Consider the following 56,147-nt stretch of genomic DNA (forward strand, 5'->3'; position numbering starts at 1 on the left):
CCTCGCCGCGCATGCGGCGGACTACACCGCGATCATCGCCTCGAGGGACTGGCACGACGCCACGGCGACAACGGCGGCCACTTCGCCCGCGGTGTCCCGGACTTCGTCGACACCTGGCCTGTGCACTGCGTGGCCGATACCACGGGGGCCGAGTACGATCCCGGGCTCGACACCGCGGCGATCACGCACCACGTGAAGAAGGGGCAGGGGCGAGCGGCGTACTCCATGTTCGAGGGCACGACGGATGGCGGCGGCACCGTCATGGACCTGCTCGCCGACCACGGGATCGAGTCGGTCGACATCGTCGGGATCGCGACCGATCACTGCGTGCGCGCCACCGCCCTCGATGCGCTCCGGTACGGGCAGCACGTGCGCGTGCTCTCCGACCTGGTCGCGGGGGTCGCCCCCGAGCCGTCCGAGGACTCCCTCGCCGAACTCGTCCGCGCGGGCGCGGAGGTCGTCTGAGTCATCCGGTCACCGGCTGACGCAGGATGGTCCGCCGGCGCTCCGCGGGGACGCGGCGGAAGTCGCTGAGGTAGATCTCGTGATGCACCCCGGTCATGCGCAGCCCCTGCTCGCGGATCGCCTCGCGGTGCATCCGCTCGAGGACCGGCCCCTCGTCGTCGAACGACCCCACGTGCAGCGTCTGCACGCAGCGGCCCTCCGCCAGCGAGATCCACCGCAGGGCATCGATCCGGGGCGGGCGCTTCGCCGCGGCCCGCGCGATCGCGCGCTCGACGGCATCCGCGTCCACGGGGTACGGCGTGTGGATGAGCAGCGTCCACTCCCACGCCGCCTTGTCCCGCGCCGTGGTGAAGACCGCGGGATCCTCGGCGTGCCAGAGCCCCTCGAGCGGCGGCACGACGATGTCGAGGCCGGTCTCGTCGCGCAGGGCGAACTTGAGCGCGTACGCGACGGGGTACAGCGTCTCGACTGCCGCCGTGAACGCCGGCGACGTGTTCGGATCGCCCCTGCCGTCGACGGCGAGGTACGCCATCTCGGGGACTGTCACGGTGCGGAAGATGCCCTGCCGAGCGCGGTACCCGTCGAACTCCCGACGCACGTCGAGCTTCTCGGCCATGCCGCCAGGGTAGAGGAGATCGGTCCTCGCTGGCGCCGCTGCCGCTCCGGCGTCAGAGGTACCTTCCGGCGAGCCGCAGCGCCGAGCGCGTGTAGCCGCCGCGGAAGAGGTGAGCATGCATGATGACGATCCCCAGCTGATGCAGCTCCACGCGCTCGCGCCATCCGGAGGCGAGGGGAGACGCCTCGTCGTAGCCGGCGCAGACCTCCGCCAGGTGCGGGAACCCGAACACCGCGAGCGTCGCGAGGTCGGTCTCGGCATGACCGCCGTGCGCGAGCGGGTCGATGAGGGCGGCTCCGGTCGGGCCCGCGTCGTACAGCACGTTGCCCGCCCACATGTCGCCGTGCACCCGTGCGACCGGATGGCCGGCTGCCGAGACGAGGGCCGGCTGCGGATGGTCGAGGGCGCCGTCTCGCAGGCGCTCGCAGAGCCGGTCGAAGACGCGCGCGTCGTCGGCGTCGATGACACCGTCCGCGCGCAGCCGGCGGGCGAACACCTCGACGCGATGCTCGGCGTAGAACGCCCCCCACGTCGAGGGAGCGGCGCTGCGGTCGAGGACGAGTGGCGTCCGCGAGCGTCCCATGGTGAGCGACCCTGGCCATCCGTCGGGCGGACAGCCCCACCAGTCGGCACCGGCGGCATGCGTGCGGGCGAGGGCCGCGCCGAAAGCGCGCGCCGCCGCGGCCGACGGCGCGACCTCGTCGATCGATTCCAGCACGAGCCGGTCGTCGTCGACGTCCACGACGTGTGCGATGCGCGCGCCGCCGTCGGCCGCCGCCAGCCACCGCAGCCCCGCGGCCTCGCCCCGGGGATCGTCGCCGGCGCGCCGCGGCTTGGTGAAGAGGCGATCGGCGGTCACGGCGCTCCTCTCGACGACCTGCTGCGACCCTAGCGCCTGCCGCCGCCGCCCCCTCTCCGCGAGGCCGATGACGCGCGCGGGCGCCGCCGATAGAATCCGCGTCATGGTCCGGCGTGCGCACGAGTACCGCGGTCTCACGCAGATGAGCCGACTGCGCCTCCTGCGCGCCGTGCAGCGGCAGCCGGGACGACTGGTGCAGGAGCTCGCCGAGGACACCGGCCTCCACGTCAACACCGTGCGCGACCATCTGCGCGTCCTCGAGGACGAGGGGCTCGTCGTCGCCCGCACCGTCCGCACCGGCGGAAGGGGCCGCCCGCCGGTGGTCTTCCACCCCGTCCGGGAGGCCGACGCGAGCCCGGCCGTCGAGGAGCGTCTCGAGCAGGCGCGCGAGCGCGGAAATCTGCTCCGTCGTCTCCAGCCGGAGCTCGACGTCACCGAGGACCTCGGCGAGGACGCAGTGCACCAGCTGGACGCGCTGTACGAGCACCTGGAGGATGCCGGCCTCCAGCCGCGCATCGATGAGCCGTCGCTCACGGTGGGCCTCGTGCCGTGCGCCTACCACGCCGCGGTCGCCGAGAACCAGTCGCTCGTGTGCTCGGTCCACGCCCGGCTCGTCCAGGACGTGCTGACGCAGGTGCCGGGGCCCGTGCGATTGCGGCGCGTCGACCCGTTCGTCACGCCCCACAGCTGCATGATCGCGCTCAGCATCTCCGGCAGGTCGCGCGAGACCGGCGGCGATCCGGACGCGGCGTCCTCCGCGGAATAAACACGGCCATCCCGCCCGCGGCGCGCGGCACGCGCGCGGCATGATCGTCGCGAAGGACTTCCGAGCCGCGAAGGGGATCATCATGGAGCTGTCCGCAGAGTCGAAGGCCGTCGTCGCCGCCACCGCCGGCGTCGTCGCCGAGCACGCCGAGGAGATCACCCGCGTCTTCTACCCGACGATGTTCGCCGACCACCCCGAGTTGCTGAACGTCTTCAACCGCGCGAACCAGGCGATCGGGGAGCAGCCGAAGGCGCTCGCCGCGTCGGTCGTCGCGTTCGCCGTGCAGCTCATCGACCCCGACGCCCCGGACTTCACTCCCGTGATGCAGCGGATCGCGCACAAGCACGTGTCCCTGGGCATCCGCGCCGCGGACTACCTCGTCGTGGGCCGCTACCTGCTGGGAGCGGTGAAGACGGTGCTCGGCGACGCGATCACGCCCGACGTCGCGGCCGCCTGGGACGAGGTGTACTGGCTCTTCGCCACGACGCTGATCGCCGAGGAGGCCCGCCTGTACGCGCTGGGTGGCACGAACCCCGACGAGCCGTGGCGGAAGTACCGGGTCGTCGAGCGGTTCGACGAGTCGGAGGAGGTCGTCTCGCTCCTCCTCGCGCCCGTCGAGGGCATCGTGCCCTCGCACCACACGGGTCAGTACGTCGCGATCGCCGTCGACCTGCCGGATGGCACGCGTCAGCCGCGGCAGTACACGATCTCCTCCGGCCCCCGCGGCGACTCGCTGCGCGTGACGATCAAGCGCGTGCGCGGCCTCGACGGGCTGCCCGACGGCCAGGTGTCGACGTGGCTGCATGAGAACGCGCACCCCGGCACCGTGCTGGATGTGTCGCAGCCAGCGGGCGACGTTGTGCTCGACGAGTCCGACGCTCCGCTCGTGCTCGTCTCGGCGGGCATCGGCATCACGCCCATCGCGGCCATCCTCGAGGACCTCTCGCGTCGCCAGCCGGACCGCACGGTGCGGCTCTTCCACGCGGACAGGTCGCACGGCACGCACGCGCTGTACGAGGGCCTGCGCCGTCAGGTGCTCGCGATGAGCGACGCCCGGGCGCAGAACTGGTACGAGGAGGGTGCGGAGGCCGCTCCGACGCTCCACCCCGCCCGCAGCGGCTTCATGGACCTGTCCGACATCGAGGTGCCCGAGGAGAGCCAGGTCTTCATGTGCGGACCGCTGCCGTTCATGCAGGCGATGCGTCGCACGCTGCTGCGGAAGGGCATCCCGGCCGAGAGCATCCACTACGAGGTGTTCGGCCCCGACCTCTGGGCGCAGAACCCCGCGGACTGAGGGACGACAGGAGCCTCTGCCGGACGGCGTCCGGCAGAGGCTCCTGTCGTGCGGGGTGGGCCCAGAGGGGCTCGAACCCTCGACCTACGGATTAAAAGTCCGCTGCTCTACCGACTGAGCTATAGGCCCACGACCACTTTACGCGGCCGGGGTGGTAGCTTCGGCGCATGCTGGGCAGACGCACCTTCAGCGACGAGGAGCAGGCCCGCGCGCGGGAGTGGTTCGAGGAGACGCTGCGCGCGGCCCGCGACGTGCACACGATCGGGGAGCGGAGGGCGTCCGAGGGGATCCTGCTGGCGCTCGACCGCTGGTTCATCCATCGGGTGCGCAGCGTCGCGGGGGAGGACACCAACCCGCTCACGGAGCTCGTGCTCGTGGTCGAGGCGATCCTCGCCGACGGCGTCCTCCGCGAGCAGCCGCCGATCATGTACGACCGGGCGCGCTCCGTGCTGGCGAACCCGGTCGGACAGCATCTGACTCTCACGTTCGACGACGTGGAGCGGCTGGGCGGCGCGTTCCTCGACGCCATCGCCGAGCGCTACTCCGAGCCGCGCTGACGCATCCGATCCGCCCCGCCATCCTATCGGCCGAGGGTGTGCACGGCCCCGGAGACGACGGGACCGGTGCGGCGTAGCCTGTTCCGGATGAGTGCGGAGTTCAGCAAGCCGGTGCGCCGGCCCTCGGAGATGTTCGACCGGCTGTTCGCGGGCAGCGACCCGGCCGAGATCTCGCGCGCCGCGCACGCCACCGCGGTCGCGCTCCTGTCGCGCGTGCGCGACGAGGCCGACGCCGACGTCGTGCAGCGGCTCATCTCCTTCACCGCCCGCCACGGCATCGACGACATCGCCGAGCTGTGGTCGCAGTCGCCGGCGCGCTCGCTGCCCGGGTCGCTGTGGCGTCTCTACCTCGTGCAGCTGTCGATCCACGACGACCCCGAGACCTCGTCGCTCCTCTACGAGCGGGGCCGAATCGAGCTGCCCTCCGCGGACGTCGTCGTCGCCGGCGCCCCGACTCCCGCGGGCCCGCAGGAGCTCATGGTCCTCATCGACACCATCCTGCACGGCGCGTTCACGGGCGACTACGCCGTCGCGCTCGACCGCACGGCGTCGTTCTGCCGTGTCGTCGCATCGGGCGCCACGCACCTGGCCGACGACTACGAGGCGACCGAGCCGCACCGGTCGTCGACGCTGACGACGCGGGCGCTGCGCCTGTCGGCGTTCGCGGCCGATCTGACGGCGGCCGCTCGCCTCTGGCGGCGCGACGCGCTCGAGTGAGGCGGGGCGCTCGTACGACGCGATGTCGCATCCGAGCGCGGACATGAAAAAGGCCGAGCCGCAGAAAACGCCTCTCGGCGAAAGGCCGCTCGCAGCGGCAGAATTTGGAGCCCGGGGTTACTGCGGCCCGGCTTGTCCAGTCTAACAAACGCGATCCGGCCGAGGGCCGGCGTGGCGGATCCGGAACGGAAGGACCGGATGGCCGGGGCGTCCTCGCGGAGCCGGCCCCGGCCATCCGCGGTTCAGCCGAAGCGGCCGGAGACGTAGTCCTCGGTGGCCTGCACGGAGGGCGTCGTGAAGATCCGCGTGGTGTCGTCGTACTCGATGAGCTTGCCGGGCTTGCCGGTGCCGGCGATGTTGAAGAAGGCCGTCTTGTCGCTCACGCGCGATGCCTGCTGCATGTTGTGCGTGACGATGACGACGGTGTAGTCGTTCTTCAGCTCGCTGATGAGCTCCTCGATCGCGAAGGTGGAGATCGGGTCGAGGGCGGAGCAGGGCTCGTCCATGAGGATGATGTCGGGCGACACCGCGATCGCGCGCGCGATGCAGAGGCGCTGCTGCTGCCCGCCGGAGAGCCCGGAGCCGGGCTTGTCGAGCCGGTCCTTCACCTCGTTCCAGAGATTGGCGCCGGTCAGCGACTTCTCGACGAGCGCGTCGGCGTCGCCCTTCGAGATGCGCTTGTTGTTGAGCTTCACGCCCGCCAGCACGTTCTCGCGGATGGACATCGTGGGGAACGGGTTCGGCCGCTGGAACACCATGCCGACCTGGCGGCGCACGAGCACCGGGTCGACGCCGGGGCCGTAGAGGTCCTGCCCGTCGACGAGCACCTGGCCCTTCACGGAGGCGCCCGGGATGACCTCGTGCATGCGGTTCAGGGTGCGCAGGAACGTGGACTTGCCGCAGCCCGACGGGCCGATGAAGGCGGTGACGGTGCGGGGCTGGATGTCGATGGACACGCCCTCGACGGCGAGGAAGTCGCCGTAGTAGACGTTGAGGTCGTTGACTTCGATGCTCTTGGACACGGGGGTTCCTTCGGGATGGTCGGAGAGAGTCTGCGGGGTGCTCAGCGGCCGGCGGTCTTCGGCGCGAAGAGCCGCGCGATGAGGCGGGCGACGAGGTTGAGCACCATGACGATGGCGATGAGGGTGAGCGCGGCGGCCCATGCGCGCGCCACGGCCGCATCGGGGTTCGTGCCCTGGTTCATGTACTGGTTGTACGCGAACACCGGCAGGGTCATCATCTGCCCGTCGAACAGGTTGGTGTTGAGGCTGAGGGTGTAGCCCGCGGTGAGGAGCAGGGGCGCGGTCTCGCCGATGACGCGTGCGATGGCGAGCATGACCGTCGTCGTGATGCCGGCGATCGAGGTCGGCAGGACCACCTTCACGATCGTCAGCCACTTCGGCACGCCGAGCGCGTAGGCGGCTTCGCGCAGCTCGTTCGGCACGATCCGCAGCAGCTCCTCGCTGCCGCGGACGACCACGGGGATCATGAGCACGGCGAGGGCCAGGGCGCCCATGAAGCCCATGGAGATGCCGGGGCGGACGAACAGGGCGAAGACCGAGTAGATGAACAGGCCCGCGACGATCGAGGGGATGCCCGTCATCACGTCGACGAAGAAGGTGATCGCGCGCGCGACGCGGCCGCGGCCGTACTCGACGAGGTAGATCGACGTCATGAGGCCCACCGGCACCGCGATGAGGGCGGCCAGCAGCGTGATGAGGACCGTGCCCCAGATGGCGTGGACGATGCCGCCGCCCTCGCCGACGATGTTGCGCATCGAGAACGTGAAGAACTCCGCGTCGAAGCGCTGGATGCCGTTGACGACGACCGTCCACAGCAGCGAGACGAGCGGGAGGAGGGCGATCACGAAGGCGGTCGAGACGAGCGCGGTCATGATGCGGTCCATCGCCTTGCGGCTGCTCTCGGCGATCGATGAGACGACGGCGATGAGGACGATGTAGAGGATCATCCCGACGATCAGCGTGCCGGCGATGTTGAAGTCCGCGAGGTCGCCTCCGGCGGCGGCGACGCCGAAGACCACGGCGGCGGCGGCGAAGGAGCCCAGCAGGAGCGCCCAGGGCGCCCACTTCGGCAGGCGGCCGGACGTCAGGCGCATGCTCTGCGCGGAGGCGGCGATGGCGGCCATGTCAGTTCGCTCCGGAGAACTCGGCGCGGCGCGCGACGATCCAGCGCGCGAACGCATTGACCGCGAAGGTCACGATGAAGAGGATGAGGCCGGTCGCGATGAGGGTGTTGATGCCCTCGTCGTGCGCCTCCGGGAACGCCAGCGCGATGTTGGCGGGGATCGGCGTCGGGTTCGTCGACGTGAGGAGCTCGACGGTCACCGCGCCGGAGACCGAGAGCACCATGGTCACGGCCATCGTCTCGCCGAGCGCGCGGCCGAGGGCGAGCATCGCCGCCGACACCATGCCGCCGCGCGCGAACGGCAGCACGGCCATCCGGATCATCTCCCAGCGCGTGGCGCCGAGCGCGAGCGCGGCCTCCTCGTGCAGCTTGGGGGTCTGCAGGAAGACCTCGCGGCAGATGGCGGTCATGATCGGGATGATCATCACCGCGAGGACCAGCGAGGCGGTGAAGATCGTGCGCCCGGTCGCCGAGACCTGGCCGCTGAAGAGCGGGATCCACCCGAGGTTGTCGTTCAGCCACACGAACAGCGGCTGCAGCACGGGAGCGAGCACGAGGCCGCCCCAGAGGCCGAACACCACCGACGGCACCGCCGCGAGGAGGTCGATGACGTAGCCGAGCGTGGCGGCCAGCCGTCGCGGGGCGTAGTGCGAGATGAACAGCGCGATGCCGATCGCGATCGGGGCGGCGATGACGAGAGCGATGATCGACGACCACACCGTGCCGAAGACGAGCGGGCCGACGTAGGTCCAGAACGACTCTCCGCGGAGGATGTGGTTGTCGCTCGTGTCCGCCCGGAACGCAGGGATGCTCTGGATGACGAGGAAGACCGCGACGGCGGCGAGCACGACGAGGATGATCGTGCCGGCGCCGAGCGCGGTGCCGGAGAAGAGGCGGTCGCCGAGGCGCTGCTTCGCCTTGATCGGCGCTCCCGGGCCCGCGGGCTCCGGGGCGTCGGACGGCGCCTGCGATGCCGTCTTCTCAGTGATGCTCATGTGGTCCCAGTCCTCGGGTCGGCGAAGGGATGCGGATGGTGGGGGCGGCGGCTTCCGCGACGATGCCCTCGCGCCATCCTGACGGGGAGGATCTCCCCGGACAAGGGCGCGAGGGCACCGGCTACGGCGTCAAGCGGGTCAGCCGACCTGGATGCGGTCGACCGCGGCGAGGACCTGCTCGCGGAGACCGTCGGAGATGGGCGCGCTGCCGGCGTTCTCGGCGGCCGCGCTCTGGCCGTCCTCGCTCGCCATGTACTCGAAGTACGCCTTGACGAGCTCGGCGGTGGCGGCGTCCTCGTACTCCTCGCACCCGATGAGGTAGCTCACCAGCGCGATCGGGTAGGCGCCGTCGGTCGCCGCGGCGGGGTCGACGTCGAAGACGAGGTCGCCCTCGCCGCGGCCCTCGACGAGGGGCGAGTTCTCGACGAGCGCGGACGCCGCCTCTGCGGAGTACGCGATGTACTCGCCGTCGACGCCCACGTGGACCTGACCGAGGTCGCCGATCTGCGACGCGTCGGCGTAGCCGATGGCGCCGTTGCCGGAGGTGATGGCCTGGACGACGCCGGAGGTGCCCTGCGCCGCCTCGCCGCCGTCGATCGGCCACTCGCCGGAGACCTCGTACGTCCACACGTCGGAGGCGGTGGCGGCGAGGTAGGTGGCGAAGGTCTCGGTGGTGCCCGAGTCGTCGGAGCGGTGGACGGGCGAGATCGCCAGGTCGGGCAGCTCGGCGTCGGGGTTCGCCTCCGCGATGGCGGGGTCGTTCCAGTTCGTGATCTCGCCGGCGAAGATGCCCGCGATCGTGGCGGCGTCGAGGTTCAGCGTGTCGACGCCCTCGAGGTTGAAGGCCACCGCGACGGGGGAGATGTAGAGGGGGACCTCGACGATGGCGTCGCTGGTGCAGGCGCCGAAGCCGCCCGCGGCGACCTCCTCGTCGTCGAACGCCCGGTCGGACCCGATGAAGTCGCTCGCTCCGGAGAGGAAGTTCTCACGGCCGGTGCCGGAGCCGGTCGGCTCGTAGTTCACCGTCACGTCGGGGTTCGCCGTCTGGAAGCCGGCGACCCAGGCCTCCTGCGCGGCGGTCTGCGACGACGCGCCGGTGGCGTCGAGCGTTCCGCTGAGCGTGCTCTCCTCGGTGCTGTCGCCGGCGGGTGCGGCCGAGCCGCCCTCGTTCGCGGCGCAGCCGGCGAGCGAGAGTGCGGCGATGGCGCTGACGGCGGCCAGGCTCGAAAGACGAGTGATCTTCACGGTGAATCCTCATTCGGTTCAGGGGAGCCCCGCCGGGTTCGCGGGGCACGTGAGGACGCTAAGAGGGCGTGGTGAAGAGACTGCGGTGCGCGGGTGAACGGCAGGTGAACGCGCGGGAGACGGATGGCGCGGGTCAGAACGCGTAGTCGACGACGACCGGAGCGTGGTCGGTCCAGCGCTCCGCGTAGGACGCCTGCCGGTCCACGCGGTAGGCGGCGACCCGCTCCGCGAGGGCGGGGGTCGCCAGCTGGTAGTCGATCCGCCAGCCCGAGTCGTTGTCGAACGCCTGGCCGCGCTGCGACCACCAGGTGTAGGGGCCGGGCACATCGCCGTGGAAGCGGCGGCCCACGTCGACCCAGCCGAGTCCGGTGCCCGTGGTCCCATCGGCGCACGCGACGCTCTCGCCGGCGGCGCCGAGCCATCGGTCGAAGTAGGCCCGCTCGCGCGGGAGGAAGCCCGCCTTCTTGAGGTTGCCCTTCCAGTTCTTGATGTCGAGCTCGCGGTGCCCCACATTGAGGTCGCCGGTGACGACCGCGAGCGCGCCGTCGGCGGCGAGCTCGGGCAGGCGCGCGTCCATGGCCTCGAGGAACGCCCACTTCTGCTCCTGCTTCGGGGTGCCGACCTCGCCCGTGAAGACGTAGGCGCTCACCGCGGTGAGGGTGCGTCCTTCCACCTCGAAGTCGGCCTCCAGCCACCGCCCGTTCGACTCGAGCGACTCGCCGCCGAGCGCGATGCGCGAGGCGGTCGGCTCCAGGCGGCTGGCGATCGCGACGCCCGCGCGCCCCTTCTGCAGGGAGCGGTCCTCGAGGATGTGCCATCCGGGGAGGGCCGCGTCGAGGTGCTCCCGCTCGCCGCGCACCTCCTGCAGCGTGAGGATGTCCACATCGGCGGTGTCCAGCCATCCGGCCATCCCCTTGCGGGCGGCTGCGCGGATCCCGTTGACGTTGACGGCGGCGACGCGGAGGGTTCGAGGCATGGTCTCGAGCCTATCGAGGGCCTCCGACAGCGCTCGCCTCCGAGGGCGGGTCGCGGGGCTGCGGCCGTTCTGCAGGACGCTGTCGCGGTCGTTCTACAGAACGCTGTCGCGGCCGCCCTCGTGCAGGCGGCCGACGACGCCCTTCACGCGCTGGGCGTGCTCGTTCGTGGTGACCAGCAGCGCGTCGTCGGTGTCGACGACGATGAGGTCGGCGACGCCGATCACCGCGATGACGCGGTTGGAGTGCGAGACGATGAGGCCGGTGGACTCGTCGACGATGACCTTGTCGTTCGGGCCGAGCACGCTCATCCGCGCGCTGTCGCCATCCGAGACGAGGTTCGAGAGGCTGGCGAAGTCGCCGACGTCGTCCCAGTCGAACTGGCCGGGCACGACGGCGAGGCGGCGCTTGGCGGCCGCGGGCTCGGCGACCGCGTAGTCGATCGCGATCTTCTTCAGGCCCGGCCACACGCGGGCCACGGTCTCGTCCTTGCGCGCCGGGTCGTCCCATGCCTCGGCGATCTCCATGAGACCCGCGTGCAGCTCGGGCTCGTTCGCGTGCAGCTCGTCGAGGAGCACATCCGCGCGCGAGATGAACATGCCGGCGTTCCAGAGGAACGAGCGGTCGGCGTAGTAGCGGCGGGCGGTCTCGAGATCGGGCTTCTCGACGAACGTGTCGACCATGGCGGCCAGCGGGGCGTCCTCGACGAACAGCTCGGCGCCGGTCTTGATGTAGCCGAAGCCGACGGCGGGCTCGGACGGCTGGATGCCGATGGTGCAGATGTAGCCCTCGCGCGCCACGGCCACGGCCTGACGCACCGTGAACTCGAACACGCGCTGGCGCTTGATGACGTGGTCGGCGGCGAAGGAGCCGATGATCACATCGGGGTTCCGACGGTGCAGGATGGCCGCGGCCAGGCCGATCGCGGCCGCCGACTCGCGGGGCTCCGCCTCGACGAAGACGTTGTGCTCCGGCATGTCGGGGAGCGTCGTCTCCACCTTGGGGCCGTGGGCGGCGCCGGTGACGACCGCGATGTGGTCGCGGTCGGCGAGGGGGAGGAGGCGATCCCACGTCTCCTGGAGGAGGGAGCGGCCCGACCCCGTCAGATCGTGCAGGAACTTCGGCGTCTGGGCCCGGGAGAGGGGCCACAGCCGCGAGCCGACGCCGCCCGCGGGGATGACGGCGAAGAAGTCCTGGATCGGTTCTGACATGTGCACCAGGCTACAAGCCCGTGCGCGCGCGCCCCGCGAGCAGGGCCCGGCGTGGGAGATCTCTCGACGTCGAGATACTTAGGCTTCCCTCATTGGCCCGGCGCGGGGCCCTGGGAGTACCCTGAAGGACGATCGACGGGGCGTCACTGTGCCCGTCTTCGCAGCCTTTGAGAGCAGGAGGACGATCTTGTCCGCTACCGCGCGACCGACGCCCCGGGTGTCGGAGACGACGTCGAGAACCCCGAGAGGCACGCTCTACCGCGGCCGCGAGGGCATGTGGTCGTGGGTGCTTCACCGCATCACCGGCATCGCCATCTTCTTCTTCCTGCTCGTGCACGTCCTCGACACGTCGCTCATCCGCGTGTCGCCCGAGGGGTACGACGCGGTGATCGGCACCTACCAGCACCCGATCATGGGCATCGGCGAGATCGCCCTCGTGGGCGCGATCGCCTTCCATGCCTTCAACGGCCTCCGGATCATCCTCGTGGACTTCTGGTCCAAGGGATCCAAGTATCAGCGCCAGCTGTTCTGGGGCGTCCTGGCCGTCTGGGTCGTCGTCATGGCCGGCTTCGTGCCGCGTCAGCTCATGAACGTGTTCGGGGGAGGACACTGATGACCGCCGCAGAACTCGCCGCTCCGCGCTCGCCGCAGCGGCCCGCTCGCCGAGGCAATCTCGAGAAGTGGGGCTGGATCTACATGCGCGTCTCGGGCGTCCTGCTCGTCGTGCTGATCTTCGGGCACCTGCTCGTCAACCTCGTGCTCCCCGAGGGCGGCGTCCACGCCCTCGACTTCGCCTTCGTCGCCGGCAAGATGGCCGACCCGTTCTGGCAGTGGTGGGACGTCCTCATGCTGTGGCTGGCGTTCATCCACGGCGCCAACGGCATGCGCGTGATCGTCAACGACTACGTGCAGGGCCGCGCGGTGCGCAAGACGCTGGTCTGGGTGATCGGCATCGTCGCCGCGCTCATGATCGTGCTCGGCACGCTCGTGGTGTTCACCTTCGACCCGTGCGCCGGCGTGTTCGGACCATTCGAGAACCCCGACAGCGCGCTGTTCGAGGTCTGCCAGGCCGCCGCGGCCAAGTGACAGGGATAGACGGAAGAGACGTGACGACACAGCACCCCGACGCCGTTCTGAAGGACGGCGTGTACTACCACGAGTTCGACATCGTCATCGTCGGCGCAGGAGGCGCCGGCATGCGCGCCGCGATCGAGGCGGGCCCCGGCGCCAAGACCGCGGTGATCACGAAGCTCTACCCCACGCGCTCCCACACGGGCGCCGCGCAGGGCGGCATGGCCGCTGCGCTGGCGAACGTGGAGGAGGACTCCTGGGAGTGGCACACCTTCGACACCGTCAAGGGCGGCGACTACCTCGTCGACCAGGACGCGGCGGAGATCCTCGCCAAGGAGGCCATCGACGCGGTCATCGACCTCGAGAACATGGGCCTCCCGTTCAACCGCACGCCCGACGGCAAGATCGACCAGCGCCGCTTCGGCGGGCACACGGCCGAGCACGGCAAGACGCCGGTCCGACGCGCCTGCTACGCCGCCGACCGCACCGGCCACATGATCCTGCAGACGCTGTTCCAGAACTGCGTCAAGCTCGGCATCAACTTCTTCAACGAGTACTACGCGCTCGACCTCATCACGGTGAAGGATGCGGACGGCTCCACGAAGATCGCGGGCGTCGTCGCCTACGAGCTCGCCACGGGAGACCTGCACGTCTTCCACTCCAAGGCCGTCATCTTCGCCACCGGCGGCTTCGGCAAGGTCTTCAAGACCACGTCGAACGCGCACACCCTCACCGGCGACGGCGTGGGCATCATCTGGCGCAAGGGCCTGCCGCTGGAGGACATCGAGTTCTTCCAGTTCCACCCGACCGGACTCGCGGGTCTCGGCATCCTCCTCACCGAGGGCGCGCGAGGCGAGGGGGCCATCCTCCGCAACGCGTCGGGCGAGCGCTTCATGGAGCGCTACGCGCCGACCATCAAGGACCTCGCTCCGCGTGACATCGTCGCGCGCTGCATGGTCAAGGAGGTCCTCGAGGGCCGCGGCGCCGGTCCGAACAAGGACTACGTCTACCTCGACTGCACACACCTGGGCGCCGAGGTGCTCGAGACGAAGCTCCCCGACATCACCGAGTTCGCGCGCACCTACCTGGGCGTGGACCCGGTCGTCGAGCCGGTGCCGGTCATGCCGACCGCGCACTACGCCATGGGCGGCATCCCGACCAACAACGCCGCCGAGGTGCTGGCCGACAACGACACCGTCGTTCCCGGCCTCTACGCCGCGGGCGAGTGCGCGTGCGTGTCGGTCCACGGCGCGAACCGCCTCGGCACGAACTCGCTCCTCGACATCAACGTCTTCGGCAAGCGCGCCGGCCGCAACGCGGTCGAGTACGTCAAGACCGGCGAGCTCGTGCCGCTGCCGGCGGACCCGGCGAAGGAGGTGCGCGAGCTCATCGAGCGCGTGCGCAGCGCCAAGGGCACCGAGCGCATCGCGGACATCCGCCGCACCCTGCAGGAGGAGATGGACGCGAACGCCCAGGTCTTCCGCACGGAGGAGACCCTGACCAACGTCATGGGCACCATCCACGACCTGCGCGAGCGCTACGCGAACATCTACGTCGACGACAAGGGCAAGCGGTTCAACACCGACCTGCTCGAGGCGGTCGAGCTCGGGTTCCTGCTCGACCTCGCCGAGATCATCGCGTACGCCGCGCGCAACCGCAAGGAGAGCCGCGGCGGTCACATGCGGGAGGACTACCCCGACCGCGACGACGAGAACTTCATGCAGCACACGATGGCGTACCTCACCGGCGACCCGCACTCGCCGATCCCCGAGGATCACATCCGGCTGGACTGGAAGCCCGTCGTGTTCACCAGGAACGAGCAGGGCGAGTTCAACTACCCGCCGATGGAGAGGAAGTACTGATGTCGACCGCCGTCGCCGAGGCTCCCGCAGCCGACGCCATCCAGTCGTACCTCGTCACGTTCATCGTGCGCCGCTTCGACCCCGAGCTCGACAGCGAGCCGCGCTGGGTCGACTACGACGTCGAGATGTACCCGACCGACCGCGTGCTCGACGCGCTGCACAAGATCAAGTGGGAGGTCGACGGCTCGCTGACCTTCCGTCGCTCGTGCGCTCACGGCATCTGCGGCTCCGACGCCATGCGCATCAACGGCCGCAACCGGCTCGCCTGCAAGACCCTGATCAAGGATCTCGACATCTCGCAGCCGATCTACGTCGAGGCCATCAAGGGCCTGCCGCTGGAGAAGGACCTCGTCGTCGACATGGACCCCTTCTTCGCGGCGTACCGCGACGTGCAGCCGTTCCTGCAGGCGAACAGCGCCCCGGTCAAGGGCAAGGAGCGCGTGCAGTCGATCGCCGACCGCGCCCGCTTCGACGACACCACCAAGTGCATCCTGTGCGCGGCGTGCACCTCGTCGTGCCCGGTGTTCTGGACCGACGGGCAGTACTTCGGCCCGGCCGCGATCGTGAACGCCCACCGCTTCATCTTCGACTCGCGCGACGACGAGGCCCAGGTGCGCCTGGACATCCTCAACGACAAGGAGGGCGTGTGGCGCTGCCGCACGACCTTCAACTGCACCGAGGCGTGCCCCCGCGGCATCGAGGTGACCAAGGCCATCGCCGAGGTCAAGCAGGCGGTGCTCAAGGGGCGTCCCTGACGCATTCTCACGACGGGGTCCGGGACGCGTCCCGGACCCCGTCGTCGTCTTTGTAACTATCGCGTTGCGGTCGCCCTCATCCGCGATTCGCACGGTAGGGGCAAACTAGCGTGAGCATATTGCCCCGTGCCGGATCGGGGCCCGCACACTCTGGAGGACAGTGTGAAGACCATGAAGAAGGCCGCGTTCAGCGGTCTCGCGCTCACCGCGTCGGCGGTCCTGCTCGCGGGCTGCGGGTCGGCCCCCGAGGAGACCACGGGCGGCGCGGAGGCGGAAAGCGACTTCCTGCCCTGCATGATCTCGGACGAGGGCGGCTTCGACGACAAGTCGTTCAACCAGCTCGGCTACGAGGGACTGCTGGCCGCCGGCGAGACGCTCGGCGTGGAGCCGGTCACGGTGGAGTCGAACGACGAGTCCGAGTACGCGGGCAACCTGTCGAGCCTCGTCGACCAGAACTGCAACCTCATCGTCACCGTCGGCTTCAAGCTCGCGGCCGACGCCAACGACGCGGCGGAGGCCAACCCCGACATCCACTTCGTCTCGATCGACGAGCTCGTGGACGTCGACGGCGACGGCACCACCGACCAGGACAACATCAAGCCGCTCGTGTACGACACGGCGCAGGCGGCCTTCCTCGGCGGCTACGCCGCGGCGGCGTACTCCGAGGCCGGCAAGGTCGGCACGTTCGGCGGGGCGAACATCCCCACCGTGACGATCTTCATGGACGGCTTCCGTCAGGGCGTCGAGTACTGGAACGAGCAGAACGACGGCGACGTGCAGGTGGTGGGCTGGGACGGCTCCGACGGCGTGTTCACCGGCGCGTTCGCAGCCGACCAGGGGGCGGTCAACGCCGCTCAGGGCATCGTCGACCAGGGCGTGGACGTGCTGCTGCCCGTCGGCGGCCCGATCTACCAGAGCGCCGCGTCCGTCATCCGCGACTCCGGCCGCGAGATCGCGCTGATCGGCACCGACGCCGACGTGTACGAGTCCGACCCGTCGGTCGCCGACCTGCTGCTGACGTCCATCCAGAAGGGCATGGACATCTCGGTGCAGGAGACGGTCGAGCAGGCCGGCGAGGGCGAGTTCGACGCGGCGCCGTACGTCGGCACGCTGGAGAACGGCGGCGTCTCGATCGCCCCGTTCCACGACTTCGAGGACAAGGTCCCCGAGGGACTGCAGGACGAGCTCGACGAGATCTCCGCGGGGATCATCAACGGCTCGATCGAGGTCCAGTCCTACCTGGCCGAGTGATCGGCTGAGCGCGGGGAGGCCTTCTCGGCCTCCCCGCGCTCGCATGTCCAGCCCTCTCATTAGGATCGGCATATGAAGCTCGAGCTCCGCGGCATCACGAAGCGGTTCGGCGCACTCACCGCCAACGACCACATCGACCTCGTCGTCCAGCCGGGCGAGATCCACTGCCTCCTCGGCGAGAACGGGGCGGGCAAGTCCACGCTCATGAACGTCCTGTACGGCCTCTACCAGGCCGACGAGGGCGCGATCCTCCTCGACGACGAGCCGCAGGCGTTCCAGGGTCCCGGCGACGCGATGCGCGCGGGGATCGGCATGGTGCACCAGCACTTCATGCTCATCCCCGTCTTCACGGTCGCCGAGAACGTCTCGCTGGGGCACGAGTCGACGAAGGCCGGCGGGGTGCTCGACATCGACGCCGCCCGGCGCCGCGTGCGGGAGATCTCCGCCCGATTCGGGTTCGACGTCGACCCGGACGCGATCGTCGAGGACCTGCCGGTCGGCGTGCAGCAGCGCGTGGAGATCATCAAGGCGCTCTCGCGCGACGCGAAGGTGCTCGTGTTCGACGAGCCGACGGCCGTGCTCACGCCGCAGGAGACCGACGAGCTCATGGCGACCATGCGCCGGCTGCGCGAGGGCGGGGCGGCGATCGTCTTCATCACCCACAAGCTGCGCGAGGTGCGCGAGGTCGCCGACCGCATCACCGTCATCCGGCTCGGCAAGGTCGTGGGCGAGGCGCAGCCGACCGCCAGCAACCAGGAGCTCGCCGCGATGATGGTCGGCCGGGCCGTCGAGCTCACCGTGCAGAAGGACGAGCCGTCGCTCGGGGAGCCGCGGCTCGTCGTGGACGACCTCACCGTCGTCGACGAGGCCGGCAGCAAGGTCGTCGACGGCGCATCGTTCGAGGTGCGCGCGGGGGAGATCCTCGCGATCGCCGGCGTGCAGGGCAACGGCCAGACGGAGCTGACCGAGGCGCTGCTCGGCCTGCAGGAGCGGGTGCGGGGCAGCGCCACGCTGGATGGGCGCGAGCTCGTCGGGCGCAGCGTACGGCAGATCCTCGACAGCGGCGTCGGGTTCGTGCCCGAGGACCGCACCGAGGACGGTCTCGTCGGCGCGTTCTCGATCGCGGAGAACCTCATGCTGGACCGCGCGCACGGGGAGCCGTTCGTCCGCCGCGGCAGCATCCGCCGGAGCTACCTGGCGGAGTTCGCGAAGGAGCGCTTCGACGAGTACGACGTGCGCGCCCCGGGCATCGAGGCTCCGGTGGGCAGCCTCTCCGGCGGCAACCAGCAGAAGGTCGTCCTCGCGCGCGAGATGAGCCGCGAGCTGTCCCTCCTCGTCGCCGCGCAGCCCACGCGCGGCGTCGACGTCGGCTCCATCGAGTTCATCCACAAGCGCATCGTCGCCACGCGCGACGCCGGCGTCCCCGTGATCGTCGTCTCCACCGAGCTCGACGAGGTGGCGGCTCTCGCCGATCGGATCATGGTGATGTACCGCGGCCGCATCGTGGGCATCGTCCCCGCCGAAACGCCCCGCGATGTGCTGGGCCTCATGATGGCCGGGGAGCCGGCTCCGCTGGGAGGAACCGCAGCATGACCGACCCGCAGACGCCGGAGTCCTCGCGCTGGCACGTCGCCCTGACGCAGATCACGCGAGCCAACGGCACCATCATCGTCCTGGCCATCCTGCTCTCGTTCGTCATCGGCGGCATCATGATCGCCGCGACCGACCCGGCCGTGCAGGAGGCCTCCGGCTACTTCTTCGCGCGCCCCGTCGACACCCTCGCGGCGATCTGGGACGCCGTCGCCGGCGCCTACGCCGCGCTCTTCCGGGGTGCGATCTTCAACTACGAGGCCGACACGTTCGTCCGCGCCATCCGCCCCCTGACCGAGACGCTCACATACGCGACGCCGCTCATCGCGGGCGGTCTCGGCGTCGCCCTGGCCTTCCGCGTCGGCATGTTCAACATCGGCGGTCGCGGGCAGATGCTCGTGGGTGCGGCGGCGGCCGGCTGGGTCGGCTTCGGCGTCGATCTGCCCTGGGGGCTGCACACGCTCCTCGCGCTGCTCGCGGGCATCGCGGCCGGCGCGATCTGGGGCGGCATCGCGGGCGTCATCAAGGCGCGCACCGGCGCGCACGAGGTGATCCTCACGATCATGCTCAACTACATCGCCTTCTACCTCGTCTCGTGGATGCTGCGCACGCCGGGTCTGCTGCAGAAGCCCGGCTCCAGCGACCCGAAGTCGCCGGCGATGAAGGACACCGCGGTCTTCCCGTCGCTGCTGGGCCCGCAGTTCAACCTGCACGCGGGCTTCCTCGTGGTCATCGCCGCGACCGTCCTCGTGTGGTGGATCCTCAGCCGCTCGAACCTCGGCTTCCAGTTCCGGGCGGTGGGCGAGAACCCGCACGCGGCGCGCGTGGCGGGCATCGACGTGAAGCGGATGTACGTGCTCGGGATGGTCATGTCGGGCGGGCTCGTCGGCATCGCGGGCGTCGCCCAGGTGCTCGGCACCTCGACCAACGGCTTCGCCGCCGGCGTCGACGCCGGCATCGGATTCGACGCCATCACCGTCGCGCTGCTCGGCCGCTCCACGCCGTGGGGCACCTTCGCGGCCGGTCTGCTCTTCGGCGCCTTCAAGGCCGGGAGCTTCACGATGAAGGCCGCGGAGCAGATCCCGCTCGAGATCGTGCTCGTCGTGCAGTCGTTCATCGTGCTGTTCATCGCCGCGCCTCCGCTCGTGCGCGCGATCTTCGTGCTGCCGTCGCCGGAGCGCGACCGCCGGAAGAGGGAGAGATCGAGGATGAAGGCGCAGCTCGCGGTCGCCTCGCACCAGGCGGGGGGAGACCGATGAGCGACACCGCCGCACGCGTCCCCGCAGCCCTCGCCCCCGACGCGGGCGTCACGCCGCTGACGCGCAGCTGGAAGACGCCGGTCGTGCTGGCCGTCTTCACCGTGCTCCTCGCGCTCCTGGTGCTCCTCGCGCCGCGGACGGGAGAGGCGACCTTCCGGCTCTCGTCCGAGTCCGATGCCATCGTGCTGCCCTCCCTCGTCGTCGGGGTCGCCGTCGGCGCCTGGGGCTCGATCGTCCTGATGGCGCTCCTGACCGCCGCCGCAGCGTACTTCGTGCGGCAGGCCGCGAAGGCGCCGCGCTGGATCGTCGCGGCGTACGTCGTCATCGCCGTCTTCGGATTCCTCTGCTGGGCGGCCGCCGGCGCGACCATCCCGGTGACCGGCCTCCTCGCCGGGGCCCTGGCCCTGGCCGTCCCGCTCATCTTCGGCGCCCTCGGCGGCGTCATCGGCGAGCGAGTGGGCGTCGTCAACATCGCCATCGAGAGCCAGCTCCTCGGCGGCGCGTTCAGCGCCGCGCTCGTGGCCACGCTCACCGGCCAGCCGATCCTCGGCCTGCTCGCGGCGATGGCCGCCGGTGTGATCGTGGCGGCGCTCCTGGCCGTGTTCGCGATCGTCTACATGGTCGACCAGATCATCGTCGGCGTCGTGCTCAACGTGCTCATCGCCGGACTCACGAGCTTCCTGTACTCGCAGGTCATGCAGCCCAACGCCGCGACGCTCAACACGCCGCCCCGGTTCGATCGCATCGCCATCCCGCTGCTGTCGGACATCCCGATCCTCGGACCGGTGCTGTTCCACCAGACGATCCTCGTGTACGCGATGTACGTCGCGGTCGCGGCGGTCTACTTCGCGATGTTCCACACGCGCTGGGGCCTGCGCCTGCGCGCGGTCGGCGAGCACCCGCAGGCCGCCGACACGGTCGGCATCCGCGTCGGTCGCACCCGCTTCCTCAACGTGCTGCTCGGCGGCGCGATCGCGGGCGCCGGCGGCACCGTCTTCACGGTCGGCAGCGGCATCCCGTTCGGGCAGGAGATGACCAACGGCATGGGCTTCATCGCCCTGGCCGCGGTGATCTTCGGGCAGTGGCACCCCGTGAAGGCCACGCTCGCGGCGCTGCTGTTCGGCTTCGCCTCCAACCTCCAGAACACCCTCAGCGTCATCGGCTCGCCGGTGCCGGGGGAGTTCATGCTCATGCTGCCGTACCTCGTCACGATCTTCGTCGTGGCGGGGGCCGTCGGGCGCTCCCGCGGACCCGCAGCGGCCGGGCAGCCGTACATCAAGGGCTAGAACCACATGACAGACATCGACTGGGATCAGCTGCGCGCCGTCGCCACCGACGCGATGACGCGGGCCTACGTGCCGTACTCGCGCTTCCCCGTGGGGGCAGCCGCCCTCGTGACGGACGGCCGGGTCGTCGCGGGTTGCAACACCGAGAACGCCTCGTACGGGGTGGGGCTGTGCGCGGAGTGCGGGCTCATCTCGAACCTCGCGATGACCGGCGGCGGCCAGCTCGTCGCGTTCGTGTGCGTGGACCGCGAGGGCCGCACCCTCATGCCGTGCGGTCGCTGCCGCCAGCTGATCTTCGAGCACGCCCTCCCCGGGATGCTCCTGGAGACCGTGTCGGGCATCCGCAGCATCGAAGAGGTGCTGCCCGACGCGTTCGGACCCCGAGACCTGGAGGAGCGATGAGCGCACCCGAGCCCTTCGACGCCGTCGACGTCATCCGCGCCAAGCGCGATGGCGAGCGCGTCCCCGAGGACGCGCTGCGGTGGATGGTCGACGCCTACACGCGCGGCTACGTCGCCGACGCGCAGATGTCGGCGTTCACCATGGCCGTGCTCCTCAACGGCATGGAGCGCGACGAGATCCGCGTGATGACCGATGCGATGATCGCGTCGGGCGAGCGGATGTCGTTCGCGTCGCTTGACAAGCCCACGGCCGACAAGCACTCCACCGGCGGGGTGGGCGACAAGATCACCCTGCCGCTCGCCCCGCTCGTGGCGGCCTTCGGCGTCGCAGTGCCGCAGCTGTCGGGCCGCGGTCTCGGCCACACCGGCGGCACGCTCGACAAGCTCGAGTCCATCCCGGGATGGCGCGCGGCGCTCTCCAACGACGAGATGCTGGCGCAGCTGGCCGACGTCGGCGCGGTCATCTGCGCCGCCGGCACCGGCCTCGCCCCGGCGGACAAGAAGCTGTACGCGCTGCGCGACGTGACCGGGACGGTCGAGGCGATCCCGCTCATCGCGTCGAGCATCATGTCGAAGAAGATCGCGGAGGGGACGGACTCCCTCGTGCTGGACGTCAAGTTCGGCACCGGCGCCTTCATGAAGGACTACGCCCGCGCGCGGGAGCTCGCCGAGACGATGGTCGCCCTGGGCACCGACTCCGGGGTCCAGACCACCGCGCTGCTGACCGACATGAACACGCCGCTCGGCCTCGCGATCGGCAACGCGAACGAGGTGCGCGAGTCGGTCGAGGTGCTCGCCGGCGGCGGACCGGCGGACGTCGTGGAGCTCACGGTGGCGCTCGCTCGCGAGATGCTCGCGCTCGCGGGACAGCCCGACGCCGATGTGGACGCCGCCCTCGCCGACGGGCGCGCGATGGACGCCTGGCGTCGGATGATCCGCGCCCAGGACGGCGACCCCGACGCGCCGCTCCCGGCGCCGCGCGAGACCCACACGGTCACCGCGGCCCGCTCCGGCGTCGTCACGCGGATGGACGCCTACGACTTCGGCCTGGCCGCGTGGCGGCTGGGAGCCGGACGCGCCCGTGCTCAGGACCCGGTGGTGCATGCGGCGGGCATCGACCTCCTCGTGAAGCCCGGAGACGCGGTGTCGGAGGGGCAGGCGCTGTTCACCCTCAGCGCGGACGACGGCGCGCGCTTCGAGCGCGCCCTGGACGCCCTCGACGGGGCGTACGAGATCGGCGATACTGCTCCCCCCCGCGAACCGCTCGTCCGCGAGCGCATCTCGGCCTGACCGACAGCGGACCGCTCAGGCGGCCCCGACCATCCCCGTGAGACTGGAGGCCGCCATGGCACCCGAACCGACCGCCGAGCCCCGCGTGCAGAACGTGCAGCTGCGCGGCCTGCCCAAGGTGTCGCTGCACGACCACCTCGACGGCGGACTGCGACCCGCGACGATCATCGAGCTGGCCGAGGGGACCGAGATCGGGCTGCCCGCATCGGAGCCGGAGCCGCTCGGCATCTGGTTCGCCGAGCAGGCGGACTCGGGCTCCCTCGTGGAGTACCTGAAGACGTTCGAGATCACCGTCGGCGTCATGCAGACGCGCGAGGCGCTGACCCGCGTGGCGCGCGAGTACGTCGAGGACCTCGCCGCCGACGGCGTCGTGTACGGCGAGGTGCGCTGGGCGCCCGAGCAGCACCTCGACGGCGGCCTGTCGCTCGAGGAGGCCGTCGAGGCCGTGCAGGCCGGGATCGAGCAGGGCGAGGACGCGGCGGAGGACGCCGGACGCAGCATCCGCGTGAGCCAGATCCTCTCCGCCATGCGCCAGGGCGACCGCGTGCGCGAGATCGCGGAGCTCGCGGTCGCGTTCCGCCAGGACGGCGTCGTCGCCTTCGACATCGCCGGCCCCGAGGACGGCTTCCCGCCGTCGGCGCACCGCGCGGCGTTCGACTACCTCGCGGGCGAGTTCCTGCCCGTGACCGTGCATGCGGGGGAGGCGGCGGGCGTCGGCTCGATCCGCTCGGCCCTGCTGGACGCGCGGGCCCTCCGTCTCGGCCACGGCCTCGCCATCGCCCGCGACCTCGACGTGGTGTCGCGAGAGGGCGAGGAGGTGCTCGTCGAGTTCGGCGACATGGCGCGGTGGGTGCGCGACCGGGAGATCCCGCTCGAGCTCGCGCCGTCGTCGAACATGCAGACGGGCGCGGCCGCGCACTGGGGCGACCAGATCGAGGACCACCCGTTCGACCTGCTGTACCAGCTCGGGTTCTGCGTCACCGTGAACACCGACAACCGCCTCATGAGCCGGACGTCCCTGACGCGCGAGCTGGCCATCCTCTCGACCGCCTTCGGGTACGAGCTCGACGACATCGAGCAGTTCCAGCTGAACGCCGCCGCGGCGACGTTCCTTCCGGTGGAGCAGCGCGAGGAGCTCATCGACCTCATCACGGAGGGCTTCGCCCGCAAGGGCCGCCGCCGCTGACGCCCGCTGGTCGCCCGCCCTGTCCGGCATGTCCCACTTATTCACGTCAAGACACTCGGTTGGCGTGAACAAGTGGGACATGGCGCGGTCGGGTGAGGGCGTCTGAGCCTCGACACCGTGTGCACAGGGGCGTGACGCGCGGGCCGCGGTGCATCGGGCGGGGGATGGCGCGCCGCGCGTCTGCGCACACGGCACCGTGGGAGCATGCCCCGTCCGCGCGACCCCCTGCCGTTCCTCGCCGAGCCGCGCACATTTTGTGAGGCACGGGCCGCCGGGATCGGGCGCAGCCGGCTCGCGTCGGCGCAGCTTCAGCATCCATTCCACGGCGTGGTGCAGGAGCCGTCGGAGAATCCCGTGCCCGACGAGTTCCTCGAGCGCTGCCGGCAGATGGCGGTTCGGATGGCCGTGGGCCAGTTCCTGAGCCACGGCACCGCCCTGCGGCTCATCGGCGCCCCGGTCCCGCGCCGCCATGCGGACGAGATCCACGTGTCCGCCTACCGGCCCGCGCGCGAGCCCCGGACGCGCGGCGTGCACGGACACCGACTGCAGACCCGGGAGCCTCGCATCATCCGGATCGCGGGGCTGCCTGTCGAGCACCCGGTCCGCGCCTGGCGGCAGGCGAGCGCGATGTGGACGTCGCTCGCGCTGACCCAGGCGGGCGACCACCTCGTGCGGCGCGACCGGCCGTGGACGACCATCGAGGAGCTGCGCGCCGAGCTCGCGGTGATGGGCAGCACGGCGACGGCGCGGCGGGCGCTCGACGACGTCCGCGTGGGATCGGAGTCACCGCGGGAGACGGAGCTGCGGCTGCTGCTCGTCGCACATGGGCTGCCCGAGCCCGAGCTGAACTGGGAGCTGCGCGATGCGAGCGGCGCGCACATCGCGCGCCTCGACCAGGCGTACCTGCGGGAGCGGGTCGGGGTCGAATACGACGGGCGCCAGCACGCCGAGGATCGTGCGCAGTTCGCCCGGGATGCCGACCGGTGGCAGGCCATCCAGAGCGAGGGATGGCTGCTCGTCCGCATCCTCAATCACCATATGGCGGGCGACGGGAGCCGCGCCGTCGCCCTCGTGCGGGCGGCGCTGCGCTCCCGCCGCCCCTGACACGGCATGTCCCACTTGTGCACCTCATCCGAAGCGGATGACGTGCACAAGTGGGACATGCCGGACCGGGCCGAGACATGCCGGACCGGGCCGAGACATGCCGGACCGGGCCGAGACATGCCGGACCGGGCCGGGCTAGGCCGGGACCGGGCCGGTCAGACCGCTTTGGTGGGCGGCGACGGCGTCGCGGATGGCCGGGAACAGCGGGTGGGACGCCTCGAGACCCGTCACCTGGGCCGTGAACGCGTCCGCGTCGAGCTCGACGAGCAGGGCCTGCAGCTGAACGGCCTGCTCGTCCGCCGGGTCGTCGAACGCGAGGGCCGCCGCCATCGCCGCCACCAGCGCGCTCGCGCCGAGGCCGCGCTCCACGGCCTCGGCGGCGGGGCCGACGAAGCGCTCGTGACGCGAGAGCTTGCGCAGCGGCTGCCGGCCGACCCGCTGCACGGTGTCGGGGAGGGCGGGGTTGCGGAAGCGCTCGAGGATGGTCGCGCGGTACGCCCCGAGCTCCTCGGCCGAGAACCCGTGCTTGGCCGCGAGGAGCGCCGACGTCTCCTCGAGGGCGCCGGTGACGGCCGCCGAGACGGCCGGGTCGGCGAGCGCGTCCGAGATGCGCTCGATGCCCGCCCGCGCGCCGTGGTACGCCGTCGCCGCGTGCCCGGTGTTCACCGTGAAGAGCTTCCGCTCGATGTACGGCGCGAGGTCGTCGACGAAGTGCGCACCGGGGATGTGCGGCAGCTCGCCGTGGAACGGCGCGCTCTCGATCGCCCACTCGAAGAACGGCTCGACCGTGACGTCGATGCCGCCGTCCGCTGGCTGCCCGGGGACGATGCGGTCCACGGCGGTGTTCGCGAACACCACGCGTCCCTCCAGCGCATCCCAGGAGGCGCCGGCGAGGGACACGATCTCCGCCCGCAGCTGATCCGTCGCGCCGATCGCGTTCTCGCACGCCATCACCTGCAGCGGCGGCGCGTCGGGGGCGCGCAGACCGATCCCGGCGAGGATGTGCGGCGCGATGAACTTCAGCACCGTCGGACCCACGGCGGTCGTGACGACATTGGCCGAGGCCACCTCGTCGGCGACCGCCTGCGGGTCGTCTGCACTGTTCACCGCGCGGAACCCCGTCACCACGCGGTCGGTGCCGCCCGGCCCCGCCTCGTGCACGGTGTACGCGTCGGCGGCGGCCAGGGCGTCGACGAGCGGGGCGGCGACGTCGGAGAAGACGACCTCGTACCCGCCCCCGTGCAGCAGCAGTCCGACGAAGCCGCGGCCGATGTTGCCCGCGCCGAAGTGGACGGCCTTCATCGGTCCTCCCCGTTCACGCTCTGGAAGAGCTCGTAGAGCTCCTCCGGGCTCCTCGCCGCCTTCAGACGCGCGATCTGGTCGTCGTCGCTGAACAGCTCGGCGACGTTCGACAGGATCCGCAGGTGCTCGTCGCCCTTGCCGGCGATGCCGACGACGAACGTCACCGCGTCACCGTCCCAGTCCACGCCGCCGTCGTAGCGGACGACCGAGAGCGCGGAGCCGAGGATGGTGTCCTTCGCCTCATTGGTGCCGTGCGGGATGGCCAACTCGTTGCCCATGTACGTCGACACGGTCTGCTCGCGCGCGAGCATCGCATCGAAGTAGCCGCCGGTGACGGCGCCGGCCGAGGCGAGGATGTCCGCCGCCTCCTGGAGCGCCTGCTCGCGCGTGGCGGAGCCGGCGTGGATGCGGACGCTGCCGCGTGTGAGGACGGAGTCCTCCGCGGCGGGGGCGGGGCCGCCGCCGAGCGCGCCCGTGGTGGTGACCGAGCCCGTGGCCGTCGTCGACGCGCCCGTGGCGGCCGCGTCGACCGGACGCCCGGTCGACACCGGGTCGTTCGCGGCCGGGGTCTCGCCGTTCGCCTGCGCGCGCAGGAGGTCCACGACCTCGTCGTAGCGCGGCGAGTTCATGAAGTTGTCCACGGAGACATGGAGCGCCCCCTGCTCGCGCTGTCGGGCGCGATCGGTGAGCTGCGCCTGCGTGATGACGAGGTCGGCGCTGCCGTCGAGCGACGCGATCGCCTTGTTCGTCACGCTCACGCCGGAGATGCCGGCCTGCTTGATCTTGTTGCGCAGGACGCTGGCGCCCATGGCCGAGGATCCCATGCCCGCGTCGCACGCGAAGATGACCTTCTCGATGGGCCGCGTGGCGACGGCCGCTCCCGCGGCTCCGCCGGCGAGGCCGCTGAGGACGCTCGACTTCTTGCCCTTGTTCGCCTCGGTGCGGGCGACCGCGTCGGCGAAGCCGTCGGAGCCCGCCGCCTCGGCGGCGAGGTCGCGCTTGCGGCTCGCGCGCAGGATGACCGACGCGACGACGAAGGTCACGGCGGCCGAGACCACGACGGCGAGGATGACGCCGAGGTAGCTGTCGCTCGCGGTCTGGCCGAGCACGGCGATGATCGAGCCCGGCGATGCCGGACCCCGCAGGCCGGTGCCGAACAGCACGTTGACGAAAACGCCCGACATGCCGCCCGCGATCACGGCGATGAGGAGCGCCGGCTTCATGAGCACGTAGGGGAAGTAGACCTCGTGGATGCCGCCGACGAACTGGATGAGCGCGGCGCCGGGGGCAGAGGCGCGGGCCGCGCCCACGCCGAAGACGCTGAACGCGAGGAGCAGACCGAGGCCGACGCCCGGGTTCGCCTCGAGGAGGAACAGCACCGACTTGCCGTCCTGGTCGGCCTGCGCGAGCCCGAGCGGGGTGAGCACGCCGTGGTTGATGGCGTTGTTGAGGAAGAACACCTTCGCCGGCTCGATGAGGATGCTCGTCAGAGGCAGCAGCCCGTTCTCGACGAGCCAGCCGACCGCGCCGCTGAGGACGTCCATGATCCAGTTGACGATCGGAGCGAGGACGTAGAACGCGAACACCGCGGCGATGAAGCCGAAGATGCCGGCGGAGAACATGTTGACGAGCATCTCGAAGCCCGCCTTGATCCTCCCCTCCCACAGCGCGTCGAGCTTCTTCATGATCCACGCCGCCAGCGGGCCCATGATCATCGCGCCGATGAACATGTGGATCTGCCCGAGCTCGGGCTCGCCCTCGGGGAGCGCGGCGTTGAAGTTCGCGATGATCCAGTCGGAGCCCGCGATCGCGCCGAAGGTGGCGATCGCTCCGACGACGGCGCCACGGGTCTCGTAGATCATCCGGCCGCCCTGGTAGGCGACGAGGATGGGCAGGAGGTAGTGGATCATCGGCCCGACGATGGTCGACAGCGCCTCGTTCGGGGTCCAGCCGTCGGCGATGAAGAACGCCGTGAAGATGCCCCACGTGATGAGCGCGGGGATGTTCGGCATGATCATGCCGGAGAGGAACGTGCCGAACCTCTGCACGCCCACGCGAAGCGAACCGGGCTGCTTCGCCGCGGTGCTGGTGTCGGTCATGGTGTCGTCTTTCTGCTGGGGAGGAATGCTCAGGCGGTGATCGCCGCGCGGGCGGCCTCGCGGGCGGATGCGCCGTCGCGCGCGGCGAGCGCGGCCTCGGCGATGCGTCGGGCGTCTTCGCGCGTGTGCTTGAGGAGCTCGGCGCGCACGTCGACGAGCGCCGGCGGCGACATCGACAGGGTGCTCGCGCCGAGACCCACCAGCACGACCGCGAGGAGCGGGTCGGCTGCGGCCTGACCGCAGATGCCCACCGGCTTGCCGTGCTTCGCGCCGGCGCGCCCGATCTCCGCGATGAGGCGGAGGACGGCCGGGTGCCACGGGTCCTGATACGACGAGACGCTGCCGAGCATGCGGTCGGCGGCCATCGTGTACTGCACCAGGTCGTTCGTGCCCACCGAGCCGAAGTCGGTGACCTCGAAGACGGCGTCGGCGAGGAGGGCCACAGACGGCACCTCCACCATCACGCCCGCCGTGCGGATGCCGTGCTCGCGCGCGATCCGCGTGAAGTACTCGGCCTCCTCGACCGTGGCGACCATGGGCGCCATGACCCAGAGGTCGGCCTCGGTCGCGGCCTGCGCGTTCGCGAGCGCGGTCAGCTGGTCGCGGAGGATCTCCTCGTGGTGCCGCAGGGCGCGGAGCCCTCGGCGACCGAGGGCCGGGTTCTCCTCGCCCTCGTCGGTGAGGAACTTCAGCGGCTTGTCGGCGCCCGCGTCGAGCGCGCGCACGACGACCTTGCGACCGGGGAACGCCTCGAGGAGCGCGGTGTACGACGCGGTCTGCGACTCCACGGTCGGGGCCTCGTCGGAGCTGAGGAACAGGAACTCGGTGCGGAAGAGACCCACGCCCTCCGCGCCGAGCGCGACGGCCTCGGCCGCGCCGGCGGGGTTGCCGAGGTTCGCCAGCAGCGGCACGGGCGTGCCGTCGGCGAGGGCGCCCGGGGTGATCGGCGCGCCCGCGGCGGCCCGGCGGGCCTCCGCGCGCTCGGCGGCCGCCTGCAGCTGCTCGGCCGAGGGGTCGATGGTCACCACGCCGGAGGCCGCGTCGACGATGGCGGTCGCGCCGTCGGCGAGCGCGTCGCTCTCGCCGGTGCCGACGACCGCGACGATGCCCTTGTCGCCTGCGAGGATCGCGGTATGTGAGGTCGGGCCGCCCTCGGTCGTGACGACCGCGAGCACCTTGTCGAGGTCGAGCAGGGCGGTGTCGGCGGGGGCGAGGTCGGGTGCGACGAGCACGAACGGATGGCCCGGGTCGGGGACGCCGGGAGCGGGCACGCCGCGCAGGTGCGCGATCACGCGCTGGGCGACGTCGGCGAGGTCCGCCGCGCGCTCGCCCAGGTAGCCGCCCATGGCCTGCAGGGTCTCGGCGAACTCGGCGAAGGCCGCGTGCACGGCCCATTCGCCCGTGCTGCCGGCGTCGATGCGCGCGTGGACGGACTCCTCGAGGGTCGGGTCCTCGGCCATCATGGCCTGCGCCTCCAGCACGTCGCGCGCGGCGCCGCCGGCGCGCTCGCCGCGTGCGTTGAGCTCCGCGGCGACCGCCGCGACGGCCGTCGCGACGGCGGCCTTCTCCTCGTCGGCGTCCCGGGTGCTCTTCTCGTCGCGCGGCGGCTCGAGGCGCGCCGCCATCAGGGCGATGGGGCCCTGCGCGACGCCCTGACCGATCCCGACGCCGCGGAGCTCCTGCATCACGCGGCGTCCGTGTCGGTCTCGAGCTGAGCGGCGAGCGTGTCGAGCACGCTCTCGGCGCCGTCGCCCTCGACGGTGAGCGTGACCTCGTCGCCGGTGTTGGCGCCGAGCGAGATGACGCCCAGGATGCTCGCGGCGTTGACGGCCTTGCCGTCGCCCTTGGCGATCTGCACGCTGAGGCCGGAGTTCTTGGCGGCCTCGGCGAAGAGCTTCGCGGGACGCGCGTGGAGCCCGTGGGAGGAGGCGATCTTCACGGTGCGGGTGACAGCGGACATGTGAGCTCCTTGCGGTTCAGACGGACGCGGGCGCGTCCGGGTCGGCGGCGGCCTGCACGAGCGCGAGCACGCGCGTGCCGTCGGTATCGGTGAAGACGTCGTCGGGGAGCGGCACGACGACGACGCCGCGAGGCGCGGCGGCCTCCCGGATCGCGTCGAGCGAGGTCTCCAGGTGCGGCCCGACCAGGACGACGTGCGCGTCGTCGAGGTCGACCGGAAGCGAGACCTGCGTTCCCGCGAAGGCCGTGAGATCGAGCCCGGCGGCACGCGCTGCGCGGTTGAGCCGGTGCGCGACGAACGTGCTGGACGCTCCCGCCCCGCACACCACCAAGATCCTCATCGACCGACGCCTCCTGACCCTCATCCTTCCCAGCGCGGCCCCGTGGGACAAGGCACTCTTTCTTCCGCCCCCGAGGAAAGGGCCAGCCGCCGCGTGATTGACTGGTCGCGGGGTGCGCGGGAGGGGGTGCGGATGTCGCGGCAGCGTCAGGATCGACTCGTGGCGATCCTCCTCCGCGACGGCGGATGGATGACGGCCGCCGCGCTCGCCGACCGGCTGGGCGTGACGCCACGCAGCATCCGCTCGTACGTCACCGCGGTGAACGGGCGCGTCCCCGGCCATCCGGTCGTCGCCTCGGGTCCGGCCGGCTACCGCGTGCACCCGACGGGCGCCGCTCTCCTGCGCGAGGGCGAGCAGCCCCCGGCGAGCGCTCCCCGCGAGCGCCTGCGACGGCTCATCCACGCGCTCATCGACGCCGACGGCGGGATCGACCTGTACGGCACGGCCGAGGAGCTGCACGTCAGCGAGGCGACGGTCGAGTCCGATCTCGCGCGCGTGCGCGCGCTCGTCCGCGGCGGGGAGCTGGCGCTGGAGCGGCACGGGGCGCGCGTCGTGCTGGTCGGGACGGAGCTCGCGCGGCGGCGCCTGCTCTCGTCGCTCGCTCACGACGAGATGGCCGACGGCGCCTTCGACCTCGAGGCGCTGCGCCGCATCGCCGGCACGAGTGCGGTGCCGGCGGAGGCGTTCGGCCGCTTCAAGGCCGCGCTCGCCGCCGAGCTCGGCGACCTGGGCTACTTCGTGAACGAGTTCGCCGTCGCCGACGTCACGCTGCACGTCTCCATCGCGGTCGACCGCGCGCGGCAGGGGCGCTCTCTCGACACCGTCCACGGCGAGCCGCCGGCCGAGCAGCAGCGGCTGGCGGAGGTCGTCGGCCGGCTCGCCGAGCGCGAGCTCGACGCCGCTCTCGGCGCAGGGGACCGGCTGCACCTCGCGTCGCTCCTCCTCACCCGCGTCGTCGTGCCGGATTCCCGCGAAGCCGGCACGAGCGGCGTCGACGCCGCCGTGGAGGAGGCCGTCCGCGCGGCCGTCGCGCACGTGTCGCGCGCCTACCTCGTCGATCTCGGCCGCGAGGAGTTCGTGGAGCGCCTGGCCCTGCACGTGCAGAACCTCGCGCACCGCGCGCGCGAGCGCGCGTGGTCGCGGAACCCGCTCACGCGCTCGCTGAAGGCGACCTACCCGCTCATCTTCGAGGTCGCCGTCTCGATCGCCGGCGACCTGTCCGACCGGCTCGGGATGGCCATCCGCGACGACGAGATCGCCTACATCGCCATGCACGTGGGCGGGGAGCTCGAGCGCGAGCGCCACGACGACGCGCGGCTCACCGCGACGATCGTGTGCCCCGGGTACTACGAGCTGCATGAGCTGCTGCGCTCGAGCGTGGCGCGCTCGCTGGGGCAGGCGGTGGAGGTGACCGACGTCGTCACGCGCGTCGACCCCGACTGGAAGGCCATCGCCACCGACCTCGTGCTCACGACGATCGAGCCGCCGACGCCGTCGGAGACGATCGTGCGGATCCGGCCGTTCCTCACCGAGGGCGACGTCGAGCGCGTGATGCAGGCGGCGGCGCGCCTGCGGCGAGGACGGCGGCTCTCGCGGCTGCGCGCGGAGCTCGAGCGGTACTTCGACGCGGGCGCCTTCCTCCGCGGGCTCGACGGCTCCGCCGGCGAGGAGGGCATCATCCGCGCGCTGGGAGGGCTGCTCGTCCAGCGCGGTGTGATCGACGAGTCCTACGTGACCGGGGCGATCGCGCGCGAGCGGATGTCGTCGACCGCCTTCACCGATGCGCTGGCCGTGCCGCACGCCCTGCGCATGACCGCCGCCCGCACCGCCATCGCGATCGGCATCGCCGAGCCGTCGGTGCCGTGGGGCGACGGCCGCGTGCAGGTGGTCGCGTTCGCGGCCTTCAGCGAGAGCGACCGCGAGGCATTCCAGACCGTGTTCGAGCAGTTCGTCGAGGTGTTCGGCGAGCGGGAGAACGTGGAGCGGCTGCTGCGCCGCGGCACGGACTTCGCCGGCTTTCTCGACGAGCTCGTCGCGATCATCGGCACGTAGGCGGGCCGGGCGTCAGTCCGCGCCGACGACCGCGCGCGCGGCGGCGTCGAGCGCCGAGAGGCGCTCCCTCGCGTCCTCGGCGGAGTCGCCGACGACGTCGAGGTAGACCTTGAGCTTCGGCTCCGTTCCGCTCGGGCGCACGATCACGCGGGAGCCGTCGTCGAGCGTGTACCGCAGCACATCGCCCGACGGACCGCCCTCGACCGGGCGCAGCAGATCCTCCGCCCGCGCGACGGCGCGATCGCCGAATACGGCGGGCGGCGCCGCCCGCAGGCGGGTCATGACCGCTGCGATGAGCGAGATGTCGGCCACGCGGACGGAGATCTGGCCGCTCGCGTAGTGGCCGATCTCCTCGGCGAGCTCGTCGAGGAGCCCGGCGATCGTGGTGCCGCGTCCGCGCGCCTCGGCGGCGAGCGAGAGCATCGCCACCGCGGCGGAGATGCCGTCCTTGTCGCGCACGGTCTCCGGGTTCACGAGGTAGCCGAGGGCCTCCTCGAATCCGTACACGATGCCGGGGGCGCGGGAGATCCACTTGAACCCGGTGAGGGTGGTGTGGAAGTCGAGCCCATGCCGCTCGGCGATCGCCCCGAGCCCGGGAGAGGACACGAGCGAGCAGGCGAGCGACGCGCCGGGGCGACCGGCCGCGGCACGGGCGGCGCGCGCCCCGAGGAGGAGGCCGATCTCGTTCCCCGTCAGCCGCCGCCATCCGTCGACCGTCGGGATGCCGACCGCCAGGCGGTCCGCGTCGGGGTCGTTCGCGAGCACGAACTCCGCGTCGTGCGCGGCGGCCGTCGTGAACGCGAGGTCCATCGCGCCCGGCTCCTCCGGGTTGGGGAAGGCCACCGTGGGGAAGGCCCCGTCGGGCGCGATCTGCTCGGCGACGACCTCCGGCGCGGGGTAGCCCGCGCGCTCGACGATGCGCTGGAACGTCTCCCACCCGACGCCGTGCATCGCCGTGTACGCCCACCGCATGCCCGCGGCGGACGCCGGAGCGGGGGCGACCGCGGCGGTCGCGGCGATGTAGGCCTCGACGACGTCCTCGCCGGCGATCTCGTACGCGTCCGAGCGCGGCAGGTCGGGCACCCCCAGCTCGTCGGCCACGCGCTGGATGTGCGCGGCGATCTCGCGGTCGGCGGGCGAGACGATCTGCGCGCCCTCGTCGGCGCCGCCGAGGTACACCTTGTATCCGTTGTCGTTCGGCGGGTTGTGGCTGGCGGTCACCATGACGCCCGCGTCGGCGCCGAGGTGCCGCACCGCGAAGGCGAGCACGGGCGTGGGGAGGAGGCGCGGGAGGAGGATGGCCCGGAGCCCCGCGCCGGCGAGGATCTCCGCCGAGTCGCGTGCGAACACGTCGGAGTTGCGGCGACCGTCGTAGCCGATGACGACGCTCGGCTGCGTCCCCGTCGCCGCCCGCTCGGCGAGGTAGGCGGCGAAGCCCGCCGCGGCCTGCGCGACGAGCACGCGGTTCATGCGGAGGGGACCGGCGCCGAGCTCGCCGCGGAGACCCGCGGTGCCGAAGGCCAGGCGGCCGGCGAAGCGGGCCGCGAGGTCGGCGGTCGCCGTCTCATCCTGCTGCTCGGCGCGCGCGATGAGCGCCGCGAGCTCCTCGCGGGTCTGCGGATCGGGGTCCTGGTCGAGCCACGAGCGCGCGGCGGCGAGGACGTCCATCACAGCTTCCCCACGACCTCGGCGAGGAGCGCGGAGATGCGGCCCTCGGCCATCCGACCCGCCTCGATGACCTCCTGGTGGCTGAGGGGATCCGCGGAGATGCCGGCGGCGAGGTTGGTGATGAGCGAGAAGCCCAGCACCTCCATGCCGGCCTGGCGTGCGGCGATCGCCTCGAGCGCGGTCGACATGCCGACGATGTCGCCGCCGATGGCCTTCGCCATCTGCACCTCGGCCGGCGTCTCGTAGTGCGGCCCGCGGAACTGGCAGTACACGCCGCTGTCGAGGGAGGGGTCGACCGACAGCGCGATGTCGCGGAGGCGTTGCGCATACAGGTCGGTGAGGTCGATGAAGGTCGCGCCCTCGAGCGGCGAGTCCGCGGTGAGGTTGATGTGGTCGCTGATGAGGACGGGCTGGCCCGGGCTCCACGTGTCCTTGATGCCACCGGCGCCATTGGTGAGCACCATGACACGCGCGCCGGTCGCGGCGGCGGTGCGGACGCTGTGCACGACGCGGCGGACGCCGTGGTTCTCGTAGTAGTGGGTGCGGGCGCCGATGATGAGGACGTGGCGCCCCTGGGGCGTGCGCACGCTGCGGATGGTCCCCACGTGGCCTTCGAGGGCGGGCCGCGAGAAGCCGGTGACCTCGGTGGCCGGGACGGTCGCCACGGTCTCGCCGATGAGCTCGGCCGCCTTGCCCCAGCCGCTGCCGAGGGTCACGGCGACGTCGTGTCGCTCGACGCCGGTGAGGCGGGCGATGTCGTCGGCGGCGGCCTGCGCGACCGCGAACGGGTCGGCGGGCGGATCGAGGGGATGGGCGCCTTCCAGAGTCATGGCACGAGCATAACGACACCCGTCGCGCACCCGGTCGTGCCGAAGCCGCCGGAACCGGGGACAATGGGGGGCATGGTCTTTGATTTCGAGCGGACACAGCGCATCGCGATTCTGGGAGGCGGCCCGGGCGGCTACGAGGCGGCGCTCGCCGGAGCTCAGCTGGGCGCCGACGTCACCCTCGTCGAGCACACCGGCGTGGGCGGATCTGCGGTCCTCACCGACGTCGTGCCCTCCAAGACGCTGATCGCGACGGCCGACGCCGCGCAGGCGATCGCCGACGCGGGCGAGCTGGGCGTGCAGTTCTACGCGAAGGGCGACCACGACAAGCCGTTGAAGCCGGAGGTCGCCATCAACCTCCTCGCCATCAACAAGCGGCTCCTCGCGCTCGCCGGTCAGCAGTCCGAGGACATGCGCACGCAGCTCCTCGAGGCGGGCGTGAAGATCATCTCCGGGCACGGCCGGCTCGAGGGCGACGAGGCGATCGTCGTGTCGACGGGCCCCGCAGGCACCGACTTCGACCGCATCGAGGCCGACACGATCATCGTGTCGGTGGGCGCGTCGCCGCGAGAGCTGCCCTCCGCCAAGCCCGACGGCAAGCGCATCCTCACGTGGAAGCACCTGTACGACCTCCCCGCGGTGCCCGAGCACCTCATCGTCGTCGGCTCCGGCGTCACCGGCGCGGAGTTCGCCTCGGCGTACATGAACCTGGGCTCGAAGGTCACGCTGGTCTCCAGCCGCGACCAGGTCCTGCCCGGCGAGGACCAGGACGCGGCGAAGGTGCTCGAGAAGGTGTTCACGCGCGGCGGCATGGAGCTGCTGGCGAAGTCGCGCGCGGAATCGGTGGAGAACACCGGCGACGGCGTGCGGGTCACGCTGTCGGACGGCCGCGTCGTGGAGGGGAGCCACTGCCTCATGGCGGTCGGGGCCATCCCGAACACCGCGGACATCGGCCTCGAGGAGGCGGGCGTGCAGGTCACGCCGTCCGGCAACATCCGCATCAACAAGGTCGGCCGCACGTCGGTGCCGAACGTCTACGCCGTCGGCGACTGCACGACGATGATGCCGCTGGCGTCGGTCGCGTCGATGCTCGGGCGCACGGCCGTCTTCCACGCCATGGGAGACGTGGCCATCCCGTTCGACACGCACAAGATCGCGGCGAACATCTTCACGAGCCCCGAGATCGCCACGGTCGGATGGACGCAGCCGGCTGTCGAGGAGGGCACGGTCAGCGCGGAGGTGCACAAGCTGCCGCTGAGCTCCAACGCCCGCGCCAAGATGATGGGCGTGAAGGACGGCTTCGTGAAGCTCTACGCGCGCGAGGGGTCCGGCACCATCGTCGGCGGCGTCATCGTGGCGCCTCGCGCGTCGGAGCTCATCTACCCGATCTCGATCGCGGTGGAGCGGCGCCTCACGGTGGACCAGGTGGCACGCGTGTTCGCGGCGTACCCGTCGCTCGCGGGGTCGATCACCGACGCCGCCCGCGCGCTGCACCACGTCGACCGCCGGAGCTGACCCCGCCGGATACGGCATGTCCCACTTGTGCACGCCATCCGCATCGGATGGCGTGCACAAGTGGGACATGCCCGTGCGGGCTGGAGTCAGGCGATGACGAGCAGCTGGTGACCGGCGCCGACCGTGGTGCCGGGGGCGGCGTCGATCGAGCCGATGGTGCCGTCCTTATGGGCGTGCAGCGGCTGCTCCATCTTCATCGCCTCGAGGACGACGACGAGGTCGCCCTTGACGACCTGCTGGCCCTCCTCGACGGCGACCTTCACGACGGTGGCCTGCATCGGCGACTTCAGCGCGTCGCCGGAGGCACCCGCGGTGGCCGCGCCGCCCGAGTGGCTGCGACGCGATGACGGCGCGGCGGCCGGACGGCCCACGGCGGTCGGGGTCGTGACCACGCGGTCGGGCAGGCTCACCTCGAGGCGCTTGCCGTTCACCTCGACGACGACCGAATGGCGGCCCTCCGCCGCGCGCGGCGACTCCAGCTCGCCATCCCAGGCCGGGATGTCGTTGACGAACTCGGTCTCGATCCAGCGCGTGTAGACGCCGAACTCGCCGCTCTCGGCGGTGAACGCGGGGTCGCGGACGACCTTGCGGTGGAACGGCAGCACGGTGGGCATGCCGGCGACCTCGAACTCGTCGAGCGCGCGGCGGGAGCGCTCGAGCGCCTCCTCGCGGGTGCGGCCGGTGACGATGATCTTCGCCAGCAGCGAGTCGAACGCGCCGGAGACCTCGTCGCCCGCGGTGACGCCGGAGTCGAGGCGGATGCCCGGGCCGCCGAACGTCTTGAAGACGTGGATGGGGCCGGGCTGGGGGAGGAAGCCGCGCCCCGGGTCCTCGCCGTTGATGCGGAACTCGAAGGAGTGGCCCTGCGGCGCCGGGTCGTCGTAGTCGAGGGTGCCGCCCGCGGCGATGCGGAACTGCTCGCGCACGAGGTCGATGCCGGTGACCTCCTCGGAGACCGGGTGCTCCACCTGCAGACGCGTGTTCACCTCGAGGAACGAGATCGTGCCATCCGCCCCCACGAGGAACTCGCAGGTGCCGGCGCCGGTGTAGCCGACCTCGCGCAGGATGGCCTTGGACGCGGAGTAGAGGATGGCGTTCTGCTCGTCCGTGAGGAAGGGCGCGGGTGCCTCCTCGACGAGCTTCTGGTGGCGGCGCTGCAGCGAGCAGTCGCGCGTGGAGACCACGACGACGTTGCCGGCGGCGTCGGCCAGGCACTGGGTCTCGACGTGGCGCGGCTTGTCGAGGTACTTCTCGACGAAGCACTCGCCGCGGCCGAAGGCGGCGATCGCCTCGCGGGTCGCCGACTCGAACATCTCGGGGACCTCGTCGAGCGTGCGCGCGACCTTCAGCCCGCGCCCGCCGCCGCCGTATGCGGCCTTGATCGCGATGGGGAGGCCGGCCTGCTCGGCGAACGCGACGACCTCCTCGGCCGTCTCGACGGGACCGGGGGTGCCGGGCGCGAGCGGCGCGCCGACCTTCTCCGCCACGTGGCGCGCGGTGACCTTGTCGCCCAGGGCCTCGATGGCCTCGGGGGAGGGGCCGATCCAGATGAGCCCCGCGGCCTGCACGGCGCGCGCGAACTCGGCGTTCTCGGCGAGGAAGCCGTAGCCGGGGTGCACGGCGTCGGCGCCGGAGCGCCGGGCGACGGAGAGGATCTTGTCGATCTGCAGGTAGGTCTCGGCGCTCGTGGAGCCCTCGAGCGCGTACGCCTCATCGGCGAGGCGCGCGTGCAGGGCGTCGCGATCCTGATCGGCGTAGACGGCGACGGAGGAGATCCCCGAGTCGCGCGCCGCGCGGACGATGCGGACGGCGATCTCGCCGCGGTTCGCGATGAGCACCTTGGCGATTTCAGACATGCGTCCCAGCGTAGTCACGCCGGGGTGCTCCCTTTTGCGTGACCCTCACAAAGTGCGGGCGGATTGCTGAGCGAATTCCTACGGGATGCGGTTCCACAGGTCGGTCCACTCGACCCCCAGCTCGCGCGCGAGGCGGCGGATGGTCGACAGCGACATCCCGACGACGGTGGAGGGGTCGCCCTCCACGCGCTCGATGAACGGCGCGCCCAGGCTGTCGACGGTGAAGGCGCCCGCGACGAGGAGCGGCTCGCCGGTGCCGACATACGCCGCGATCTCCGCGTCGGTGACGTCGGCGGCGAACGACACCGACGCCCGCGCGACGGCGTGCGCCTCGGGGCGGTCCCCCGCCCCCGCGCGCACCCGGATCACCGCATGGCCGGAGTGCAGCACGCCGGTGCGTCCGCGCATCGCCTGCCAGCGCGCGGTCGCCGCCTCGGGCGTGTACGGCTTGCCGAGGATCTCGCCGTCCAGCTCGAACATCGAGTCCCCGCCGACGACGATCCCGTCGAAGTCGGGGAGGACCTCGAGGACGCGGCCCGCGACATCCGCCGCCTTGCGCCGCGCGAGGACGAGGACGTGCTCGTCGGCCGGGAGGGTGCGACCCTCCTGCCGCTCGATGTCGGCGATCACGGCCTCCTCGTCCACCTCGGGGGCGAGGGGGAGCGGCTCGATGCCGGCCTGGTTCAGGAGCGCCAGGCGCGCGGGCGACGTGGAGGCGAGACAGACCTGCATGCCCCCACGGTAGGCGATCGGCCAGCCGGCGATGCGACGATGTGGGGATGCAGAGCGGAGACGTCGTCGATCTCGAGGTCACGGACATCGCGCACGGGGGCGTCTTCGTCGCCCGGCACGAGGGTCGGGTGGTGTTCGTGCCGGATGCGATCCCCGGCGAGCGGGTGCGCGCCCGGGTCGCCGAGGTGAAGAAGAGCTTCGCCCGCGCGGAGGCGCTCGAGGTGCTGGACGCGTCTCCCCATCGGCGCCCGCACATCTGGGCCGAGGCCGACATCGCCCGCGACCCCGCCGAGCGCGTCGGCGGCGCCGACCTCGGGCACATCGAGCTCGCGCACCAGCGCGTCCTCAAAGAGAAGGTGCTGCGCGACGCGTTCGCGCGGTTCGCGGGCGGCGAGGTCGAGGTGCCCGTCGCTGCGGCCGAAGACGAGACGGCGGATGGCACGCGCTGGCGCACGCGCATCGGCCTCCACATCGACGGGGAGGGCCGGATCGGCCCCTACGCCTCCCGCAGCCATCGCGTCATCGAGGTGGCCGGCCATCCGCTCGCGACCGCGGCGATCGAGAGCGCCGCGCTCGCGCTGCACCGCGAGAAGCCGGGCCGCGTCGATCTCGCGCAGTCGGCGGACGGCGCGGTGCACGTCGTGCGCCGACCGGATCGCCGGCGGGGAGCGAAGGCGCCGGCCGTGGCGCCGCAGGTCGTCGTCGAGCGCGTCGGCGAGCGCGCGTTCCAGGTGGATGCCGGCGGCTTCTGGCAGGTGCACCGGAGCGCGGCCGGCGTGCTGCACGGCGCGGTGATGCGCGCGCTCGGCGCGGGGCTCGACGCCGACGCCCGGCACCTGGACCTCTACGGCGGCGTGGGACTCCTCGCCGACGCGATCGGCCAGGCCGCGGGCGAGGACGTGCGGCTCACGTCGGTCGAGTCGGCGCCTCGGGCGACCGCGCACGCCCGCGCGAACCTCGAGCGCTATCCTCGCGCTGAGGCGGTCACCGGTCGCGTCGAGCGGTGGCTCGGCGCGCTCGCCGCGGACGCGGACGCCGACGACCGAGAGGCCCTGCGGCGCGGCGTCACCCTGCTCGACCCGCCGCGCGCGGGAGCGGGCGCGCAGGTCGTCGACGCGATCGCCGAGATCGCGCCGTCCGCGGTCGTGTATGTGGCGTGCGACCCTGTCGCGCTCGCGCGCGACGTCGGGCTGTTCAGCGCGCACGGGTACACGGCCGAGAGCGTGACGGGGTTCGACCTCTTCCCCAACTCGCATCACGTGGAGGCGCTGGCGGTGCTGCGTCGGGCGTGAGATGACGCGCCCGACGGCTAGGCTTCTGGCATGACACGCGTGGCCCTCATCGATGATCACGAGTCGGTTCGGCTCGGCCTCGAGGCGGCGCTGCGGCGCGACGGACACGACGTCGTCTACAGCGGCGTGTCCGTGTCCGCCCACCTCGCCTGGCGTCAGGAGACCGCCGCGGCGCCCGCCGACGTCGTGCTGCTCGACCTCACCCTCGGCGACGGCGCGACCATCACCGAGAACGTCGTGCGGCTGGCGGGGGAGTCCGCCGTGATCATCCACTCCGTCGCCGACCGCCCAGCCGCCGTGCGCGAGGCGCTCGCCGCAGGCGCCGCGGGCGTGGTGAGCAAGTCCTCGCCGCTCGAGGACGTGCTCGCGGCGGTCCGCACCACCGCGGGCGGCGAGCCGCTGAACAACGTCGAGTGGGCGAGCGCCGTCGCGAGCGACCGCGAGTTCGCCGACGCGCAGCTGGCCGCGAGGGAGCGCGAGGTGCTGCGCCTCTACGCCGCCGGCCTCCCGCTCAAGGCGGTCGCCGACCGCCTCGGGATCGCCTACTCCACGGCGAAGGAGAACATCACGCGCATCCGCGTGAAGTACACGGATGTCGGTCGCCCGGCGCCGACGAAGGTGGATCTCCTCCGCCGCGCCATCGAAGACGGCATCGTCGACGCTCCGGCGGAGAGCTGATGGCCGCCCCGCACGTCCCCACCGGCGAGGAGGCGATCGCGCAGGCCTGGAACCAGGTCCTGCCGCGCCGCGCTGCGGCCGTCGCGCTCGAGCGCGGATTCACGACCGCGCGCATCGAGCGCGTGCTGCAGGTCGCGCTCGCGCTGGCCTCCACGCTCCTCGGCGCGCAGGCCGTCGGCGCAGCGCTGGCCTCGGACCTCGGACCGCCGCTGCGGACCGCGCTCGTCGGGATGGTCTTCGCCTCGCTCGCGGCGATGATCGTGGCGTGCCTCGTCGGGCGCTGGGCGCGCAGCGCGTCGGCGGTGTTCGCCTTCCTGCTGCCGCTCGCGCTCGCGGTGCTCGGCGCGCTCCCGGCGCCGAGCTACGAACCCGACGGCGGTCCGTGGATCTTCTTCCTCCTCAGCGTCGCCCCGGCCGCCGCCGCGATCACCTTCCCCACCGCCTGGCAGTTCCTCTGGGTCGTCGTCGTCCCCGTGCTGTACGCCTATATCCGGCTCTCCCGCGGCGCGTTCGCGCCGGAGTCCTGGATCGCGGCGACCTACGACCTGTCGCTGGCGCTCATCATCGGCACCACCATCGTGGCGCTCGTGTGGATGTTCCGCAGCCTCGCCTCGGGCGTCGACGCCGCCCGTTCCGCCGCGATCGCCGAGTACTCGCGGGCCGCCTCCGCCGACGCCGCGGAGCAGGAGCGGGTCGAGGTCGCCGCGCTCATGCACGACAGCGTCCTCGCCGCCCTCATCGCGGCGGGCCGCGCCCGCTCCGCGCGCGAGCACCACCTGGCCGTGTCCATGGCGCGCGAAGCGCTCACGCGGCTCGCGAACGCCGAATCGGACGAGCCGGAGGGCAGCGACGCTCCCGTCACGTCCTCGTGGATCCGCTCGGAGCTGCAGGCGCAGGCGCGCGCCCTCGGCCTCGACCTCGTCGTCGAGGAGAGCCAGCCGCCGATGTCGGGCATCCCGGGCCGCGTCGCGCGCGCCCTCGTGCTCGCCGCGACCCAGGCCATCGCCAACGCGATCCAGCACGCCGACGGGCGCGGGCTCGCCGTCCGGCTCTCCGCGCGCAGCGGCCGGGTGCAGATCGTCGTCGTCGACGCGGGCACCGGCCTCGACCTCGCGGCGATCCCCGCCGACCGGCTCGGCATCCGCGCGTCGATCTTCGCGCGCGTGACGGCGGTCGGCGGTCGAGCGGAGATCGATTCGGATGGCGGAGGCACCGTCGTGACGATCGCATGGCCGTCCAAGGACGCCCCGCAGAGCATGCAGGGGGTGACGCCGTGAAGGTCCGCCAGGTCCTGACGAGCCTCGCTGCCGCGCTGTCGGGCTATCTCGCCGCGCGCGGCATCTTCCCCACGCAGGTCGTCGACCACCCCGGCTTCCTGGTCGCGGGTGTCACGCTGTACCTGCTGTCGACCCTGCTCGTCCTCGCCGTGCCGTCGGTGCGCCGTGAGGGCGCCCCCGCACGGCTGCCGAGATGGATCTCGGCCTGGGCGGTGCTCGTCTCGGCCGCGCTGCCCTGCATCGTCAGCGCGAGCTCCGAGCGGGGCGACTGGACCGCTCCGCACGTGACCTGGTACATCGGCGCGGTGGGAGCGCTCATGACGATCGTCATGGTTCGGCGCCGTCCGGTGTGGGCGTGGGCCGGCATCGTGGCGATGAGCGTCGCGAGCTCGGCGCTCATCGGTCTGGGCTCCGCACTGTCGTTCGGCCTCGTCGGCTCCGTGCTCTGGGTCGCCGTCGCACAGCTCATGCAGCTCTCGACGGACCGCGCGTACGCGGACACGGTCAAGCTCGCGAGCCTGCAGCAGGCGTCGGCGGCGTGGCAGTCCGCGCAGATGATGCGCCGCCGGGAGCGCCGCGAGCGCGTGCAGTACGCGCTCGAGGTGGCGGGCCCCGTGCTCACGCAGGTCATCGCCTCGGGTGGCGCGCTCGCCGACGAGGAGCGGAACGAGGCGTGGATCGCCGAGGGCACGCTGCGCGACGAGCTGCGGGCGCCGAAGCTCATGGACGACGAGGTGCGCGCGGCGATCGCGGGCCTCCGCCGGCGCGGCGCCACCGTCACCGTGCTCGATGAGGGCGGCGTGGACGACCTCGACGAAGCTCAGCTCGCCGCCGTCCGCGCCGAGCTCGCCGTGACCCTCGCCGCGACCGACGCGCCGCGCCTCATCATCCGTGCGGCGCCCCATCCGGAGATCGCTGTGACCGTCGTCGGACGGGCCGGAGTGGAGCTCTCGGACGAGGATACGGTCGCGCTCTGGCACGAGATCCCTCGCCCGAGCTGAGCCGCCCGGACGCCTCGTCCGTCGGACGGGGCGTTCCGGCGTGGTCGGCGGGCGTTCGATCGCGGGCCACCCCGTTCGATCGCGGGAGCCCGGAGACGGAAAGGGCCGGGGGTGATCATTCACCCCCGGCCGTGCGGACGGTTACCCGAAAACCGTCCGCGGGAGGGCCGACAGCCCATCCGCCTACCCTGGAGCAGATGGGGCGGCCAACGCAAAGCGTTTCCGTATTCAGTATGGAAAACCCGCAAGCGGATGTCTGTAGGTATTTCGGGGGACATCTTCCGGAATCTCGGCGCCCGCCATCCCCGATCGAGCGGGATGGGCCTGCGCGTCGGTGGTGCGGAACTCGCGGATTGCGGGCTGAGAACGCGAGAACGGCACCACCGAGTGGATGGCCCCGCGCGTCGGTGGTGCCGAACTCGCGGAATGCGGGCTGAGAACGCGAGAACGGCACCACCGAGCGGATGGCCCCGCGCGTCGGTGGTGCGGAACTCGCGAAATGCGCGCTCAGCCCCGGAAGCGGCCCCACGCGCCCCGGGCGAGGGGACGGCGCAGTCGGCGCGTGTGCGTCCACGCATCAACGGCGGGTGCGTCCTCGGCGACGGCGGTGGCGGCCTCCGTGGCGTACGCCTCCGAGACGACCGCGACGAGCGCGGCGAGCTCCTCGTCGGTGGGCGTGCCGCGCACGACGTCGACGCGGGGGATCTCGTTCTGCTGCGACATGGGTCGGCTCCCGCTAGAGCGGGATGTTCCCGTGCTTCTTCGGCGGCAGCTCGGCGCGCTTGCCGCGGAGCGCCCGCAGCGCCTTCGCGATCGACACGCGCGTGGCGGCGGGTTCGATGATGCCGTCGAGCTCGCCGCGCTCGGCCGCGAGGAACGGGCTCGCCACGTTGTACGTGTACTCGTTCGCGAGGCGGGTGCGCACGGCCGCGACGTCCTCACCGGCCTCCTCCGCCTTCCGCAGCTCGCCGCGGTAGAGGATGTTCACCGCGCCCTGACCGCCCATCACCGCGATCTCGGCCGTCGGCCACGCGAGGTTGATGTCGGCGCCGAGCTGCTTCGAGCCCATGACGATGTACGCGCCGCCGTAGGCCTTCCGCAGGATGACGGTGACGAGCGGGACCGTCGCCTCCGCGTACGCGTAGAGCAGCTTCGCGCCGCGGCGGATGACGCCGGTCCACTCCTGGTCGGTGCCGGGCAGGTAGCCGGGCACGTCGACGAGGGTGACGATCGGGATGGAGAACGCGTCGCAGAACCGCACGAAGCGGGAGGCCTTCTCGCCCGCCTCGATGTTCAGCGTGCCCGCCATCTGCGAGGGCTGGTTGGCGATGATGCCCACCGTGCGCCCCTCGATCCGGCCGAATCCGATGACGATGTTGGGGGCGAACAGCGGCTGCACCTCGAGGAACTCGCCGTCGTCGACGGTGCGCGCGATGACCTCGTGGATGTCGTACGGCTGGTTCGGCGAATCCGGCACCAGCGTGTTGAGCTGGCGGTCGGCGTCGGTGGTCTCGAACTCGAACGCCGACTCGTACGTCGGGGCGTCTGCCATGTTGTTGTCGGGCAGGAAGCCCAGGAGCGTGCGCGCGTAGTCGAGGGCGTCGTCCTCGTCCTCGGCCAGGTAGTGCGCGACGCCGGAGCGCGTGTTGTGGGTGTGCGCGCCGCCGAGCTCCTCCATGCCGACGTCCTCGCCGGTGACCGTCTTGATGACGTCGGGGCCGGTGACGAACATCTGGCTGGTCTTGTCGACCATGATGACGAAGTCGGTGAGGGCGGGCGAGTAGACGGCGCCGCCCGCCGCCGGGCCCATGATGATCGAGATCTGCGGGATGACGCCGGAGGCCGCGGTGTTGAGGCGGAAGATCTCGCCGTACTTCCCGAGCGCGACCACGCCCTCCTGGATGCGTGCGCCGCCGGAGTCGAGGATGCCGATGATGGGCATGCCGCCGCGCAGGGCGAACTCCATGATCTTGATGATCTTGTCGCCGGCGACCTCGCCGAGCGATCCGCCGAAGGTGGAGAAGTCCTGCGCGTACACGGCGACCGTGCGGCCGTGGATGGTGCCCACGCCGGTCACGACGGAGTCGCCGTAGGGGCGGGAGCGATCCATGCCGAAGGCGGTGGTGCGGTGCCGCACGTACTCGTCGAACTCGACGAACGAGCCGTGGTCGACGAGCAGCTCGATGCGCTCGCGCGCGGTGAGCTTGTTCTTGGCGTGCTGCTTCTCCTGCGCCTTGACCTCGGCCTGCACGACGGCCTCGTCGTAGCGGGCGCGCAGGTCGGCGATCTTGCCCTGGGTCGTGGACATGTCCGGTTCCGTCACGCGTTCCACCCTATCCGTGGGCGCGGCGAAGCAGTTGGAGGGCGCACACAACGCCAGCGGTGATGCTGTGTGGGCTTCCTCCGCCGGGGCTCAGCCCGCGACGGGCGTGTCGAAGAACGCGGCGGCGGCCCTGGCCTCGTAGACCGCGTCGTCGAGCTCGTCGGAGGTGACGTTCACGTGGCCCACCTTGCGGCCGGGGCGCGGCTCCTTGCCGTAGGTGTGGATCTTCGCGAGCGGGTGCGCGGCCATCGCGGCGGCGAAGCGGTCGGTGAGCTGCTCGCCCTGGGGCCCGCCCAGGATGTTCACCATCACGACGGCGCCGGCGGTGACGTCGACCGCGCCGAGGGGCAGATCGAGCACCGCGCGCAGGTGCTGCTCGAACTGGCTCGTGACCGCGCCGTCCTGACTCCAGTGACCGCTGTTGTGCGGACGCATGGCGAGCTCGTTGACGAGGATCCGGTCATCCGTGGTCTCGAACAGCTCCACGGCCAGCATGCCCGTCACGCCGAGCCCGTCGGCGATCGAGGCGCCCAGGCGCGCGGCGACCTCGAGGAGCTTCTCGCTGGCGTCGGGTGCGGGGGCGAGGACCTCCGCGCACACCCCGCCGCGCTGCACGGTCTCCACCACGGGGTAGGCGACCATCTCGCCGCTCGGCCGGCGCGCGATCTGCTGCGCGAGCTCGCGACGGAAGTCGACGAGCTCCTCGACGAGCAGCGCCTCGCCGTCGAAGTCGGCGAACCAGTCGGCGACCTCTGCGGGGTCGGACACCACCTTCACGCCCTTGCCGTCGTAGCCGCCGCGCGGGGTCTTCACGACCGCCCGGCCGCCGTGGTCGTCGAGGAACGCCTGCAGCTCCTCCGTGCGCGAGACCGCCGCCCAGTCGGGCTGCGGCGCGCCGAGCTCGGCCAGTCGGCGGCGCATCACGAGCTTGTCCTGCGCGAAGCGCAGCGCGTCGGGGCCGGGGTGCACGGCGACGCCGTCGTCGACGAGCGCCCGCAGCACGTCCTGCGGCACGTGCTCGTGGTCGAACGTGATGACGTCGACGTCCTGCGCGAATGCGCGCACGGTCTCGACGTCCCGGTAGTCGCCGACCGCGGCCTGCGCGAGCGCGGCCGACATGCCGTCCGCCTCCGCCAGCACCCGGATCTCGATCCCGAGCTCGACCGCCGGAGCGATCATCATCCGAGCCAGCTGGCCGCCGCCGATCACACCCACACGCATCGTCATGCGTCCATCTTGGCGCATCGCGGCGCCGGGGTCCGCTCAGGCCGGGGGCAGCTGATGGCCGAACGAGAAGCCCTGCGAATCGCGGTGCGCCTGGATCTGGCTCATCTCCACCTGGTCTGCGAGCACCTCGTGCACCAGCCCCGCATCGGGCACGTCGTGCAGCACGAGCGGCGGCGACGTGCCGTCGGAGAGCGTGATCGTGCCCGCGCCCCACAGCCGCTGCAGCGGGCCGCGGCGGAGCCGGATGCCGTAGCCGCCGGCGTGGAAGAGGTCGCGCTTGCTGCGCGAGAGGAAGCCGTGCTTCACGCTCACGCGCCGCGTGGTGACGGTGTAGGTGCGAGTGAGCCAGCGCGCGAGCGGCAGGACCGTGCCCACGAGGACGACGACGCCCGCCGCGCAGAGGAGCATCCAGTTCTCCCACGGCAGCGCGAGGTTGTCGTAGAAGTAGGCGACGGCGCCCGCGGTCGCGACGAGGAGGAGCGCCGACCAGACCAGCCGCCGCGCGTGCCCGTGCATGCGCGCGATGACGAGCTCCGGCGCGGGCGCGGCCGGGGGAGTGGCGGGGCGTCCCGCGAGTCCAGGCGTGCTCATGCCCCCATTGTCCGCGACCCCGCCGACGCTCGCGCATGCCGCGCCGGGCGGGACACTGCGCAGGAGATCGGCGGGCACGATGGCGGCCGCCGTCGGCGGCGGGGCGGATGGCCGGGGCCGGCCGGGCGGGCGGCGCTCGGATCTCCTGCGGGATGTGCCGGGTCAGCGCACGTGCACGACGTCGCCCGCCGAGACGGCGACGCGCGCGCCACCCGACTCCACGACGAGGCGCCCGTCGGGTGCGATGGCGGCCGCGCGTCCGCGCAGGGTGCTGCCGTCGGGCAGCGCGACCGACACGTCGCGATCGAGCGTGAGGCAGGCGGCCGTCACCGCGGCATGGGCGCCCGACGCGGCGGCGTCGCCGCCCGCGCGAGCGAGGCCATCCAGCAGTGCGTCGAGGCCGGTCAGGTAGTCGGCGACCAGGGCGTCCTCGTCGCACGCGAGACCCAGCGCGGGGAACGACGTCGCGGTCTCGACCGGCAGGTCCGCCGGGTCGAGCCGGGTGTTGACGCCCGTGCCCACGATCACGGCGTCGGGGGCCGCGGTGCCCTCCGCGAGCACGCCGCAGATCTTCCGCAGGTCCGGCCCGACGAGCACGTCGTTCGGCCACTTGAGCCCCACCCGCTCGGCGGGGATCTGTGCGGCGACCGCGTCGCGCATCGCGACGCCCGCCACGAGCGGGATCCATCCCCGCGCGGCGAGGGGAAGCCGGGGGACCCGCACCACGACGGACAGCGCGAGCGCCGCTCCGGCGGGCGCCACCCAGCGGCGGTCGAGGCGCCCGCGGCCCGCGCGCTGGTCGTGGGTGAGCAGCGCGCCGAGGTGCGGCCACTCCTCGCCGCGCGCGATCGCCGCGGCGAGATCGGCGTTGGTTGACCCCGTCTGCGCGACCTCGGTCATCCGCCCCGCCACCGCCCGCGCTCGCTCCCACATCACGCAACGACCCTAGTGCGGGCGACGGGGCGGGCGACCCTGCGGCGTCCTCTGGGCGAAATCCAGGCTCTCCCCCTACCCTTGTCTGGTGCTGAACACGACCGAAGCGCCCCTCGTCGGCGTCGTCATGGGCTCCGACTCCGATTGGCGCGTCATGGTCGACGCCTCGAACGCGCTGTCGGAGTTCGGCATCGCGCACGAGGTGGAGGTCGTCTCCGCCCACCGCACGGTCGACAAGCTCGTCCGCTACGGGCGCGAGGCGCGCGGTCGCGGGCTGAAGGCGATCATCGCCGGCGCCGGCGGCGCGGCCCACCTCCCCGGCATGCTCGCCTCCCTCACCGCGCTGCCGGTCATCGGCGTCCCGGTGCAGCTGAAGACCCTCGAGGGCCTCGACTCGCTGCTCTCCATCGTGCAGATGCCCGCCGGCATCCCCGTCGCCACGGTCTCGATCAACGGTGCCAAGAACGCGGGCCTCCTCGCCGCCCGCATCCTCGGCGCGTCCGACCCGGCCGTGGCGGACGCCGTCGAGCAGTACGCGCGCGATCTGGAGCGCCAGGTCGAGGAGAAGAACACCCGGCTGAAGGACTCTCTGTGACCGTTGCCGCAGCGGCGCCCCCTCGCGCGCGGATCTCGAAGCCGAGCGCCGTCGCCCTCACGCGCCCGATGCGGCATCCCGACCCGGCGAACGCCGCCCTGATGACGCGGCGCGGCTGGTGGCTCGTCCTCCTCGGATGGGCGATCCCCGGCTCCGCGCAGGTTCTCGCCGGCAGCAGGCGGCTCGGCCGATTCGGCCTCGGCGCGACGCTCACGTCGTGGGTGGTCGCCGTCGTGGCGGCGCTCGCGTTCCTGCTGTGGCGGGATGGCTTCCTGACGGTGCTGCTGAACACCTACGTGCTCATCGGCCTCGCCGTGCTCGTGGTCGGCTACGGCGTGCTGTGGCTGATCCTCGCGATCGACACGCTGCGGCTCGTGCGGCTCGTCCGCACCACGAGCCCCGCGCGCTTCGGCATCGCCCTGCTCAGCATCGCGCTCATGGTGCTGACCGGCGGATCCGTGGCCTACGCGGCGCCGCGGCTCATCGCGGCCTCCAGCGCCTTCGGGTCGATCTTCGCCGCCAGCGCGCCCGTCGTGCCGCCGAGCGACGGGTACTACAACATCCTGCTGCTGGGCGCGGACTCCGGCGACGGCCGCGACTCCATGCGCTTCGACAGCATCTCGGTCGTCTCCATCGAGGCGACGACCGGCGCCGTGACGATCACCGGCATCCCCCGCGAGCTCGGCGGGGCTCCGTTCAGCGAGGGCAGCCCCATGGCGGCGCTGTACCCGACCGGGTTCGAGGGGCACGCCGACGCGGAGTGCGGCTGGGACGACTGGATGAACCACATCCGCCAGGCCGCGCAGATCTGCCGCGACGACCAGGGCGCGGCGCTGTATCCCGACGCCGCGAAGCACGGATCCGAGCCGGGCGTGGAGGCCACGAAGGACGCGGCCGAGGGCGTCACCGGCCTCGAGATCCCGTACTACGCCTTCATCGACATGAACGGATTCGCCGCGCTCGTCGACGCGCTCGGCGGCGTCGACATCGAGGTGGCCCAGCGCCTGCCCGAGGGCGGCGGCCCCGCGTACGAGGGGCAGCCCGCCGAGGACTGGGCGAGCGGATGGATCGAGCCGGGCGCCCAGCACATGGACGGCGACACCGCCCAGTGGTACGCCCGCTCGCGCTACACGACGAGCGACTGGGACCGCATGCAGCGCCAGCGCCAGCTGCAGGAGGCGATCCTCGCGCAGTTCACGCCGGAGAACGTCGTCATGCGCTTCCAGGACGTGGCCCGCGCGGGCACCGCGATCGTCGAGACCGACATCCCGCAGTCGCTGCTGCCGACCTTCCTGGATCTGGCCGTCCAGGCGAAGAGCCAGCCCATGACATCCGTCGAGCTCACCCCCGAGGGCCCCGTCGCCGTCGACCAGGACGACCCCGACTTCGACGCGATCCACGCGTACCTGCAGGGGGTGCTCCACCCGGGCTCGAGCGCCGGATGACCGTGCGCCTGCGGGTCGTCCTGGATCAGCTCGCAGCGCCCGTCGATCCCGACCTCGCCGCCGCCTCGCGGGACCTCGCGCGACTGCTGGTCGAGGCCGCCCCCGCCGGTTGCGTGGTCGACGCGATCGCGCCCGCCGGTGCGCCGCTGGACGTGCCGGGGATCGCCGCCGAGAAGCGCCTGGCGCGCGGGCGGCGCGAGCTCGCCGCGGCATGGCGGATGGGGATGGCGCCGGAGGACGGTCTCATCCACTCTCCGACGCTGCTCGCGCCGCTCGTGCGCCACGAGCGCCCGGCGGCGCAGACCGCCGTCACCGTCTGGGACCTGCGCGCCTGGGAGGCGCCGGAGGAGCTGCCGCGCGGGGCGGCCGCCCTCGAGCAGGCGCTGCTGCGCCGCGCGCAGAAGCACGCGGACGCCGTCGTGGTGCCCACGCACTCCGTCGCCGAGCGCCTGGACGCCATCGCCGCTCTGCGCGGCCGCGTCCGCGTCATCGCCGGCGCACCGCCGGAGGGGTTCGCGCTGCCGACCGACGCCGAGGCGCGTCGGCGCGACCTCGGGCTGCCGCCCGCGTTCGTGGCGGCGGCCGGCACGGCGGCGCCGTCGGATGGCCTCGCCCGGGTGTTCGCGGCCGCGCGCGCTGCCGGGTCGGACGTCGTGGTGCTGGATGTGCCGGAACGGCATGTCGCGTCGGTCCGCGCGATCGCGGAGGAGGCCGGCCTCGGGGCGGAGCGCGTCCATCCGCACGGCTCCCTGGACCGCGGCGACCGTGCGGCGGTCCTCGGAGCGGCCGGCGCGTTCCTCGCCGGTTCGACACGGGCGGTGTGGCCGTGGCGCGTCGTCGAGGCCATGACCCTCGGCACCCCCGTCATCGCGATCGACGCCGACGGCCACCGCGAGGTGGTGCTCGACGGCGGCGCCGTGGTGCGCGCCGACGAGATGGCCGACGCGCTTGTCGCGGCGCTCGCGGGCGACCCGATGTCGCTCGGGCTGCGCGCGCGGGACCGCTCGCGGGCGTTCTCCTGGCACGGCGCGGCCGAGAAGGTGTGGCAGCTGCACGCCGAGCTGTGACCTCCCGCTTCGGGGCTGGCCTCCAGGTTGCCCGGGGGCGCGGCGATAGGATCGCGTGTGGCTTTTTCCCGATTGACGAGGCAGGGCGCGCAGCAGTGACGACGATCGATCTCTCGGAATACGACGTCCCCGGCCGGGGCCGCGGCCTCGCCGATGTCTTCCGCTGGCGCTACCTCCTGCGCCTCCTCGTGCGCAAGGGCACGGCGACCCGCTACCGCAACTCGGTGCTCGGCTGGACCTGGTCGTATGTCAAGCCCGGCATCCAGTTCCTCATGTACTTCCTCGTCGTGGGGTACATCTTCAACGGCAACCGCGGCATCACGAACTTCCCGATCTACCTGTTCGCCGGGCTGGTCGCGGTGAACTTCTTCAACGAGGCGTTCGGCAACTCCACGACCGCGATCGTCGACAACCGCGCGCTGGTGAAGAAGATCTACCTGCCGCGGGAGCTCTTCCCCATCTCCGCCGTCACGGTCGCGTTCATCCACTTCCTGCCGCAGCTGGCCATCCTGCTCGTCGTCGCCCTGCTCTACGGATGGCTTCCCACGTTCGCGGGCATCGGCGCGATGCTCCTGGGGATGGCCCTGATCGCCGCTCTCGCGCTGGGGCTCGGTCTCTTCTTCGCCGGGATCAACGTGCGCTACCGCGACGCGCAGAACTTCGTCGAGATCATCCGCATGGTGTCCACGTGGGCCTCGCCGGTGCTGTACGCCTGGACCCTCGTGGCGGAGAAGGCCAGCGGCTGGGTCCTGCACCTCTACATGTCGAACCCCGTGACGATCGCCGTGGAGCTGTTCCACTGGACGTTCTGGGAGCCGACCGTGCCCGTCGACGCCGTCGAGCAGCCGCACGGCTTCCCGCCGCACTTCACCGTGTACCTCACCGTGGCCGTCGTGATGTGCGCCGTCATCCTCATCATCGGCCAGTTCACGTTCCGCCGCTTCGAGCGCACCTTCGCCCAGGACCTGTGATGTCGAACACCCTCACCGTCACGTCGGCCACGAAGCCGGCCATCGTCATCGACCACGTGTCGAAGATGTTCCTCAAGCGGAACACGCACTCCTTCAAGGAGGCGTTCATCGGGTGGATCCAGCGCAAGAAGGTGCGCAGCGACGTCTTCACCGCGCTCGACGACGTCAGCTTCCAGATCGGCGAGGGCGAGTCGGTTGCCGTCCTCGGGTTCAACGGGTCCGGCAAGTCCACGACCCTGAAGCTCGTGTCCGGCGTCCTCGAGCCCGACGAGGGGCGCGTCTTCACGCGCGGCCGCGTCGCGGGCCTCATCGAGGTCGGCGCGGGCTTCCACCCCGACCTCTCGGGGCGCGAGAACGTGTACCTGAACGCGGCCATCCTCGGCATGAAGCAGGAGGAGATCGAGGCGCGCTTCGACGACATCGTCGCCTTCAGCGAGATCGGCGACTTCATCGACACCGAGGTGAAGCACTACTCCTCGGGCATGTTCATGCGCCTGGCGTTCGCCGTGGCCATCCACGTCGACCTCGACGTGCTGCTCGTCGACGAGGTGCTGTCGGTGGGTGACGCGCCGTTCCGGCAGAAGTGCTACGCGAAGATCGAGGAGCTCACGGCGAAGGGCGTCACGATGCTCGTCGTCAGCCACGACATGGGCACCGTGAAGCGCCTGTGCTCGCGCGGCATCTTCATCCACGAGCACAAGGTGCTCTTCGACGGCCCCATCGAGGAGGCCGTCGAGCTCGTTCGCACCACCCCCCACTGAGCCCGGGTGCGGGAACGGGGCACACCCGCAGCGCACACACGCGCAGGGGCGCTCGCTTCGGCACCGCGTGCGGGCTCGGGCACCGCGTGCGGGCTCGGGCACCGCGTGCGGGCTCGGGCACCGCGTGCGGGCTCGGGCACCGCGTGTGGGCTCCGGCACCGCGTGCAACGCGTGCTGTCGCGGAGCGGCGGCGCTGCCCGGGAGCGATCACGGTATGCGCGAGCGTGCTGAGCGCGTGGACGGGGCTGCGCGCGAGCGTTCGCGACGCCTGCGAGCCCGCGGGCGGTGTCGGCGCGCTGTCCGCACGGACGCAGCCGACCTCGGACCGTGCCTCTGATCCCGCAGCGGGCACCGGCTCCGATGCCGTTCGTTCGCTCCGACGCCGGCCCTCCGTGCCCGGACAGCGCCCTCGCTCCTCGCCAGCGCGTTCGCTCCGAGACCGCGTGCGGCGCACACTGTCCGCGAGCGACGGCGCTGATCATGAGCGACGGCGTCGTGCGCGAGCGCGCCGCCGGGATCAGCGGGCGAGGCGCCTGCGCAGCTTGTCGTAGCCGCGGGCGACGACGTTGAAGCGGCCGACTTCGCGGCGCACCTCGTCGCGGATGCCGTTCTCGACGTCGACGAAGCGGCGGTCGATGAACTTCGTGAGATAGAGCACGAGGCCGAGGCCGTTCTCGTCGACGTACTCGCGCAGCGCGCGGTCGCGGATGAGCGCGTCGTGCTTCTCATGCTCGCCGCGCGAGGAGATCACGCTGTTGCCGGCGCTGCCGTCGGCTCCGGTCCGCTGGTGCCAGTAGGCGTACGGATGGTCGGAGAGGTACTCGAGGGCGCCTCGCGAGAGCACACGGAGGTTGAACTCCCAGTCGCCCACCACGGGCAGGCGGTCGTCGTACAGCCCCAGCTCCTCGTGGAGCGCGCGGCGGTAGACGAACCCGATCGGCACGTAGCGGTTGAACAGCAGCGTGTCGGCGAGGGTGGGGGCGGGCAGGTGCGGCTGGAAGACCTCCCGGCGCACCGGCACGAGCCGGTCGCCCTCGAGGGTCTCCCACACGATCTCGATGCGGGAGACGACGCCGCCGCGATCGGGGTTCTCCTCGAGATACGTCGCCGCGCGCTCGAGGAATTCGGGATGCCACGTGTCGTCGTCGTCGTGCAGCACGAGCAGCGGCGCCGACGTCCCGAGGACGCCCGCGTTCGCGCTGACCCAGCGCCCGCGCGACGTCTCCGAGTGGATCGCGCGCACCCGGGCGCGGTCCGCGTCCGGCAGTGCGGCGATCAGCGCGTCGACGGGGGCGAGATCGCCTCCGTCGTTGACGATCACCGCCTCCCAGTCGGTCAGCGTCTGCGCCGTGATGCTCCGCACCGCACGGGCGAGCAGGTCGGCCCGATCCTTCGTGCGGATGACGATCGCGACGCGGGGGGTCATGTCAGCGGCCCATGCCGTGGTAGGTCCAGCCCGCGTCGCGCCAGTCGGCGGGGGAGAGGATGTTGCGGCCGTCGATGATGGTGGGGCGGGCGACCTTCTGCGCGGTCTCGACGGGGTCGAGGGCGCGGAACGCCTTCCACTCGGTGGCGATGACGACGGTCTCTGCGCCCTGGAGGGCGTCGTCGAGGGAGTCGGCGTACGCGAGCTGCGGGTGGGCGCGGCGGGCGTTGGGGATGGCCTCGGGGTCGTAGGCGATGACGTCGGCTCCGAGGCCCTTGAGGCGCACGGCGACGTCGAGGGCGGGGGAGTCGCGGGTGTCGTCGCTGTCAGGCTTGAACGCCAGTCCCAGGACGGCGACGCGGTGGCCGTTGACGTGGTCGTCGAAGCTGTGGGTGACGAGGTCGACCACGCGCTGCCGGCGGCGGAGGTTGATCTCGTCGACCTGCTTCAGGAACGCCACGGACTCGCCCTTGCCGAGCTCCTCGGCGCGGGCAGCGAAGGCGCGGATGTCCTTGGGCAGGCACCCGCCGCCGAAGCCGACGCCGGCGTTGAGGAAGCGGCGCCCGATGCGGTTGTCGTGCCCGATCGCGTCGGCGAGCTGGGTGACGTCGGCGCCGGTGGCCTCGGCGATCTCGGCCATGGCGTTGATGAAGCTGATCTTCGTGGCCAGGAAGCTGTTCGCGGCGACCTTCACGAGCTCGGCGGTCGCGTACCCGGTCACCAGGCGCGGGGTGCCCGCGCCGATCGCGGTGGCGTACACCTCGTCGAGGGTGGCGGTGTCGGTCTCGCCGGTGGTGTCGGAGACGCCGTACACGAGCCGGTCGGGCTCGACGGTGTCCTTCACCGCGAAGCCCTCGCGGAGGAACTCGGGGTTCCACGCGAGGTGCGCGCCGGTGGGCGCGACGAGCTCGGACAGGCGCTGGGCGGTGCCGACCGGGACGGTGGACTTGCCCGCGACGAGGTCGCCCTCGCCGAGGTGGGGCAGCAGCGCCTCGACGGACGAGTTGACGTAGGTCATGTCCGCGCCGGTGCCGTCCTTGCGCTGCGGGGTGCCCACGGCGATGAAGTGCACCTTCGCGCCCGCGGCGGCGGACATGTCGGTCGTGAACGACAGCCGACCCGACGCCAGGCCCGCCTGGAGGATCTCGCCCAGACCGGGCTCGAAGAACGGCGTCTCACCGGCAGCGAGCTTGTCGATCTTCGCCGCGTCGACATCCACCCCGACGACCTCGTGCCCGAGCGACGCCATCGCCGCCGCGTGCACCGCACCCAGATAACCGCAACCGATCACACTCAACTTCATGACGCCT

General features: G+C 71.8%; 51 protein-coding genes, 1 tRNA gene and 1 pseudogene. 28 read left to right on the forward strand and 25 right to left on the reverse strand.

Annotated features, from left to right (window positions below; genetic code table 11):
* Positions 1-465: pseudogene (locus tag D7D94_RS00005) on the forward strand (isochorismatase family protein); the annotation flags it as partial.
* 1 nt (position 466) lies between these two features.
* Here D7D94_RS00005 and D7D94_RS00010 read toward each other — a convergent pair.
* Together D7D94_RS00010 and D7D94_RS00015 are read right to left on the reverse strand one after the other, a co-directional pair.
* Positions 467-1,081 carry a GyrI-like domain-containing protein gene (locus D7D94_RS00010; protein WP_156240643.1) on the reverse strand — a complete coding sequence of 205 codons (615 nt, stop codon included), beginning with the start codon at positions 1,079-1,081 and terminating at the stop codon, positions 467-469.
* 52 nt (positions 1,082-1,133) lie between these two features.
* The gene (locus D7D94_RS00015; RefSeq protein WP_246171815.1) at positions 1,134-1,940 is read right to left on the reverse strand and encodes a fructosamine kinase family protein; all 807 of its coding nucleotides are present in this window, start codon (positions 1,938-1,940) and stop codon (positions 1,134-1,136) included.
* 103 nt (positions 1,941-2,043) lie between these two features.
* Between D7D94_RS00015 and D7D94_RS00020 the strand changes: the two genes are divergently transcribed.
* Entirely contained in the window at positions 2,044-2,706 is a 663-nt protein-coding gene (locus D7D94_RS00020) for a helix-turn-helix transcriptional regulator (RefSeq protein ID WP_173024207.1), read from the forward strand.
* Between the two features lie 40 nt (positions 2,707-2,746).
* Entirely contained in the window at positions 2,747-4,000 is a 1,254-nt protein-coding gene (locus tag D7D94_RS00025) for a globin domain-containing protein (RefSeq protein ID WP_343032137.1), read from the forward strand.
* Positions 4,001-4,056: 56 nt separating this feature from the next.
* On the opposite strand, the gene D7D94_RS00030 is transcribed toward D7D94_RS00025, so the two are convergent.
* Positions 4,057-4,129, reverse strand: a tRNA-Lys gene (locus D7D94_RS00030).
* Between the two features lie 38 nt (positions 4,130-4,167).
* Here D7D94_RS00030 and D7D94_RS00035 point away from each other — a divergent pair.
* Together D7D94_RS00035 and D7D94_RS00040 are read left to right on the forward strand one after the other, a co-directional pair.
* A complete protein-coding gene (locus D7D94_RS00035; protein ID WP_156240646.1) occupies positions 4,168-4,557 on the forward strand; it encodes a hypothetical protein in 390 nt (129 codons plus the stop codon).
* A gap of 87 nt (positions 4,558-4,644) precedes the next feature.
* On the forward strand, positions 4,645-5,274 hold the full coding sequence (locus D7D94_RS00040; RefSeq protein WP_156240647.1) for a DNA-directed RNA polymerase subunit beta: 630 nt from the start codon (positions 4,645-4,647) through the stop codon (positions 5,272-5,274).
* 242 nt (positions 5,275-5,516) lie between these two features.
* Here D7D94_RS00040 and pstB read toward each other — a convergent pair whose 3' ends face one another.
* The 6 genes from pstB to D7D94_RS00070 all read right to left on the reverse strand — a co-directional run bounded on the left by pstB (position 5,517) and on the right by D7D94_RS00070 (position 11,844).
* Entirely contained in the window at positions 5,517-6,296 is a 780-nt protein-coding gene (gene pstB, locus D7D94_RS00045; protein WP_156240648.1) for a phosphate ABC transporter ATP-binding protein PstB, read from the reverse strand.
* Between the two features lie 41 nt (positions 6,297-6,337).
* Positions 6,338-7,420 (reverse strand): phosphate ABC transporter permease PstA, encoded by a 1,083-nt coding sequence (gene pstA, locus D7D94_RS00050; protein WP_156240649.1) that lies wholly within the window; start codon positions 7,418-7,420, stop codon positions 6,338-6,340.
* A gap of 1 nt (position 7,421) precedes the next feature.
* A complete protein-coding gene (gene pstC, locus D7D94_RS00055) occupies positions 7,422-8,414 on the reverse strand; it encodes a phosphate ABC transporter permease subunit PstC (protein ID WP_156240650.1) in 993 nt (330 codons plus the stop codon).
* 138 nt (positions 8,415-8,552) lie between these two features.
* Positions 8,553-9,659, reverse strand: a complete 1,107-nt coding sequence (locus D7D94_RS00060) for a phosphate ABC transporter substrate-binding protein PstS (RefSeq protein WP_156240651.1) — start codon at positions 9,657-9,659, stop codon at positions 8,553-8,555.
* Positions 9,660-9,792: 133 nt separating this feature from the next.
* Positions 9,793-10,635, reverse strand: a complete 843-nt coding sequence (locus D7D94_RS00065) for an exodeoxyribonuclease III (RefSeq protein ID WP_156240652.1) — start codon at positions 10,633-10,635, stop codon at positions 9,793-9,795.
* A 93-nt stretch (positions 10,636-10,728) separates the two neighbouring features.
* On the reverse strand, positions 10,729-11,844 hold the full coding sequence (locus tag D7D94_RS00070) for a mannose-1-phosphate guanylyltransferase (RefSeq protein ID WP_156240653.1): 1,116 nt from the start codon (positions 11,842-11,844) through the stop codon (positions 10,729-10,731).
* Positions 11,845-12,031: 187 nt separating this feature from the next.
* Between D7D94_RS00070 and sdhC the strand changes: the two genes are divergently transcribed.
* From sdhC to D7D94_RS00130, 12 genes are all read left to right on the forward strand, one after another.
* Positions 12,032-12,457 carry a succinate dehydrogenase, cytochrome b556 subunit gene (gene sdhC, locus D7D94_RS00075; RefSeq protein ID WP_156240654.1) on the forward strand — a complete coding sequence of 142 codons (426 nt, stop codon included), beginning with the start codon at positions 12,032-12,034 and terminating at the stop codon, positions 12,455-12,457.
* Positions 12,457-12,930, forward strand: coding sequence for a succinate dehydrogenase hydrophobic membrane anchor subunit (locus D7D94_RS00080; protein ID WP_156240655.1), 474 nt, complete (start codon positions 12,457-12,459; stop codon positions 12,928-12,930). Before sdhC ends, D7D94_RS00080 begins: the two co-directional genes overlap by 1 nt.
* Before the next feature lie 20 nt (positions 12,931-12,950).
* Positions 12,951-14,777, forward strand: coding sequence for a succinate dehydrogenase flavoprotein subunit (gene sdhA, locus D7D94_RS00085; protein ID WP_156240656.1), 1,827 nt, complete (start codon positions 12,951-12,953; stop codon positions 14,775-14,777).
* On the forward strand, positions 14,777-15,532 hold the full coding sequence (locus tag D7D94_RS00090; protein ID WP_156240657.1) for a succinate dehydrogenase iron-sulfur subunit: 756 nt from the start codon (positions 14,777-14,779) through the stop codon (positions 15,530-15,532). The genes sdhA and D7D94_RS00090 overlap by 1 nt, the downstream gene beginning before the upstream one ends.
* A gap of 171 nt (positions 15,533-15,703) precedes the next feature.
* Positions 15,704-16,783 (forward strand): BMP family lipoprotein, encoded by a 1,080-nt coding sequence (locus tag D7D94_RS00095; RefSeq protein WP_156243224.1) that lies wholly within the window; start codon positions 15,704-15,706, stop codon positions 16,781-16,783.
* A gap of 72 nt (positions 16,784-16,855) precedes the next feature.
* The gene (locus D7D94_RS00100) at positions 16,856-18,376 is read left to right on the forward strand and encodes an ABC transporter ATP-binding protein (RefSeq protein WP_156240658.1); all 1,521 of its coding nucleotides are present in this window, start codon (positions 16,856-16,858) and stop codon (positions 18,374-18,376) included.
* A complete protein-coding gene (locus D7D94_RS00105) occupies positions 18,373-19,632 on the forward strand; it encodes an ABC transporter permease (RefSeq protein ID WP_156240659.1) in 1,260 nt (419 codons plus the stop codon). The genes D7D94_RS00100 and D7D94_RS00105 overlap by 4 nt, the downstream gene beginning before the upstream one ends.
* On the forward strand, positions 19,629-20,918 hold the full coding sequence (locus D7D94_RS00110; protein ID WP_156240660.1) for an ABC transporter permease: 1,290 nt from the start codon (positions 19,629-19,631) through the stop codon (positions 20,916-20,918). Before D7D94_RS00105 ends, D7D94_RS00110 begins: the two co-directional genes overlap by 4 nt.
* Before the next feature lie 6 nt (positions 20,919-20,924).
* Positions 20,925-21,320 carry a cytidine deaminase gene (locus D7D94_RS00115; protein WP_156240661.1) on the forward strand — a complete coding sequence of 132 codons (396 nt, stop codon included), beginning with the start codon at positions 20,925-20,927 and terminating at the stop codon, positions 21,318-21,320.
* Positions 21,317-22,609, forward strand: a complete 1,293-nt coding sequence (locus D7D94_RS00120) for a thymidine phosphorylase (protein ID WP_156240662.1) — start codon at positions 21,317-21,319, stop codon at positions 22,607-22,609. Before D7D94_RS00115 ends, D7D94_RS00120 begins: the two co-directional genes overlap by 4 nt.
* 55 nt (positions 22,610-22,664) lie before the next feature.
* Entirely contained in the window at positions 22,665-23,795 is a 1,131-nt protein-coding gene (locus tag D7D94_RS00125) for an adenosine deaminase (protein ID WP_156240663.1), read from the forward strand.
* A gap of 204 nt (positions 23,796-23,999) precedes the next feature.
* A complete protein-coding gene (locus tag D7D94_RS00130) occupies positions 24,000-24,899 on the forward strand; it encodes a DUF559 domain-containing protein (protein ID WP_156240664.1) in 900 nt (299 codons plus the stop codon).
* A gap of 135 nt (positions 24,900-25,034) precedes the next feature.
* On the opposite strand, the gene D7D94_RS00135 is transcribed toward D7D94_RS00130, so the two are convergent.
* Genes D7D94_RS00135 through D7D94_RS00155 form a run of 5 tightly spaced genes read right to left on the reverse strand, consistent with a single transcriptional unit; the run spans position 25,035 to position 30,600 of the window.
* Positions 25,035-26,201: a mannitol-1-phosphate 5-dehydrogenase gene (locus D7D94_RS00135; RefSeq protein ID WP_156240665.1), complete on the reverse strand. Its 1,167-nt coding sequence runs from the start codon at positions 26,199-26,201 to the stop codon at positions 25,035-25,037.
* Positions 26,198-28,300: a PTS mannitol transporter subunit IICBA gene (locus D7D94_RS00140; protein ID WP_156240666.1), complete on the reverse strand. Its 2,103-nt coding sequence runs from the start codon at positions 28,298-28,300 to the stop codon at positions 26,198-26,200. Before D7D94_RS00140 ends, D7D94_RS00135 begins: the two co-directional genes overlap by 4 nt.
* 29 nt (positions 28,301-28,329) lie before the next feature.
* Positions 28,330-29,985, reverse strand: coding sequence for a phosphoenolpyruvate--protein phosphotransferase (gene ptsP / locus D7D94_RS00145; protein WP_156243225.1), 1,656 nt, complete (start codon positions 29,983-29,985; stop codon positions 28,330-28,332).
* Positions 29,985-30,260 carry an HPr family phosphocarrier protein gene (locus tag D7D94_RS00150; protein ID WP_156240667.1) on the reverse strand — a complete coding sequence of 92 codons (276 nt, stop codon included), beginning with the start codon at positions 30,258-30,260 and terminating at the stop codon, positions 29,985-29,987. The genes ptsP and D7D94_RS00150 overlap by 1 nt, the downstream gene beginning before the upstream one ends.
* Positions 30,261-30,276: 16 nt before the next feature.
* Positions 30,277-30,600 (reverse strand): PTS sugar transporter subunit IIB, encoded by a 324-nt coding sequence (locus tag D7D94_RS00155; RefSeq protein ID WP_156240668.1) that lies wholly within the window; start codon positions 30,598-30,600, stop codon positions 30,277-30,279.
* 132 nt (positions 30,601-30,732) lie between these two features.
* Between D7D94_RS00155 and D7D94_RS00160 the strand changes: the two genes are divergently transcribed.
* Positions 30,733-32,652 carry a BglG family transcription antiterminator gene (locus D7D94_RS00160; RefSeq protein ID WP_156240669.1) on the forward strand — a complete coding sequence of 640 codons (1,920 nt, stop codon included), beginning with the start codon at positions 30,733-30,735 and terminating at the stop codon, positions 32,650-32,652.
* Between the two features lie 12 nt (positions 32,653-32,664).
* Here D7D94_RS00160 and D7D94_RS00165 read toward each other — a convergent pair whose 3' ends face one another.
* Positions 32,665-34,320 carry a phospho-sugar mutase gene (locus D7D94_RS00165; protein WP_156240670.1) on the reverse strand — a complete coding sequence of 552 codons (1,656 nt, stop codon included), beginning with the start codon at positions 34,318-34,320 and terminating at the stop codon, positions 32,665-32,667.
* The gene (locus tag D7D94_RS00170; RefSeq protein WP_156240671.1) at positions 34,320-35,150 is read right to left on the reverse strand and encodes a purine-nucleoside phosphorylase; all 831 of its coding nucleotides are present in this window, start codon (positions 35,148-35,150) and stop codon (positions 34,320-34,322) included. The genes D7D94_RS00165 and D7D94_RS00170 overlap by 1 nt, the downstream gene beginning before the upstream one ends.
* 72 nt (positions 35,151-35,222) lie before the next feature.
* Between D7D94_RS00170 and D7D94_RS00175 the strand changes: the two genes are divergently transcribed.
* On the forward strand, positions 35,223-36,662 hold the full coding sequence (locus tag D7D94_RS00175; protein ID WP_156240672.1) for an NAD(P)H-quinone dehydrogenase: 1,440 nt from the start codon (positions 35,223-35,225) through the stop codon (positions 36,660-36,662).
* Between the two features lie 86 nt (positions 36,663-36,748).
* On the opposite strand, the gene D7D94_RS00180 is transcribed toward D7D94_RS00175, so the two are convergent.
* The gene (locus D7D94_RS00180) at positions 36,749-38,518 is read right to left on the reverse strand and encodes an acetyl/propionyl/methylcrotonyl-CoA carboxylase subunit alpha (protein WP_156240673.1); all 1,770 of its coding nucleotides are present in this window, start codon (positions 38,516-38,518) and stop codon (positions 36,749-36,751) included.
* 78 nt (positions 38,519-38,596) lie between these two features.
* A complete protein-coding gene (locus tag D7D94_RS00185; protein ID WP_156240674.1) occupies positions 38,597-39,250 on the reverse strand; it encodes a Maf family protein in 654 nt (217 codons plus the stop codon).
* Positions 39,251-39,297: 47 nt separating this feature from the next.
* Between D7D94_RS00185 and D7D94_RS00190 the strand changes: the two genes are divergently transcribed.
* From D7D94_RS00190 to D7D94_RS00205, 4 genes are read left to right on the forward strand one after another with little or no spacing between them, the layout of a single operon-like run.
* The gene (locus tag D7D94_RS00190; RefSeq protein WP_156240675.1) at positions 39,298-40,542 is read left to right on the forward strand and encodes a class I SAM-dependent RNA methyltransferase; all 1,245 of its coding nucleotides are present in this window, start codon (positions 39,298-39,300) and stop codon (positions 40,540-40,542) included.
* A gap of 30 nt (positions 40,543-40,572) precedes the next feature.
* Positions 40,573-41,220, forward strand: coding sequence for a response regulator transcription factor (locus tag D7D94_RS00195; RefSeq protein WP_156240676.1), 648 nt, complete (start codon positions 40,573-40,575; stop codon positions 41,218-41,220).
* Positions 41,220-42,497, forward strand: a complete 1,278-nt coding sequence (locus tag D7D94_RS00200; protein WP_156240677.1) for a sensor histidine kinase — start codon at positions 41,220-41,222, stop codon at positions 42,495-42,497. The genes D7D94_RS00195 and D7D94_RS00200 overlap by 1 nt, the downstream gene beginning before the upstream one ends.
* Positions 42,494-43,498, forward strand: coding sequence for a hypothetical protein (locus D7D94_RS00205; protein ID WP_246171817.1), 1,005 nt, complete (start codon positions 42,494-42,496; stop codon positions 43,496-43,498). The genes D7D94_RS00200 and D7D94_RS00205 overlap by 4 nt, the downstream gene beginning before the upstream one ends.
* A 507-nt stretch (positions 43,499-44,005) precedes the next feature.
* Here the strand turns inward: D7D94_RS00205 and D7D94_RS00210 are convergent.
* From D7D94_RS00210 to D7D94_RS00230, 5 genes are all read right to left on the reverse strand, one after another.
* Entirely contained in the window at positions 44,006-44,221 is a 216-nt protein-coding gene (locus D7D94_RS00210) for an acyl-CoA carboxylase subunit epsilon (protein WP_156240679.1), read from the reverse strand.
* 13 nt (positions 44,222-44,234) lie between these two features.
* Positions 44,235-45,806 carry an acyl-CoA carboxylase subunit beta gene (locus tag D7D94_RS00215; protein ID WP_156240680.1) on the reverse strand — a complete coding sequence of 524 codons (1,572 nt, stop codon included), beginning with the start codon at positions 45,804-45,806 and terminating at the stop codon, positions 44,235-44,237.
* A gap of 105 nt (positions 45,807-45,911) precedes the next feature.
* A complete protein-coding gene (locus D7D94_RS00220; protein WP_156240681.1) occupies positions 45,912-47,048 on the reverse strand; it encodes a 5-(carboxyamino)imidazole ribonucleotide synthase in 1,137 nt (378 codons plus the stop codon).
* 36 nt (positions 47,049-47,084) lie between these two features.
* Entirely contained in the window at positions 47,085-47,639 is a 555-nt protein-coding gene (locus D7D94_RS00225) for a PH domain-containing protein (protein WP_156240682.1), read from the reverse strand.
* A 162-nt stretch (positions 47,640-47,801) separates the two neighbouring features.
* Positions 47,802-48,572 carry a biotin--[acetyl-CoA-carboxylase] ligase gene (locus D7D94_RS00230; RefSeq protein ID WP_156243226.1) on the reverse strand — a complete coding sequence of 257 codons (771 nt, stop codon included), beginning with the start codon at positions 48,570-48,572 and terminating at the stop codon, positions 47,802-47,804.
* 127 nt (positions 48,573-48,699) lie between these two features.
* Here D7D94_RS00230 and purE point away from each other — a divergent pair, with 127 nt between their 5' ends.
* The 5 genes from purE to D7D94_RS00255 all read left to right on the forward strand — a co-directional run bounded on the left by purE (position 48,700) and on the right by D7D94_RS00255 (position 53,411).
* Positions 48,700-49,167, forward strand: a complete 468-nt coding sequence (purE, locus tag D7D94_RS00235) for a 5-(carboxyamino)imidazole ribonucleotide mutase (RefSeq protein WP_156243227.1) — start codon at positions 48,700-48,702, stop codon at positions 49,165-49,167.
* A complete protein-coding gene (locus D7D94_RS00240) occupies positions 49,164-50,612 on the forward strand; it encodes an LCP family protein (RefSeq protein ID WP_246171818.1) in 1,449 nt (482 codons plus the stop codon). The genes purE and D7D94_RS00240 overlap by 4 nt, the downstream gene beginning before the upstream one ends.
* Positions 50,609-51,679, forward strand: coding sequence for a glycosyltransferase (locus tag D7D94_RS00245; protein ID WP_156240683.1), 1,071 nt, complete (start codon positions 50,609-50,611; stop codon positions 51,677-51,679). Before D7D94_RS00240 ends, D7D94_RS00245 begins: the two co-directional genes overlap by 4 nt.
* Before the next feature lie 95 nt (positions 51,680-51,774).
* Positions 51,775-52,650: an ABC transporter permease gene (locus D7D94_RS00250; RefSeq protein ID WP_246171819.1), complete on the forward strand. Its 876-nt coding sequence runs from the start codon at positions 51,775-51,777 to the stop codon at positions 52,648-52,650.
* The gene (locus D7D94_RS00255) at positions 52,650-53,411 is read left to right on the forward strand and encodes an ABC transporter ATP-binding protein (protein WP_156240684.1); all 762 of its coding nucleotides are present in this window, start codon (positions 52,650-52,652) and stop codon (positions 53,409-53,411) included. Before D7D94_RS00250 ends, D7D94_RS00255 begins: the two co-directional genes overlap by 1 nt.
* 517 nt (positions 53,412-53,928) lie before the next feature.
* Here the strand turns inward: D7D94_RS00255 and D7D94_RS00260 are convergent.
* Together D7D94_RS00260 and D7D94_RS00265 are read right to left on the reverse strand one after the other, a co-directional pair.
* Positions 53,929-54,837, reverse strand: coding sequence for a glycosyltransferase family 2 protein (locus tag D7D94_RS00260; RefSeq protein ID WP_156240685.1), 909 nt, complete (start codon positions 54,835-54,837; stop codon positions 53,929-53,931).
* Between the two features lies 1 nt (position 54,838).
* Entirely contained in the window at positions 54,839-56,140 is a 1,302-nt protein-coding gene (locus D7D94_RS00265; protein WP_156240686.1) for a UDP-glucose dehydrogenase family protein, read from the reverse strand.
* Positions 56,141-56,147 lie beyond the last annotated feature (7 nt).

The sequence above is a fragment of the Microbacterium oryzae genome (assembly GCF_009735645.1).
GTDB classification, from domain to species: Bacteria; Actinomycetota; Actinomycetes; order Actinomycetales; family Microbacteriaceae; genus Microbacterium; species Microbacterium oryzae.

Coding starts and splice junctions, on each gene's coding strand:
- D7D94_RS00010 (WP_156240643.1), bottom strand. CDS start 1,081: ATGGCCGAGAAGCTCGACGTGCGTCGGGAGTTCGACGGGTACCGCGCT.
- D7D94_RS00020 (WP_173024207.1), top strand. CDS start 2,044: ATGGTCCGGCGTGCGCACGAGTACCGCGGTCTCACGCAGATGAGCCGA.
- D7D94_RS00025 (WP_343032137.1), top strand. CDS start 2,747: ATGATCGTCGCGAAGGACTTCCGAGCCGCGAAGGGGATCATCATGGAG.
- D7D94_RS00035 (WP_156240646.1), top strand. CDS start 4,168: ATGCTGGGCAGACGCACCTTCAGCGACGAGGAGCAGGCCCGCGCGCGG.
- D7D94_RS00040 (WP_156240647.1), top strand. CDS start 4,645: ATGAGTGCGGAGTTCAGCAAGCCGGTGCGCCGGCCCTCGGAGATGTTC.
- pstA (WP_156240649.1), bottom strand. CDS start 7,420: ATGGCCGCCATCGCCGCCTCCGCGCAGAGCATGCGCCTGACGTCCGGC.
- pstC (WP_156240650.1), bottom strand. CDS start 8,414: ATGAGCATCACTGAGAAGACGGCATCGCAGGCGCCGTCCGACGCCCCG.
- D7D94_RS00065 (WP_156240652.1), bottom strand. CDS start 10,635: ATGCCTCGAACCCTCCGCGTCGCCGCCGTCAACGTCAACGGGATCCGC.
- D7D94_RS00070 (WP_156240653.1), bottom strand. CDS start 11,844: ATGTCAGAACCGATCCAGGACTTCTTCGCCGTCATCCCCGCGGGCGGC.
- D7D94_RS00080 (WP_156240655.1), top strand. CDS start 12,457: ATGACCGCCGCAGAACTCGCCGCTCCGCGCTCGCCGCAGCGGCCCGCT.
- D7D94_RS00090 (WP_156240657.1), top strand. CDS start 14,777: ATGTCGACCGCCGTCGCCGAGGCTCCCGCAGCCGACGCCATCCAGTCG.
- D7D94_RS00095 (WP_156243224.1), top strand. CDS start 15,704: ATGAAGAAGGCCGCGTTCAGCGGTCTCGCGCTCACCGCGTCGGCGGTC.
- D7D94_RS00100 (WP_156240658.1), top strand. CDS start 16,856: ATGAAGCTCGAGCTCCGCGGCATCACGAAGCGGTTCGGCGCACTCACC.
- D7D94_RS00105 (WP_156240659.1), top strand. CDS start 18,373: ATGACCGACCCGCAGACGCCGGAGTCCTCGCGCTGGCACGTCGCCCTG.
- D7D94_RS00110 (WP_156240660.1), top strand. CDS start 19,629: ATGAGCGACACCGCCGCACGCGTCCCCGCAGCCCTCGCCCCCGACGCG.
- D7D94_RS00115 (WP_156240661.1), top strand. CDS start 20,925: ATGACAGACATCGACTGGGATCAGCTGCGCGCCGTCGCCACCGACGCG.
- D7D94_RS00120 (WP_156240662.1), top strand. CDS start 21,317: ATGAGCGCACCCGAGCCCTTCGACGCCGTCGACGTCATCCGCGCCAAG.
- D7D94_RS00125 (WP_156240663.1), top strand. CDS start 22,665: ATGGCACCCGAACCGACCGCCGAGCCCCGCGTGCAGAACGTGCAGCTG.
- D7D94_RS00130 (WP_156240664.1), top strand. CDS start 24,000: ATGCCCCGTCCGCGCGACCCCCTGCCGTTCCTCGCCGAGCCGCGCACA.
- D7D94_RS00135 (WP_156240665.1), bottom strand. CDS start 26,201: ATGAAGGCCGTCCACTTCGGCGCGGGCAACATCGGCCGCGGCTTCGTC.
- D7D94_RS00140 (WP_156240666.1), bottom strand. CDS start 28,300: ATGACCGACACCAGCACCGCGGCGAAGCAGCCCGGTTCGCTTCGCGTG.
- ptsP (WP_156243225.1), bottom strand. CDS start 29,985: ATGCAGGAGCTCCGCGGCGTCGGGATCGGTCAGGGCGTCGCGCAGGGC.
- D7D94_RS00150 (WP_156240667.1), bottom strand. CDS start 30,260: ATGTCCGCTGTCACCCGCACCGTGAAGATCGCCTCCTCCCACGGGCTC.
- D7D94_RS00155 (WP_156240668.1), bottom strand. CDS start 30,600: ATGAGGATCTTGGTGGTGTGCGGGGCGGGAGCGTCCAGCACGTTCGTC.
- D7D94_RS00160 (WP_156240669.1), top strand. CDS start 30,733: ATGTCGCGGCAGCGTCAGGATCGACTCGTGGCGATCCTCCTCCGCGAC.
- D7D94_RS00165 (WP_156240670.1), bottom strand. CDS start 34,320: ATGGACGTCCTCGCCGCCGCGCGCTCGTGGCTCGACCAGGACCCCGAT.
- D7D94_RS00170 (WP_156240671.1), bottom strand. CDS start 35,150: ATGACTCTGGAAGGCGCCCATCCCCTCGATCCGCCCGCCGACCCGTTC.
- D7D94_RS00175 (WP_156240672.1), top strand. CDS start 35,223: ATGGTCTTTGATTTCGAGCGGACACAGCGCATCGCGATTCTGGGAGGC.
- D7D94_RS00180 (WP_156240673.1), bottom strand. CDS start 38,518: ATGTCTGAAATCGCCAAGGTGCTCATCGCGAACCGCGGCGAGATCGCC.
- D7D94_RS00185 (WP_156240674.1), bottom strand. CDS start 39,250: ATGCAGGTCTGTCTCGCCTCCACGTCGCCCGCGCGCCTGGCGCTCCTG.
- D7D94_RS00190 (WP_156240675.1), top strand. CDS start 39,298: ATGCAGAGCGGAGACGTCGTCGATCTCGAGGTCACGGACATCGCGCAC.
- D7D94_RS00195 (WP_156240676.1), top strand. CDS start 40,573: ATGACACGCGTGGCCCTCATCGATGATCACGAGTCGGTTCGGCTCGGC.
- D7D94_RS00200 (WP_156240677.1), top strand. CDS start 41,220: ATGGCCGCCCCGCACGTCCCCACCGGCGAGGAGGCGATCGCGCAGGCC.
- D7D94_RS00210 (WP_156240679.1), bottom strand. CDS start 44,221: ATGTCGCAGCAGAACGAGATCCCCCGCGTCGACGTCGTGCGCGGCACG.
- D7D94_RS00215 (WP_156240680.1), bottom strand. CDS start 45,806: ATGTCCACGACCCAGGGCAAGATCGCCGACCTGCGCGCCCGCTACGAC.
- D7D94_RS00220 (WP_156240681.1), bottom strand. CDS start 47,048: ATGACGATGCGTGTGGGTGTGATCGGCGGCGGCCAGCTGGCTCGGATG.
- D7D94_RS00225 (WP_156240682.1), bottom strand. CDS start 47,639: ATGAGCACGCCTGGACTCGCGGGACGCCCCGCCACTCCCCCGGCCGCG.
- D7D94_RS00230 (WP_156243226.1), bottom strand. CDS start 48,572: ATGTGGGAGCGAGCGCGGGCGGTGGCGGGGCGGATGACCGAGGTCGCG.
- purE (WP_156243227.1), top strand. CDS start 48,700: ATGGGCTCCGACTCCGATTGGCGCGTCATGGTCGACGCCTCGAACGCG.
- D7D94_RS00245 (WP_156240683.1), top strand. CDS start 50,609: ATGACCGTGCGCCTGCGGGTCGTCCTGGATCAGCTCGCAGCGCCCGTC.
- D7D94_RS00255 (WP_156240684.1), top strand. CDS start 52,650: ATGTCGAACACCCTCACCGTCACGTCGGCCACGAAGCCGGCCATCGTC.
- D7D94_RS00260 (WP_156240685.1), bottom strand. CDS start 54,837: ATGACCCCCCGCGTCGCGATCGTCATCCGCACGAAGGATCGGGCCGAC.
- D7D94_RS00265 (WP_156240686.1), bottom strand. CDS start 56,140: ATGAAGTTGAGTGTGATCGGTTGCGGTTATCTGGGTGCGGTGCACGCG.